Annotated in this window: 50 protein-coding genes and 1 pseudogene (1 of these 51 running past the window's edge); 29 read left to right on the top strand and 22 right to left on the bottom strand. The window is 63.2% G+C overall.

All coding sequences use genetic code 11. The features are described 5' to 3' along the window. On the bottom strand, window positions 1-171 hold the start of the coding sequence (locus tag AWB75_RS26345; protein ID WP_061126989.1) for a shikimate dehydrogenase family protein. 699 nt of this gene lie to the left of the window's left edge; the window shows 171 of its 870 coding nt (coding positions 1-171); its start codon is at window positions 169-171; its stop codon lies off the left edge, out of view. Between AWB75_RS26345 and AWB75_RS26340 the strand changes: the two genes are divergently transcribed. Continuing rightward, the gene (locus tag AWB75_RS26340; protein ID WP_235012251.1) at window positions 171-1,010 is read left to right on the top strand and encodes a TetR/AcrR family transcriptional regulator; all 840 of its coding nucleotides are present in this window, start codon (window positions 171-173) and stop codon (window positions 1,008-1,010) included. The two genes, AWB75_RS26345 and AWB75_RS26340, sit on opposite strands and share 1 nt — an antisense overlap. Before the next feature lie 200 nt (window positions 1,011-1,210). On the opposite strand, the gene AWB75_RS26335 is transcribed toward AWB75_RS26340, so the two are convergent. Next, window positions 1,211-2,356, bottom strand: a complete 1,146-nt coding sequence (locus AWB75_RS26335; RefSeq protein ID WP_061126988.1) for a glutathione-independent formaldehyde dehydrogenase — start codon at window positions 2,354-2,356, stop codon at window positions 1,211-1,213. A 689-nt stretch (window positions 2,357-3,045) separates the two neighbouring features. Here AWB75_RS26335 and AWB75_RS26330 point away from each other — a divergent pair. Continuing rightward, entirely contained in the window at window positions 3,046-3,969 is a 924-nt protein-coding gene (locus AWB75_RS26330; protein ID WP_061126969.1) for an NAD(P)/FAD-dependent oxidoreductase, read from the top strand. A gap of 380 nt (window positions 3,970-4,349) precedes the next feature. On the opposite strand, the gene AWB75_RS37270 is transcribed toward AWB75_RS26330, so the two are convergent. Next, window positions 4,350-4,838: a hypothetical protein gene (locus tag AWB75_RS37270; RefSeq protein WP_143746505.1), complete on the bottom strand. Its 489-nt coding sequence runs from the start codon at window positions 4,836-4,838 to the stop codon at window positions 4,350-4,352. Window positions 4,839-4,954: 116 nt separating this feature from the next. Between AWB75_RS37270 and AWB75_RS26325 the strand changes: the two genes are divergently transcribed. The 5 genes from AWB75_RS26325 to AWB75_RS26305 all read left to right on the top strand — a co-directional run bounded on the left by AWB75_RS26325 (window position 4,955) and on the right by AWB75_RS26305 (window position 11,426). Further along, window positions 4,955-5,419, top strand: a complete 465-nt coding sequence (locus AWB75_RS26325) for a lipocalin-like domain-containing protein (protein ID WP_143746504.1) — start codon at window positions 4,955-4,957, stop codon at window positions 5,417-5,419. 275 nt (window positions 5,420-5,694) lie between these two features. Next, window positions 5,695-6,858, top strand: coding sequence for a transglutaminase domain-containing protein (locus tag AWB75_RS26320; RefSeq protein WP_061126967.1), 1,164 nt, complete (start codon window positions 5,695-5,697; stop codon window positions 6,856-6,858). 546 nt (window positions 6,859-7,404) lie between these two features. Further along, a complete protein-coding gene (locus AWB75_RS26315; protein WP_061126966.1) occupies window positions 7,405-9,825 on the top strand; it encodes an EAL domain-containing protein in 2,421 nt (806 codons plus the stop codon). A gap of 6 nt (window positions 9,826-9,831) precedes the next feature. Next, window positions 9,832-10,569 carry a TenA family transcriptional regulator gene (locus tag AWB75_RS26310; protein WP_061126965.1) on the top strand — a complete coding sequence of 246 codons (738 nt, stop codon included), beginning with the start codon at window positions 9,832-9,834 and terminating at the stop codon, window positions 10,567-10,569. A gap of 125 nt (window positions 10,570-10,694) precedes the next feature. Then, the gene (locus AWB75_RS26305; RefSeq protein ID WP_407642164.1) at window positions 10,695-11,426 is read left to right on the top strand and encodes an OmpW/AlkL family protein; all 732 of its coding nucleotides are present in this window, start codon (window positions 10,695-10,697) and stop codon (window positions 11,424-11,426) included. Window positions 11,427-11,640: 214 nt separating this feature from the next. Here AWB75_RS26305 and AWB75_RS26300 read toward each other — a convergent pair whose 3' ends face one another. Further along, complete coding sequence (locus AWB75_RS26300) at window positions 11,641-13,530, bottom strand: TRAP transporter large permease (RefSeq protein ID WP_061126963.1); 1,890 nt, start codon at window positions 13,528-13,530, stop codon at window positions 11,641-11,643. Then, entirely contained in the window at window positions 13,527-14,555 is a 1,029-nt protein-coding gene (locus AWB75_RS26295) for a TRAP transporter substrate-binding protein (RefSeq protein WP_087086856.1), read from the bottom strand. Before AWB75_RS26295 ends, AWB75_RS26300 begins: the two co-directional genes overlap by 4 nt. Window positions 14,556-14,746: 191 nt before the next feature. Here AWB75_RS26295 and AWB75_RS26290 point away from each other — a divergent pair, with 191 nt between their 5' ends. The 6 genes from AWB75_RS26290 (at window position 14,747) to benC (ending at window position 23,980) form a co-directional block, all read left to right on the top strand. Continuing rightward, complete coding sequence (locus AWB75_RS26290; protein ID WP_061126987.1) at window positions 14,747-15,655, top strand: LysR substrate-binding domain-containing protein; 909 nt, start codon at window positions 14,747-14,749, stop codon at window positions 15,653-15,655. Window positions 15,656-15,835: 180 nt separating this feature from the next. Next, the gene (locus AWB75_RS26285) at window positions 15,836-17,194 is read left to right on the top strand and encodes an NAD(P)H-dependent oxidoreductase (protein WP_061126961.1); all 1,359 of its coding nucleotides are present in this window, start codon (window positions 15,836-15,838) and stop codon (window positions 17,192-17,194) included. Between the two features lie 60 nt (window positions 17,195-17,254). Continuing rightward, the gene (locus AWB75_RS26280) at window positions 17,255-17,542 is read left to right on the top strand and encodes a putative quinol monooxygenase (RefSeq protein WP_235012250.1); all 288 of its coding nucleotides are present in this window, start codon (window positions 17,255-17,257) and stop codon (window positions 17,540-17,542) included. Continuing rightward, entirely contained in the window at window positions 17,539-18,432 is an 894-nt protein-coding gene (locus tag AWB75_RS26275; RefSeq protein WP_200823036.1) for an NAD(P)-dependent oxidoreductase, read from the top strand. Before AWB75_RS26280 ends, AWB75_RS26275 begins: the two co-directional genes overlap by 4 nt. A 512-nt stretch (window positions 18,433-18,944) precedes the next feature. After that, entirely contained in the window at window positions 18,945-20,954 is a 2,010-nt protein-coding gene (locus tag AWB75_RS26270; protein WP_235012249.1) for an AAA family ATPase, read from the top strand. A gap of 236 nt (window positions 20,955-21,190) precedes the next feature. After that, window positions 21,191-23,980 (top strand): benzoate 1,2-dioxygenase electron transfer component BenC, encoded by a 2,790-nt coding sequence (gene benC, locus AWB75_RS26265; RefSeq protein WP_061126959.1) that lies wholly within the window; start codon window positions 21,191-21,193, stop codon window positions 23,978-23,980. Window positions 23,981-24,005: 25 nt separating this feature from the next. Here benC and AWB75_RS26260 read toward each other — a convergent pair whose 3' ends face one another. The 8 genes from AWB75_RS26260 to AWB75_RS26225 form a co-directional block, all read right to left on the bottom strand. After that, the gene (locus AWB75_RS26260) at window positions 24,006-24,938 is read right to left on the bottom strand and encodes a helix-turn-helix domain-containing protein (protein WP_061126985.1); all 933 of its coding nucleotides are present in this window, start codon (window positions 24,936-24,938) and stop codon (window positions 24,006-24,008) included. Between the two features lie 282 nt (window positions 24,939-25,220). Continuing rightward, entirely contained in the window at window positions 25,221-26,153 is a 933-nt protein-coding gene (locus AWB75_RS26255) for an MBL fold metallo-hydrolase (RefSeq protein ID WP_061126958.1), read from the bottom strand. A gap of 2 nt (window positions 26,154-26,155) precedes the next feature. After that, window positions 26,156-26,599 carry a hypothetical protein gene (locus AWB75_RS26250; protein ID WP_061126957.1) on the bottom strand — a complete coding sequence of 148 codons (444 nt, stop codon included), beginning with the start codon at window positions 26,597-26,599 and terminating at the stop codon, window positions 26,156-26,158. 75 nt (window positions 26,600-26,674) lie between these two features. After that, window positions 26,675-27,595, bottom strand: coding sequence for a dihydrodipicolinate synthase family protein (locus AWB75_RS26245; protein ID WP_061126956.1), 921 nt, complete (start codon window positions 27,593-27,595; stop codon window positions 26,675-26,677). A gap of 25 nt (window positions 27,596-27,620) precedes the next feature. Next, window positions 27,621-28,577 carry an amidohydrolase family protein gene (locus tag AWB75_RS26240; protein WP_061126955.1) on the bottom strand — a complete coding sequence of 319 codons (957 nt, stop codon included), beginning with the start codon at window positions 28,575-28,577 and terminating at the stop codon, window positions 27,621-27,623. Between the two features lie 4 nt (window positions 28,578-28,581). Then, entirely contained in the window at window positions 28,582-29,583 is a 1,002-nt protein-coding gene (locus AWB75_RS26235; protein WP_061126954.1) for a 4-hydroxythreonine-4-phosphate dehydrogenase PdxA, read from the bottom strand. Window positions 29,584-29,603: 20 nt separating this feature from the next. Continuing rightward, window positions 29,604-30,914, bottom strand: coding sequence for an MFS transporter (locus tag AWB75_RS26230; RefSeq protein WP_061126953.1), 1,311 nt, complete (start codon window positions 30,912-30,914; stop codon window positions 29,604-29,606). Between the two features lie 55 nt (window positions 30,915-30,969). Further along, window positions 30,970-32,145 (bottom strand): L-rhamnonate dehydratase, encoded by a 1,176-nt coding sequence (locus AWB75_RS26225; RefSeq protein ID WP_061126952.1) that lies wholly within the window; start codon window positions 32,143-32,145, stop codon window positions 30,970-30,972. A 160-nt stretch (window positions 32,146-32,305) separates the two neighbouring features. Here AWB75_RS26225 and AWB75_RS26220 point away from each other — a divergent pair, with 160 nt between their 5' ends. Beyond that, entirely contained in the window at window positions 32,306-33,229 is a 924-nt protein-coding gene (locus tag AWB75_RS26220; RefSeq protein ID WP_061126951.1) for a LysR family transcriptional regulator, read from the top strand. A gap of 53 nt (window positions 33,230-33,282) precedes the next feature. Here the strand turns inward: AWB75_RS26220 and AWB75_RS26215 are convergent, their stop codons facing one another. The 4 genes from AWB75_RS26215 to AWB75_RS26205 form a co-directional block, all read right to left on the bottom strand. Then, a complete protein-coding gene (locus AWB75_RS26215) occupies window positions 33,283-34,596 on the bottom strand; it encodes an MFS transporter (RefSeq protein WP_061126950.1) in 1,314 nt (437 codons plus the stop codon). A gap of 188 nt (window positions 34,597-34,784) precedes the next feature. Further along, window positions 34,785-35,975 (bottom strand): trypsin-like serine peptidase, encoded by a 1,191-nt coding sequence (locus AWB75_RS26210; RefSeq protein WP_061126984.1) that lies wholly within the window; start codon window positions 35,973-35,975, stop codon window positions 34,785-34,787. Between the two features lie 178 nt (window positions 35,976-36,153). Next, entirely contained in the window at window positions 36,154-36,327 is a 174-nt protein-coding gene (locus AWB75_RS38740) for a hypothetical protein (protein ID WP_235012248.1), read from the bottom strand. Between the two features lie 136 nt (window positions 36,328-36,463). Continuing rightward, entirely contained in the window at window positions 36,464-37,945 is a 1,482-nt protein-coding gene (locus AWB75_RS26205; RefSeq protein WP_235012247.1) for an MFS transporter, read from the bottom strand. Window positions 37,946-38,357: 412 nt separating this feature from the next. On the opposite strand from AWB75_RS26205, the gene AWB75_RS26200 reads away from it, so the two are divergent. Continuing rightward, the gene (locus AWB75_RS26200) at window positions 38,358-39,068 is read left to right on the top strand and encodes a hypothetical protein (protein ID WP_061126949.1); all 711 of its coding nucleotides are present in this window, start codon (window positions 38,358-38,360) and stop codon (window positions 39,066-39,068) included. Between the two features lie 50 nt (window positions 39,069-39,118). Here AWB75_RS26200 and AWB75_RS38735 read toward each other — a convergent pair. The 4 genes and pseudogenes from AWB75_RS38735 to AWB75_RS26185 form a co-directional block, all read right to left on the bottom strand. Next, window positions 39,119-39,235 (bottom strand): annotated as a pseudogene (locus AWB75_RS38735) (branched-chain amino acid ABC transporter substrate-binding protein); the annotation flags it as partial. A gap of 3 nt (window positions 39,236-39,238) precedes the next feature. Next, window positions 39,239-39,985, bottom strand: coding sequence for an SDR family NAD(P)-dependent oxidoreductase (locus tag AWB75_RS26195; protein WP_061126948.1), 747 nt, complete (start codon window positions 39,983-39,985; stop codon window positions 39,239-39,241). A 4-nt stretch (window positions 39,986-39,989) separates the two neighbouring features. After that, on the bottom strand, window positions 39,990-40,352 hold the full coding sequence (locus AWB75_RS26190; RefSeq protein ID WP_061126947.1) for a cupin domain-containing protein: 363 nt from the start codon (window positions 40,350-40,352) through the stop codon (window positions 39,990-39,992). A 225-nt stretch (window positions 40,353-40,577) separates the two neighbouring features. Further along, a complete protein-coding gene (locus AWB75_RS26185) occupies window positions 40,578-41,162 on the bottom strand; it encodes an isochorismatase family cysteine hydrolase (protein WP_061126946.1) in 585 nt (194 codons plus the stop codon). Between the two features lie 359 nt (window positions 41,163-41,521). Here AWB75_RS26185 and AWB75_RS26180 point away from each other — a divergent pair, with 359 nt between their 5' ends. The 12 genes from AWB75_RS26180 (at window position 41,522) to AWB75_RS26120 (ending at window position 53,730) form a co-directional block, all read left to right on the top strand. Further along, entirely contained in the window at window positions 41,522-43,219 is a 1,698-nt protein-coding gene (locus tag AWB75_RS26180; protein WP_087086846.1) for a 5-guanidino-2-oxopentanoate decarboxylase, read from the top strand. Then, window positions 43,216-44,691: an aldehyde dehydrogenase family protein gene (locus AWB75_RS26175; RefSeq protein WP_061126945.1), complete on the top strand. Its 1,476-nt coding sequence runs from the start codon at window positions 43,216-43,218 to the stop codon at window positions 44,689-44,691. The genes AWB75_RS26180 and AWB75_RS26175 overlap by 4 nt, the downstream gene beginning before the upstream one ends. A 140-nt stretch (window positions 44,692-44,831) precedes the next feature. Continuing rightward, on the top strand, window positions 44,832-45,929 hold the full coding sequence (locus AWB75_RS26170; protein WP_061126944.1) for an ABC transporter substrate-binding protein: 1,098 nt from the start codon (window positions 44,832-44,834) through the stop codon (window positions 45,927-45,929). 41 nt (window positions 45,930-45,970) lie between these two features. Beyond that, entirely contained in the window at window positions 45,971-46,855 is an 885-nt protein-coding gene (locus tag AWB75_RS26165) for an ABC transporter permease (RefSeq protein ID WP_235012246.1), read from the top strand. Further along, window positions 46,852-47,694: an ABC transporter permease gene (locus tag AWB75_RS26160; protein ID WP_061126942.1), complete on the top strand. Its 843-nt coding sequence runs from the start codon at window positions 46,852-46,854 to the stop codon at window positions 47,692-47,694. Before AWB75_RS26165 ends, AWB75_RS26160 begins: the two co-directional genes overlap by 4 nt. A gap of 32 nt (window positions 47,695-47,726) precedes the next feature. After that, window positions 47,727-48,800, top strand: coding sequence for an ABC transporter ATP-binding protein (locus AWB75_RS26155; protein ID WP_061126941.1), 1,074 nt, complete (start codon window positions 47,727-47,729; stop codon window positions 48,798-48,800). A 38-nt stretch (window positions 48,801-48,838) separates the two neighbouring features. Then, window positions 48,839-49,651: a transporter substrate-binding domain-containing protein gene (locus AWB75_RS26150; protein ID WP_061126940.1), complete on the top strand. Its 813-nt coding sequence runs from the start codon at window positions 48,839-48,841 to the stop codon at window positions 49,649-49,651. Window positions 49,652-49,694: 43 nt separating this feature from the next. Further along, complete coding sequence (locus AWB75_RS26145) at window positions 49,695-50,444, top strand: amino acid ABC transporter permease (RefSeq protein WP_061126939.1); 750 nt, start codon at window positions 49,695-49,697, stop codon at window positions 50,442-50,444. After that, window positions 50,441-51,097 carry an amino acid ABC transporter permease gene (locus AWB75_RS26140; protein ID WP_061126938.1) on the top strand — a complete coding sequence of 219 codons (657 nt, stop codon included), beginning with the start codon at window positions 50,441-50,443 and terminating at the stop codon, window positions 51,095-51,097. The genes AWB75_RS26145 and AWB75_RS26140 overlap by 4 nt, the downstream gene beginning before the upstream one ends. 43 nt (window positions 51,098-51,140) lie before the next feature. Continuing rightward, window positions 51,141-51,866 carry an amino acid ABC transporter ATP-binding protein gene (locus tag AWB75_RS26135; RefSeq protein WP_061126937.1) on the top strand — a complete coding sequence of 242 codons (726 nt, stop codon included), beginning with the start codon at window positions 51,141-51,143 and terminating at the stop codon, window positions 51,864-51,866. A 63-nt stretch (window positions 51,867-51,929) separates the two neighbouring features. Further along, window positions 51,930-52,850, top strand: a complete 921-nt coding sequence (locus tag AWB75_RS26130) for a LysR substrate-binding domain-containing protein (RefSeq protein WP_061126936.1) — start codon at window positions 51,930-51,932, stop codon at window positions 52,848-52,850. A gap of 610 nt (window positions 52,851-53,460) precedes the next feature. Continuing rightward, window positions 53,461-53,730 carry a hypothetical protein gene (locus AWB75_RS26120; RefSeq protein WP_061126934.1) on the top strand — a complete coding sequence of 90 codons (270 nt, stop codon included), beginning with the start codon at window positions 53,461-53,463 and terminating at the stop codon, window positions 53,728-53,730. A gap of 140 nt (window positions 53,731-53,870) precedes the next feature. Here the strand turns inward: AWB75_RS26120 and prpR are convergent, their stop codons facing one another. Beyond that, the gene (gene prpR, locus AWB75_RS26115) at window positions 53,871-55,814 is read right to left on the bottom strand and encodes a propionate catabolism operon regulatory protein PrpR (RefSeq protein WP_061126933.1); all 1,944 of its coding nucleotides are present in this window, start codon (window positions 55,812-55,814) and stop codon (window positions 53,871-53,873) included. Between the two features lie 198 nt (window positions 55,815-56,012). On the opposite strand from prpR, the gene prpB reads away from it, so the two are divergent. Further along, entirely contained in the window at window positions 56,013-56,909 is an 897-nt protein-coding gene (gene prpB / locus AWB75_RS26110; RefSeq protein ID WP_061126932.1) for a methylisocitrate lyase, read from the top strand. 22 nt (window positions 56,910-56,931) lie between these two features. Beyond that, on the top strand, window positions 56,932-57,671 hold a 740-nt coding region (locus tag AWB75_RS26105), incomplete at its 3' end, for a citrate/2-methylcitrate synthase (protein ID WP_327219839.1).

Here is a 57,671-nt window from a genome sequence, read left to right as displayed (position 1 = left end):
CACCGGCACGTCGAACGGCAGGCAAACCGCGTCATTGCCGCCCGCTTCGAACAGCCCGTTCATCAGTTGCGGCGTCTTCACCTGCGTCACCGGGTCGCCGACGATGCCGAACAGCCGCGTCGCGCCGCCGATGCGACACTTGTGCGCTGGCTTTTGCGTTGGAGTTTGCATTGCTTGCATCGAGCGACACACAACGGAAATTTGAGGAGGGAAAAATGCGAGTTCACACAGCGGGTGAAAAGATGCGCGAGGCGCAAGCCCAGCCGGATAAAAGGGGTCATGTAGAATCGGCCGTTGCTTCGCCCCGTATGAGGCTTAGTTCCCGTTCCGATCCTCACCGAGCAGAAACCTTGAGTCAGACCGACAAGCCCGCGAAAACCGACAAGACGAACGCAGCGACCAGACAGCGATCCCCGATGTACGACAGCATCAAGGACCTGGCCAAGCGGCTTCTGATCGCGCACGGTTATCACAAGACGACCTTCGGTGTAATCGCGAAGGAGCTCGGCATTACCACGACCAACATCCACTATCACTTCGGCAACAAGAACAATCTGGTAGAAGAAGTCGTGAAGGATTACGTGGCCGGCGCCACGGAAGGTCAGAAAAAAATCTGGCTCGACGAAACCATGTCGCTTCAGGACAAGGTTCAGGCGGAAATCGCCTTTAACCGCAACCTCTATCGCACGTACAACCCCAGCGGCAGGACGCGCAAGCCGTGGAGCCTGATCGGCCGCCTTCGTCTTGAAAGCGATGTCCTCACCGACGACGCGTGTGCGGCGCTTGCGGGCTTCACCACCGAGATTCACGGAGCGGTGGTTTTCGCCGTCGAGCACGCGAGCCGGAGCGGCGAACTCAAGCGCGACACGCCAAAGGAAGACCTGATCTTCTTGCTGACGCATCTGATCGACAGCCTTTCTGTGTTCGCGCAGGACGCGGGGGGCTTCGAGCGCGTCGAGCAGTTCATGAACTCGTTCTCGCGCGTGGTGCTTTCAAAATACACGAAGTAAATCGGGCTCCCGGTCCGCAGACTGAGGCCGCCCCCGGAAAAACGTAAATTGTCGAGGCGCGACCAACATTGAGCGCCCCCGACCGACAGGAATGCGCTCGGGGGGCTCGTATTGGTCCAGTAGAAAAAGGGGCGAGCGGGCCTGTTGGACCTTCTTCTAACCGGCTTTCATCCGCCATGACTCATACGTGAGAAATGCTCTCATGCACCAGGCTTCAGGATGACTTTCGTCCAGCCTCGGTCACGCGAGTCGAAGTGCTGGTAGGCCTCCGGTGCCTTGCTCAGTTCGATCTCGTGTGAAACGATAAAAGAGGGCTTCGCCCTGCCCGCATGAATCAGGTCGCGCAGTTGGCGGTTGTAGGCTTTGACATTGCACTGCCCGGTGGCGATATGCTGGCCCTTGAACCAGCACGTTCCCCAGTCGAACGCGATCTCCCCCTTCTTGGCCAAGTCATCGGATGCGCCGGGATCCTGTGGAGTGAATACCCCGACCACGCCGATGCCGCCGGTGAACTTCACCGATTGGACGAGATTGTTCATGGTCAGATTTGGAATCTCCTTTCCGGCGGGATCATGGCATTGATAGCCGACGCACTCGCAGCCGACATCGGCACCCAGACCATGGGTGAGTTCCATGACGCGATCGACCGGATTGCACTTCGAATCGTCGATGGCGACCGCGCCTATTGATTCCGCCAGCTGGAGCCGGTCCGGATGGCGATCGACCACCATCACATTGCAGGCACCCTTGATCATCGCTGCATGCGCGGCCATGAGCCCGACTGGACCCGAGCCGTAGATGACGATTGCGTCGCCCGGGCGTAGGCCGGCGAGCTCAGTGGCATGCCAGCCGGTCGGAAAGATATCGGCCACCATCACATAGTCGTTCTGCTTTTCCTCGGCGTCGGAAGGCAGCTTCAGGCAGTTGAAATCGGCCCATGGAACGCGCAGGTACTCCGCTTGTCCGCCCTGATAGGGTCCCATGTCGGCGAAGCCAAAAGCAGCCCCTGCCATGCCCGGTTGTGGATTGGCAGTCAGGCAGAATGCGGTCAATCCCTTTTCGCAATTCCGGCAATGGCCACAGCTGATATTAAATGGCATGCACACCCAGTCCCCGACTTTTAAACGCTCAACCGCCTGCCCCACTTCCGTGACTTGGCCGAGATTCTCATGCCCGAAAACCCTCCCCGTTTCAAAGTCGGTCCTGCCCTCGAACATATGCAGATCCGAACCGCAGATATTGGTGCTCCTAATCTGCACGATCACATCAGTCGGCCGCTCGATTTTGGGATCGGGCACGTTTTCCACGCTGACATCGCGCGGACCTCTATAGACAACAGCTTTCATCATGTTTCTCCGGTTACATGCACGCCTGCCCGACCGACCTCATCGATTGTCGGAGGTCGTGAGTCGGACCGTACAGCGTTACCACATGACCCTCCGCTGATGCCCCAGGCGTCGTTCCAGTTTCGAACACCTGCGCGTTGCCAGGCCGCTCGACCGAGTGCTAGACCTTCATTCTCAGCGTCTTTGACGTCGTCCCAATGCTACCCATCCAGCTGCGGAGGGTTCTCTCCATCGGATCAGCTGGCCAATTCGCAAGGACATCCGCTGTGGGAGCAATGCATATTCCAGACGAAAGCGGTCGGGCAGGACGCGAGGGGTAAATTTGTGCAAGCGAGGCGACGGGGTGAGCGGTACGCGACCCGCTGCGGTCCGTGGGGGTCCTTCCTCTCGAGCGCACCACGCGAGATGGTCTTCCTCCTCCTTCGCGGGCGGTTCGCTCGAAGCCTGCCTTCGCGCCCGCGAGTCAGTCGCGAGCTCTTGAGCCCGATAAAGCGGCTGCGCACACCCCAACCTGGTTCGCGCGCATCTCGCCGCGCGGGCGCGTCGACGACAATGTGGACGCGCGCATCTTTCCTCATCTTGGGAATCGATATTGCTCATGCACCCAAGATGTAAAGCAACATGTCCGGGAATCGTATGCGCACTCCAGCATGCAGACGCAGGTTTATCGACCGTAAGCGAAGACATTGATGAACGATCCGATCGTTGATTGCATTATTGTCGGTGGCGGGCCCGCTGGCCTCACCGCGGCCCTCTATCTCGCACGGTTCAGGCGCTCGACGATCGTGATCGACGACCGTCAGAGCAGAGCGTCTTTGATCCCCATCGTGCGTAACCTCGCTGGCTTCGAGAGCGGTATCAATGGAAATGAACTGCTCGCCAAGATGCGTCGTCAGATAGAGTGTTACGACGTGCCAGTCGTCGAAGGCCGAGTCACGACGATAAGAGAGATTGACGGCAGGTTTTTCGTTCAATATTGCAGCAATATCGGTTCTTCGTTCCGCAACCTGGTCGCACATCGTGCACTGCTCGCCTGTGGAATCCGCGACAAACTTCCGCCGATCAACGAGGCGGTTAGGCTGACTCAACGAGGTTTGCTCCGTTTCTGCGCGATATGCGACGGGTTCGAAGCGCAAGGCAAGCGGATCGCAATGCTAGGTCCGGCATCACGTGCGCTGTCGCATGCCTTGTTTTTCCGCACGTTCTGTCAGCAGGTGGCAGTTATCGCCTCCGATATCGATGTGCTGACGCAACAAGAGCGTGCGCTCGCGGCGCAGAACTCCATCGATTTGATCCCGACCGGTGCGCTCGAGTTACCGGATAACACCGAGGCGCCCGTGAGCGTTGCCTGCCAGAATGGGCGCCGACATGTATTCGATGCTGTCTATCCGGTGCTTGGCTGCTTCCCGCAAGCGGAACTTTTGAGTGGCTTTGATGTGCAGCGAGACAGCGACGGCATGATCGTGACTGATAAGCACCAGCGGACGAGCGTAAATGGACTGTACGCTGCGGGGGATGCAGTAAATTCGCTAAATCAGATCTGCGTCGCAGTTGGTGAAGCTGCAATGGCTTCGATGGCTATCCATCGAAGCCTGCCGGCTAATCCGCTTTAGCGAAGCGCACTATGAATCACGTGCCTTGTCGAAGACGACCGTCTCTGCATCGGTAGACAACCAGGGCCGAAACATCGCGACACGCGGGCACGCGACCGTGATCCCGGCATCGAGTCCGCGCTAACAACTAACACTGCCGTCAAGGGTTGAGGAGCAATGGAAGTCCGGCCATATTGGAGCGGGGCGAGTGTCTCTCCCGGCGGGGCGGCGCACTCCTCCCGATGCCCGACGCCCTCACGTCGCCAACCCGCCAGATTGCTGACGCCCAGCACTGGCCTCTCCAAGGTCGGCAAAGGCCGGTGATACAGCTTTTCGTCGTTTCGAACTGAATGGCCGAAAGCACCGGTCCGTGCTCGCCCATTGGGAATTGATGTGAGAGATCAGAGCTTAAGCCAGAGCCAAAACCAGACTCCTGCGAGAAACAATGGCATAACGAACCCTGAAAGACTTCCGACTATATACAACCATCCCTGTTGATTGGGAAGGGCGTCAAATTCTTCGATCAATGGAGGCATGCGTGCTCTTGCCGCATCTTCCGTGGCTTTCCGGCGTCTGTAGTTTTCATTCACGACTTTGTGCGCGACCGCAACGCCCAGTAAGACAACCAAAGATGACGCGATCCCAATCCAACACAGTGCTGCCAGAAGACTCGGAATGATGTCCGCAGCATCGGCTGGATTCAATCGCTGGCTGTTAGGTCGGTCCCGTACCCCGACGTTTAAACCAACTACGAAAGCTGTAAACAGAAACGAATGAGATGTTAGCAACCATGTAACACGTTGGCCAACGTATTCGAACTCGTCTCGTATGAAGCCATCGAGACGAGACAGGCGACGATGCAGATGTTCTTCGTTGAGGATGACAGGCACTCGACGCCTCCTTCGTTCACTTTCCTACCAGCGCAGGAGAAGGCTCTCGGCCGGTCGACACCGTTGCCCTTAGCTTAGGAGATCCCCATTCCGCTTTCCGCCCGATCGGAGTCGGAATGTACGCCGTCGAACAGAGGCGGTCCGGGTCCGAACTATACGTTGCATTCGGCCATACCCTTTCGCGCTGGTCGAAAGGCCGTATGGCGGGGCCCGACGTGTGCATTCGCAACCAAATGAAAGCTGACGGCCACCGCTTAACCGCGACGTCGGCAAGGCGGTTCACCGTGGCGCCAGCGTGGCTCACCGGCTGCTATCCAAAGTCGTTGGGTCATTCAAACGTCTCGCGGGAGACCGGGCCCACCGTCTACCTATTCCGAGCGCGATGCGACTTCTCCATCATTCATTCTCCTAATTTTCTTGGAAAGATAAGTGCTAGTTTTCAAACAGACCGGGTGCGTTTCTACACCATCGATGGCGACACGCTTACGATCAAGACCGAACCCAACAAGAGTCCTGTGGGCGGGCGCGAGGGCGTAGGTATCCTGACGTTCGAGCGGGTGAAAAGTCGATGGCCGCAATGAGGTTGCCAGCGCTTTCCTCTACCGCACCTCACCGAATACATGTCGCGTAGCGAACGACATTGCGCTGCAAGCTGTTGGACCTGAACCACCATCCCTCCCCTGCCGCTCCACACACGCAGCTCCGCACGCTCCGGCGCGCGCACCGCCCACCGCCTGTCCGTTAGTTTTCCCCACGTTCACGCTGACGATTGGCACGTCATGTGCAGTGTTCGGGGACGCCCGGCATAGGCCATTCAGAGCAGCCCGGGCGACCTTGACTGAATCGTGGGGATCGTATGTCCGGGCGATTGCATCGTCGATTACTGTGCGGCATCGTTGCGATCACGGCGATCGGCAGCGTCTGCACGTCGCGCAGCGGGCCTCCTTCGGTGACGATCCAGGGCGGCGCAATCGTTCGTCCCGTCGTAGTCGCCGTCGAGTCCACGCCACCCGCGCAAATCGAATCGGCCCGCAACGAGATCCCCGAAGAGACGCGAGACGCATCCGATCCCGGCATCGAACGGCTGCGCGGCGCGACGTGGTGGGAAGCGAACCGCAAACTGCGGCCTCAGCTTGCTCAGGTCGGCGAGCTGCTGTTTGCCAGCTTGCTCGAAGGCGATACGCAGCAGTCCGCCGAAGGCGCTTCGCGCGTGCAGCGTCTGCGCGACGCGATGCGCGCGCATCGGCAACTCAAGCCCGCAGGCTGGAATCGGCTCGTGACACAGGTACGCGCCGCGCGCGCGGAGACGGGCGATTATTCCGCGCTGATGTTGGCCAACGCCCTGATCAATGAAATCCGCTATCGCGACGGCACCGACGGCAGCTACTATGCGCCCGCGCGCTTCTTCGCCGAGAGCGGCGTATGCAAGGACTTTGCTGTCGCCAAGTACCTGCTGCTGCGCGAAGCGGGCTTCGACGCGTCGCAATTGCGCCTCGTCTTGCTCGCGCCGCGCTACAACAACACACCCGACGACTGGCACGTGATGCTCGTCGTGCAGGCCGGTGGCATGGCCGCACCGGCAGCACTCGACTCGCCGCCGCCTCCCGTGCGCAAGCGCACCGGCGATGCGTCCGGCAACGCCGTCTCCCCCGACACGGTTGATACGTCGAACAAGTCCGATCCGCAAGCCCGTCCGTCCGGCCCGTCTGCGCGGCTCGTGGCGATCCTCGCCGGCCGCAAGCCTGCCGACGCGGTGCTGCGCGCGCCCTCCGGGCCCGTGGTCGTGACGCTCGACGCGTCCGGGCAGGCAGAGCGCCCGCTTGCCGTCGTCTTTAACGAGCAAGGCAGCCTGTCATTCGAGCGCGAAGCGCCTGTCAGCAGATACCGGCCGCACGCCTCGAAACGGCGCGGCGTACGCGCGATCGTCGCGGACGACGCAGGCCAATCGTGGAGCGTGGATTCATCGGGCGTCTTTCCGAAGTGGCAGTTGACCAATGCGGGTGGCGAGGCGAAGGGATGATCGATTGAATCACGACTTGATATCTTTTGATCGATCCGCGAATCGGACCGCTATCGTCTTCAGGTCGAAAACAAATAAAAGATTTTGAGGGCCGCTTTAGCCAATCATGAATTTCTCGATAACTTTAATCAAGAGACGAACCGAGAATATATTTTCCAAGCGGTCGGTTTTAAAAAGCGCCGTGCCGCGTCTGCCGGGTTACTCGCCGCACTACTCCTATAAGCACGCACGTTCGGCCTGAGAACAAATTTCCGCCTTCTCACGAACAGCAGCAAACAGGCGAATCTCCCGGTGTGATAAAAACAACAGTGTCTTTTCTTTCTTACTATCAAAGCCAAGTCTGTCATTTCTTGCGGTTAAGATTCCCAGCCGCGCCTCTAACGTTTCGATTAGAGCCTCAAGTTCATCTCCTTTGCGCCGTTAGAAATAGAGGCGAACGAAAACTTGCTTTGAAAGACGACCGTTCGGATTGTTTTCCGAATACGTTCCTCGCAAGGCGAGATCGTTTTGTCGCTACGCCCATAAAAACTTGTTATCAGGCTCGAAATGCCAGCGGCATCGAAGACCAATCGACAACTGTTCAAGACGACGTGGCCGTTCGTGGCAGTCGTTGCGTCGCTGCTGGCGCTCGTTGCTACGAGCTTGTCGATCATGTCGTCCGTGCGGGCTTACATCGGCGGTGAAAGCACGTGGTCGAAAGGCCAGAAGGACGCGGTCTTCTATCTGATCCGCTACGCGCAGACTGGCGACGAGAAAGCCTTTCGCCAATATCAAAGTGCGATCGCATTTCCACTCAATCTCAAGCGCGCACGGCTTGCGCTCGACGGCGCCCGATCCGATCTTGGCACGGCACGACAAGCGTTGCTCGAAAGCGGCGTCGATCCCGCCGACGTGAGCTCGGTGATCTGGGTCTTCCGCACCTTCCGTCGCGACAGCTTCTTCGAACAGGCAGTCACGTACTGGACGCGCGGTGATGCGCTCGTCGAGCAGCTCGTCGCCGCGGCGAACGAACTTCGCGTCGCCAAGGCCGCGGGCCGCTCGGGTCGAAACGAGGTCGATTCGCTGACGGCAGAGATCTGGAACATCAACGCCGCAATCGCGCCGATCTCTCGCGCCTTCGCCGATGTGCTCGGCGTCGCGTTCCGTAAAACCGCGCTGCTGCTGTTGGTCGTCAACGTGGTGGTCGCGGCGCTGCTCGTGTCGCTGTCCGTCTGGTACGCGCGGCGCTTCATCACCGCGCGGCTCGCCTCGGAGCATGCGTTGAGACGAAGCGAGGCGCGCGCAAAGGCCACGCTCGGCTCGATCGGCGAGGCCGTCATTTCGGTCGGGCCGACCGGGTTGGTCGAGTTCATCAATCCGGCGGCGGAGCGCCTCTTCTGCCGCGACGCGGCCGGCTGCGTGAGCCGCCCGTTGACCGAGCTCGCCTCCATCGCGCGGGAATGGGACCGCCGGCCCGTCGACCTGATCGAACAGGCGCTGCGCGGCGAGCAGCCGTGGGATGCGAGCACCGATCTCGTCCTGACCAACGTCCACGGCACCGAAACCGTGGTGCAGGCGATCACATCCGTCGTGCACGATACGTCCGAGACGATCACGGGCGTCGTGCTGCTGTTGCGCAACATGACACGCGAGCGCGAGTACGTGTCGGAGCTTTCGTGGCAGGCATCGCACGATGGCCTGACGGGTTTGCTCAATCGCACCGAGTTCGAGCGCCGCCTGTTTGCATCGCTGCATGCGCAGCCCGGCATCGAAGGCGCGCAGCGCGCCTGCATGTTGATGATGATCGATCTCGATCAGTTCAAGGTCGTCAACGATACCTATGGTCACGCGGCGGGCGACACGATGCTGCGGGAAGTGGCCAGTCTGATCAAAAATTGCCTGCGCGAAGAGGATTCGCTGGCTCGTCTGGGCGGCGACGAGTTCGCCGCGCTCATGTTCGATTGCGACGAACAAACCGCGCTGCCGATCGCCGAGCGACTGAGGCAACAGGTCGCCGCGTTCGAATGGTCGTGCGAGACGCACAAGCTGTCGACGAGCGTGAGCATCGGTCTGGTCGATCTGCGCGGTCTCGATACCGAAACAGCGATGCGCTTCGGCGATATCGCCTGCTATCTCGCGAAGGAGCGCGGGCGCGACCGCGTGCATCTCGCCGTTCGCGGCGACAAGGAACTCACGCGGCACGCGAGCGCCATGTCATGGTGCGGCCGGATCAAGGACGCACTGGCGAACAACCGCTTCTGCCTGTATGAGCAGGAAATTCGCCCGGTCGACTCCGCCGGCAGCCACGCATCGAAGCAGCATCCTCGGCATGTCGAAGTGCTGCTGCGCATGGTCGGCGAAAACGGCAAGATCGTGTCGCCCTACCACTTCCTGCCTGCGGCGGAACGTTACGGATTGATGTCCGCAATCGATCGCTGGGTCGTGCGCGCCGTGTTCGCGACGCTCGAAAGAACGGGTAATCCAGAAGGCATTCAATACGCCATCAACCTGTCCGGCGCTTCGATCGGCGACGAACGCTTTCTGCAATTCCTGACGGATCAGTTCGAGATCAGCCGCGTGGACCCCGCGTCGATCTGCTTCGAAGTGACCGAAACCACGGCCGTAGCCAATCTTGCCGCAGCGGCGCGCTTCATCCGTGACCTGAAAGAGCGCGGCTGCAAATTCTCGCTCGACGACTTCGGTGCGGGCATGTCCTCGTTCGGGTATCTGAAGCATCTGCCCGTCGACTACATCAAGATCGACGGAGGATTCATCAAGGACATGCTCAAAGATGCCGTTAGCAGAGACATGGTGGCGGCGATCAATGATATCGGCCATTCGATGGAGCGCCTGACGATCGCGGAATACGTCGAGAGCGAAGCGATCCTGCAGGCGCTCGGCACCATGGGCGTGGATTTCGTGCAGGGGTTTCATGTCGGGCGGCCGGCCCTCTGGGCGCAGAACATTGAATTTCTTGAAGTGACGTAGGAGGAGATGTTGGATCCCACTTTTCAGCGAGTTGGCGATTTGAAGGACATTGCCAGCTACCCGGCCTGGTTGGGCGACGTGCTGGCCGAAACGAATGAAGCCAAGCGGCAGGTCATCGACCATCCCATCTTTGCCGCGATGCGCGACGCCGAGTTGTCGCCGCGCCAGGCCGAGGCGTTTCTGGTAAATGGCTGGCCGGTCGTCGAGCAGTTTCCGCAATACATGGCGATGAATCTCCAAAAGCTGCGCTACGGGCATTCGCGCGGCGAAGACCTGGCGCGGCGCTATCTGACGCGCAATATTCGCGTCGAGCAAAACCATGCCGACTATTGGGTCGACTGGGCCGCGGCGCACGATGTGAACAAGCGCGCATTGATGAAGGGCAGCGGCTCGTCCCTCGCCTATGCACTGTCGCACTGGTGCTGGAAAAGCAGCAGCGGCGACCCGCTTGCCGCGAGCATCGCCGCGACCAACTTCGCAATCGAAGGTGTCACCGGCGAGTGGTCCGCATTCGTTTGCAGCAGCGAGACGTATGCGAACAGCTTCCCGGCATCGATGCGCCGCAAGGCCTTGCGCTGGCTCAGCCTTCACGCGCACTACGACGACGCACATCCTTGGGAGGCGCTAGAGATCGTGGCGACGCTGCTTGGCAATGCGCCCGGCGTCGACGAAGTGCATGCGGTAAAACGCAGCATTCAAATGAGTTATGAATATTTCAAGGTAAGCCTCGACTGCTGTCTGTAGAGACCACCGGTTCAATTGCTTTTCCTTAGTTGCACGCCCATCGCCCCGGCTTTCATGACTCGGGCGATGCGGACGCGCTCGCCCATACCTGATTGATATCTGAAACGAGAAGAGAAAAAATGAAGCTGAAACACATTGCATGCGCAGCCCTTTCGACATTGGGCATGGCCGGCGCGAGCGGCGCATACGCACAGTCGGCAGGCGACGTCCAGGTCAGTGCCGGCTGGATGCACTTCGCACCGCAGGACTCGAGCGGCCCGTTCAACATCACCGCATTGGGCCAGACCGTCACGAAGCAAGGCGCGAGTGCATCGGTCAGCGATGCCGATACCTTCGGCCTGACGCTTCAGTACTTCGTCACGGATCACATCGCGGTCGAAGCGGTCACGGGCGTGCCGCCGAAGTTTCATCTCAACGGCGAAGGGACGCTCGGGCCGTTGGGCGAACTCGGCACCGCTCGAGAATGGAGCCCGACGCTGCTGCTCAAGTACTACTTCCTGAGTGCGCAGAGCAAGTTCCGGCCTTATGTCGGCGCGGGCGGGTCGTATGTATGGTTCTCGGACGTCAAGCTCAGCCAGCAGATGGCGAACGGCGCGTTCCTCTATACGCCGCAAACCGGCACGGCGCTGACGGGTCCGACGAGCGTGCACATCAACAGCTCCTTTGCGCCGGTCGTGAATGCGGGACTTTCGTACAACTTCAACAAGCACTGGTCGGCGGCGTTCTCGGTGTCGTACATGTGGCTGTCGGCGCGCGCGACGCTCACGACGAACTCGGCCGTCGGCCAGGTCAAGAGCGAATCGAAGCTCAAGCTGGATCCGATCGTGACGTTCCTGTCGGTGGGCTATACGTTTTGAGCATCGAGCGCGAGGACGAAAGGCAACGCGCGTGCATCCGTGCGCGCGTCTCTCTCGTATCTACCGAAAACAGCCACGCTCATGCGGCGTCGGGAGATCTCCAGGCGCGAGGAGACCATCCGTCCTGGACGGCATCGGGATAAGGAGGAAGACGGCGTAAAAGAAGGGCTGACGACCCTCGGTCAGCCCTGAACGGCACATCGACTCGACAAGTTCAAAGAAAGCCGATCGAGATCCAGGGAACGAAGGCGATCGCGATCAGACCGAGCAGCAGCATGCCCAGATAAATCCAGATGCGCTTTAGACCCGCTTCCGGCGATACCTCGCCGATGATGCACGCCGCGTAGTAACACAAGCCGAACGGCGGCGCGAACACGCCGAGTCCCATTGCGAGCACGACGACCATCGCATAGTGCACTTCGTGGATGCCTAGCTGATGCGCGACCGGAAACAGCAACGGCCCGAACAGAACGATGGCGGGAATGCCCTCGAGCACGCTGCCGAGCACGATGAACGCGACGATCGACACCAGCATGAAGCCGACGGCACCGCCCGGGACTCGCGTCATCATGTCCGCGAGATCGTGCGAGAAGCCCGACTGTGTCAGCGCCCAGCCCATCGCACTCGCCGCTCCGACGATGAACAGAATCGCACCGGACAACGCCGCCGTCTGCAGCAGCATCGGCATGATCGCTTTCCATTTGAGGCCGCCGCGATAGATCAGAAGGCCGATAACGAGCGAATAGGCGATACCGATCGTCGATACCTCCGTCGCAGTCGCAATGCCCTCGACCACCGCGCTGCGAATCAGAAACGGCAGCAACAACGCCGGCAAAGCGATCACGAACGTGCGACGCACGTGCGACCACGGCGCCCTCACCGCTCCCGCTCGGCTCTCGTCCGTTTCTTCCTCGCGTCCCGCGCGCCACCATGCGACGACGCCAAGCACCAAAGCGAGCACGATCGCCGGAAGGATACCCGCGGTAAACAGCGCAGCGATCGATATGCCGGTCACCGACGCGATCGCGATCAGCACGAGCGACGGCGGAATCGTCTCGCTCATCGCACCGGACGCGGCAAGCAACGACACGAGTTCGCCGTCCTTCATCCCGCGCTTGCGCATCTCGGGGAAGAGCACGGGCGCGACGGCCGCCATATCGGCCGTTTTCGATCCCGAGATTCCCGAGATCAGCAGCATTGCACCGAGGAGCACATACGACATGCCGCCCCGAACGTGACCGAGCAGCGACGCGAGAAACGCGACCATCACGCGCGCCACGCCGGTCACATGAACGAGTTGCCCGAGCAGCACGAACATCGGCACGGCGAGCAGGATCAGCGTGCTCATGCCCTCGTCCATCCGTCCGACCACGACGCTGAGCGGCGTCGACGTGGTCGTCAGCAGATAGGCGCTCGTCGCGAGGGAGAACGCGAAGGCGATCGGCACGCCCGCCATCACCGCCGCGCCGAGCACGCCGATGAAGAACACCAGCAGCGCGCCCTGTCCCATGTGCGTCAACGGCGCCTTGGCGAGATAACAGCCGGACGCGATCAGCAGGATGAGCGCCAGCGCACCGACGATATGCCGCCGGTCATGCCGCGCAAGGCGCAGCCCGCAACTGACCAATGCCGCCGCACAGCCGAAAGGAATCGCCCATGCTCTCACCGAGCCCGACCAGCCGAGTGCAGGCGTTTCGACGAAGGCCTGATCCTGCACGTAGTCGAATGCGGGATGCATCACCAGCGCAAAGAATGCGGCCGCGGCGGCGACCGCGAGCGTCTCGGCCCACGCTTGCGCGCGCGGCGTCATGTGCGATACGAAGAAGGTCAGCCGCATGTGACACGACCGCTGCACCGCGAGCGCGCTGCCCAGCATCGCAAGCCAGAGGAACAGGATGGACGCGAGCTCGTCCGACCAGATGAGCGGCTGATGAAACACCGCGCGCGCCACGATGCCGATGAACAGCAGCGCCACCTCGCCGACGACCGCCGCTGCCGCGAGCACTTCGATCCCGCGGCGCAACCAGCGTTCGAGGACGCTTTCGCCGTGCGCGTCGCGCACGAAAGACGTCCCCGGCACCTCCAGCTTGTGCGCCGCGCTCATGATATTTTCCCCGTCACCGCTTCGAGGGCGCTCCATGCGCTTGCGCCGAACTTGTCGCGCCATTGCGTATAGAAGCCGGACTTCGCGAGCGCTGCGCGGAACGCATCCCGGTCGGCGGGAACGAAGGTCAGACCCTTGCCGGTGAGTTGCGACTTCAGCGATGTATTCAACCGCGCGACGTCCGCGCGCTGCTCGACGCTCGCGCGGTCGAATTCGCGTCTCACGATCGTCTTGAGATCGTCGGGCAGCGCGTTGAATGCGCGCGGGTTGCCGACCAGCCAGAACGGGTCCCAGATGTGGTTGGTTTCGGCCACATACTTCTGCACCTCGTAGAGCTTGCCCGCCTCGATCGTGACGAGGCCGTTTTCCTGGCCGTCCACGAGATGCGTCTGCAACGCGGTGTAGAGCTCGTTGAAGTTGATCGACGTCGGGTTCGCACCTAACGTCTGAAAGAGCGAAGTGAACATCGGCGAAACCGGCACGCGAATGCGGTAACCGCGCAAGTCCTCGGGCGCCTTGATCGGTTTCGTGGCGGACGTGATCTGCCGGAAGCCGTTGTCCGCCGCCTTCGACACCGAAACGAACCCGCTCTTGTCGATCTGTGCGCGGATGATCTTGCCGAGATCGCCATCGACGCCGCGCCAGACCTGATCGTAGTCGGAGAACGCAAAGCCGAGATTGGTGATTGCCGCGAGCGGAATCACGGTCGACATCACCGATCCCGAGATATTGAGGAACTCGACCGCGCCCGAGCGCGTCTGCGACAGCAGGTCGGTGTCCGAGCCGAGTTGCGATGCGGGAAAGAAGCGGATCTCGAGCCTGCCGCTGCTTGCCTCGCGTATGCGGTCGATGGCTTCCTTGAGCCGCGTATTGATCGGCTGATTAAGGGATTGCCCGGTAGCGAGCTTGTAGGTGAACTCGGCGGCGCGTGCGGGCCGGGTCCATATCGTTACCAGCGGAAGGGCGGCCGCAGCCTTCAACACCGCGCGTCGCGAGATGCGGCGCGGCGAGTTCGACGTGCTCATGATGCTGTCTCCATTCATATGAACCTGCTGAGGCGCGCCACTTTGTAGGTATGGCGTCGCGGCACGTTGCGGCGCATGTTCGACTCTTGTCGAGGCGCTGCCGGTCCTGCGTGAGCAAAATATAAGAGGCTTGTTGGTGAAGGACAATTCAATTATTTTGCGCAAAGGTGTAGCCAATCTAAAGGGTGATCATGTATCTGCCATTGCGGGCCATCAGTGTTTTTCATGCTGCGGCGACTTCGGGGAGCATCTCTCGTGCAGCAGCGGAGTTGAACGTCACGCCATCGGCTGTGAGCCAGCAGATCCAGTCGCTCGAGACGCACCTGGGCACGGCGTTGATGACGAAGGTCGGACGCGGCGTAGCGTTGACCGAAGCCGGCGAGCGCTACTTCGCGATGATTTCAGAGGAGATCGACCGCATCGCGGATGCGACTCAGCGTATACGCGGGTTGCGCTCCGTCACGCTACTGACCGTGCGCGCCACGCCGACACTCTCCACCAAGTTCCTGTTGCCGCGCCTGCGCTCGTTCCTCGACGGTCATCCCGATCTGGAAGTGCGCCTGAACGGCACCAATGAAATGACCGACTTCGCGCAGGAAGCGGTCGATGTCGAGATTCGTCACGGCACCGGGCAATGGCCGGGCGTTTATGTCGAAGCGCTCGCCGAGGAATCGTTCCTGCCGGTATGCTCGCCCGCGTACTGCGTGCCGTCGAGTCTCGATGCCGCCGATCTTCAGCGGCATCGGCTCATTCATTCGATCAAGTCGCAAGTCCAGTGGCCGCATTGGTTCTCGGTGGCGCGCGCGGCGCCGCTCGATCCGGGCCAGCGCGTCCTGTTCGATCGCAGCCACATGGCGATCGATGCGGCCGTCGACGGCATGGGTATCGCGCTCGAAAGCACGCTGATGATGTGGCGCGAGCTGCGCGACGGCACGTTGATCTGCCCGGTGCGCGAGCCTCCTTCGATCCGCCTGACGACGCAGTGGATCGTCTGCCCGTTCGAGCATCTGCACAAAAAGAAAGTGATCTTGTTCCTCGACTGGCTGCGCGCGGAGCGTGCCGCCTGGCAATCCGCGTCCCAACTTCCCGCCGCCCGCTGACGTTGAAGCCTGGCTAACGAATCGCCTTGGAAATGTTAATTGTTCTGGCTGATGCCCCTGACTACACTTGCTCGCAAGTAAGGCGCACCGCTGTCATGCCTTCGATCACGCCACTCGGCCCACTCACCGCGCGCCGCGCTCGCGGCCACGATCCATAGTTTCGACCACAAAGGATTGCACATGAATCTCTCCAGTCTGCTCCAGGCACGCAACGCTTCCGGACGTCCGGTTCGCGTCGGCCTGATCGGGGCCGGCAAGTTCGGCTCGATGGTGCTCTCGCAAGCCCGCCATATCGAAGGGCTGCATGTCGTGGGCGTCGCCGATCTCGACGTCGGCAAGGCGCGTGCATCGCTTGCGCGCGTCGGCTGGCCGGCCGAGCAATATGGCGCGCGCACCCTCTCCGATGCCGTCAAGACCGGGGCCACGTGCGTGCTCGACGATGCCGCCGCGCTCGCCGCGTGCGATGAAATCGAATGCATCATCGAAGCGACGGGACACCCGATCGCCGGTGTGCGTCACGCACTGGCCGCGATCGAAGGCAACAAGCATGTAGTGATGGTCAACGTCGAGGCCGACGCGATGTGCGGCCCGTTGCTCGCTGCGCGCGCCCGCGAGCGCGGTCTCGTCTACAGCATGGCGTATGGCGACCAGCCCGCGATCATCTGCGAACTCGTGGACTGGGTGCGCTCGTGCGGTTTCGAGCTGACCTCGGCCGGCAAAGGCATGAACTTCGAACCGCGCTATCGCTATTCGACGCCGGACACGGTGTGGGGCTTCTTCGGCTGGACCGAGGAAGAAGTGGCCAAAGGCGACTTCAACCCGAAGATGTACAACTCCTTCACCGATGGCACGAAGGCCGCAATCGAGATGGCGGCGGTCGCGAACGGCACGGGTCTCGATTGCCCGGACAACGGTCTCGCCTTCCCTCCCGCCGGCCTGCATGACCTGGCGCGCGTCTTCCGGCCCGCGGAAGATGGCGGACGTCTTTCGCGCAGCGGTCTCGTGGACATCGCCGCCAGCCAGGAACCGGACGGCCGCGAAGTGCTCAACAACATCCGCTACGGTGTGTTCGTCACGTTCAAGGCGCCGAATGAATACGCGCGTGCGTGCTTCAAGCAATACGGCCTACTCGTCGATCCGACCGGCTGGTACGGCTCGATGTGGCGGCCCTTCCACATGATCGGTCTCGAAACCAGCGTGAGCGTGCTGTCGGCCGTGTTGCGCGGCGAGGCGACGGGCTCATCGAAGGAATTCCGGGGCGACGCCGTCGCGACGGCCAAGCGCGACCTCAAGCCGGGCGAGATGCTCGACGGCGAAGGCGGCTATGCGGTCTGGGCCAATGCGATCCCGGCATCGAAGAGCCTTGCCATCGGCGGCCTGCCGATCGGGCTCGCACACAACGTGAGGCTCAAGCGCCCGGTCGCCAAGGACACCATCGTGCGCTTCGAGGATGTCGAGCTCGAACGCGATCTGGATGTCGTCGCGCTGCGTCGCGAGATGGAGCACAGTGCGCTCGGCAAGCCCGCGAAGGCAGCGTGAGGCGCGCACATCGTGGCATCGAACGGAGAGCCCGGCATGGTTAGCGGAACCGAAGCATTCGTGGTCGTCGCCGAGTTCGAAGTCAAGGCCGACTGTGTTCGCGACTTCCTCGCGCTCGCCCGCGACGATGCGCGGCACTCGCTCGCCGACGAGCCCGGTTGCAGGCAGTTCGACATCGTCCAGCTCGACGAAACACCGGCGCGCGTGATGTTCTACGAAGTCTACGACGATCGCGCCGCGTTCGATGCGCACCTGCAAACGCCGCACCTCGATCGGTTTCGTGCTGGCTTCCCGGCGCTGATCGTCGCGGAGCGCCCCGTGCGCTTCGGCCGTCGCGACCCTGCATGATGCGCGCGAGCCTCGCAGTGGGCTTTATCGGCACGGGGATCATGGGCTTGCCGATGGCCCGGCGCATTGCAGGCGCCGGCTACCGGGTCGCGGCATGGAACCGCACCCGGGACAAGGCAGCGCCGCTCGTCGATGCAGGAGTCGAGGTGGTGGGACACGCGAGCGAAGCCACGCGCGATGCGGATGTCGTGATCTGCATGCTGAGCTCCGGCCCCGCGTGCGACGACATCCTGCTCGGTGACGACGGCATCATCGCGAGAATGCGCGAGGGCAGCGTGCTGATCGTGATGAGCTCGATCCCCGTCGATACCGCGCAGCGGCACGCACAGGCGGCGGCGGCGCGCGATATCGGCTATCTCGACGCGCCCGTTTCCGGCGGCGAGAAGGGCGCGCGGGACGGCACGCTCGCGATCATGGCCGGCGGCGAGGCATCGGTCTTCGAAGGTGCGCGCGCGCTGCTGCAGACGATGGGCCGTCCGACGCGCATCGGCCCGGCCGGCACGGGGCAGCTCGCGAAGCTCGTCAATCAGATGATGGTGGCAAGCACGATCGCCACCGTCGCCGAAGCCATGCTGCTCGCGGAACGCGGCGGCGCCGATCCCGCGCAGGTCCGCGCGGCGCTCCTCGGCGGATTCGCCGACTCGACGATCCTGCGCCAGCACGCGGCGCGCATGATCGCGCGGGACTTCGCGCCGGGCGGGCCGGCGAAGTATCAGATCAAGGATACGAAGACGGCGCTCGGTTTTGCGCAGAGCCTGGGGCTGGAGTTGCCGGTACTGGGGCTCGTCGATGGCCTTTTCGCTGACATGATCGAACATGGCGACGGTGAGCTGGACCACAGCGCACTGATTCTCGAACTGCGCAGGCGCAACGGCTTGCCGTTGTCATGACATTGAGACAAACGAATCTTCTCAACGCCGGCTTGCGGCTTCGAAGCCGGCATTGCTCTCCCTGTGCGGCGGCGCCTTCCGGCGTTCAGGTGGCGTCGCCCTTCATCTCGTGTCCGAAAAGAAACAGATCATCTGCGCGAGCGTGACCCTCGCAAAGTAGATGCCTTTGCGACGGATCGCGAGCAATCCTGCGGTATCCACCAGAGCGTCAACCTTTCCAACCGGTCTTCCTCGCCCGGTCACGTCCGCTGCTTCCCCCCGATCGGTGTGCATCTGACCAAGACGCGGTGCTCGACCGCGAGTCGTCCACGGCCCGGCAACGGGTGAACGCTCGCGACCGCCAAGGCGGTCGTGCGCACGGACGCGAATTTTCATCGCGTGCAAGATTCATCGCCTGCGCTCCTGCGTCGCCGCCAATACATACAAGGCATACAACGCGCAAGGGCCGGCGCATGAGCGACAAGTCCCCGCACGAGAGGGACGCACACCTACGCGATACGGGGAAGAACCGCATGAAACCGGGAAAGAACGGACGATGGACGCGGCGTGGCCGCCGGCGGCTCTTCATCGCCTTCGCTGCGCTCGCCGCCGTGCTGATCGCGATCGGCTCAGGCGTGCTGCGACATGGCGGGGCGGACCGGCACGACAGTGCGTTGCAGGCGACGAGCATCGTCTATCACATGCGGCAGGACCCGTCGCCATGGACGCATACCGAGCAGGACGCCTCACGCATGCTCGCGGATATCCGGGAAAAGCGCGTGGCCGCGATCGGCGTGACGGTCGATGCCATCCTCGTTTCGACGAAAAGCGGCTCGCGTTATTTCGTCACCGATCGCTTCGCGGTGTTCTCCCAATCGCTGCTGCTCAATCCGACCAAGGGCGACAGCGCGCCGGACTACCAGATCGCGTGGTTGCCGAATGTTTCCGTCGGTGCGCAAGCGGGCGTCGGGCCGCTGCTCGGCATGTTTCGCGACTGGGCCAGCATGCTGGTGTACGTGCTGTTGCTGGCTCTGATGCTCTGGTACATGCGCCGCGAGATGAAGGGCGACGCCACGCTGATCGACGCGCCGCCCGACATGTGCTTCGACGACGTGATCGGTGCAGTCGAAGCGAAGGCCGCGCTCGACGACATCAAGGCTTATCTGCGCGATCCGAAGTCGTTCACGAAAATGGGCATCCGGCCGCCCTGCGGCGTGCTGATGACGGGCGGACCCGGCGTCGGTAAAACCCGGCTCGCGCAGGCGCTGGCGGGTGAATGCGGCGCGCATTTCATCGCCATCACGGGAAGTTATTTCAGCGCGAAGTATTACGGCGCCGGCATTCAGAAGGTCAAACATCTGTTCAGGACGGCGCGCAAGCACGGCCCCGTGGTGATCTTCATCGACGAAGCCGACGGGCTCGCCGCGCGCACCAGCGGCGCATCCGGTTCCGCTGATGCCGAAAGCAACCGCGTCATCAATCAGCTGCTCGCGGAAATGGACGGCTTCGAGAAGAACGAAGGCGTGATTCTCGTCGCCGCGACCAACTTTCCCGACAATCTCGACGAAGCGCTGCGCCGTCCGGGCCGCTTCGATCGCATCGTGCCGGTGCGTCTGCCGGATGTAGCGGATCGCGTGAAGATTTTCGAGTATTACCTGGGCAAGCTGCCGTCGCGTTCAGCGGACATCGACTGCGATCAGCTCGCGCGGCTGACGGTCGGTTTGTCGCCCGCGTCGCTGTCGATGATCGTCAATCAGGCTGGGCTGATCGCGCGCAGGCAAGGCGCGGGCATGGTGTGCGCCGGGCATCTGCACGAGGCGGTCAAGGTGGTGCGCATCGGCGATGTGAGCGGCGCGCAGAAGGCGCTCGATGCGGACGAAGTCCGTCGCGTCGGCGTGCATGAAGCGGGACATGGCATCGTAGCGGCGCTGCTGGGCGCTGGCGTGCTGGAGGAGCTGACGGTATTGCCGCGCGGCGGCGCATTAGGCATGGCACTCATCACGAAGCCACAGGACAAGCATCTGTATCGCCGCAGCGAGCTGGAAAAGGAACTGATCGTGCTGCTCGGCGGACGCAATGCGGAGCTGCTGGTGTTTGGCGAGGCGTCGAGCGGCGCGGCGCAGGACTTGCAGGAAGCATCGCGCATCAGTCTGGAGATGGTGTCGCGGCTCGGATTCGGCAGCGATGGCAATCTGTTCAGTCTCGCCGCGCTGCCACGTGAGATTGCAGGTCGGCAACTCGATGGCGCGATCGAACAGGCCAACGCGCTATTGAAGGAGATGAACGAGCGCTGCTTCGAACTCCTCAGGAGGAATCAGTCGATTCTGGAAGATGTCACGCGCGCGCTGACCGAGACCGAGACGGTGCCCGGCGCATATGTCTACGAACTCATCCGCAAGAGCAGAGTCACGCCCTTGCGCGAACGGAAAGCGGTCTGTTTCAGTGTTGCGGCGTCTGGTACGGAAGCGGGCATCTACGGGCTCGCAGGGACCGAGGATGACCTATGTCCTTCGATCGCCACCTCGAGGTCGTCGACCTTGTAGGCGATGTGAGGCTGTCTGAGCATCGGCTCAGCCGGCTTGAGAGCGACAACGTCGGTGCACGTTTTGTCCGGCTTGACGACGTCTCTGTCCATTGAAAGGAATGCGGCTGAGGCTCTAAATTGGCGTCACTGAACCCGCCGGGCGCTTGCGAGCATCAAGCTTGCCTCGCGCGCCGACTCGACCGACGATTCCGCCAGCGGAGCGGTTGTTCGGGCGCCTCTAGAGGAGACACCGTCATGACCCACCAGATAACCCTCCGTTTTGAAGACGGAGTGACACGCTTCATCGAATGCGACGAGGGCGAGCGAATCACCGATGCCGCCATTCGCGCCAAGATCAATATTCCGCTCGATTGTCGTGATGGCGTGTGTGGCACCTGCAAGGCGGTCTGCGAGTCCGGCGAGTACGTTCTGGGCGACTGCGTGGAAGATGCGCTCAGCTCCGAGGAGGCGAGCGCCCGCAAGGTTCTTACCTGCCAGATGAGCCCGCGTTCCGACTGTGTGATCCGCATCGCCACGAGCTCCGATGTCTCGGGTACCGGACCGTCCTCCCACAGCGGACGAATCGTCGCCTGCCAACGAGCGTCAGATACCACGATCGCTTTCTCTGTCGAGCTCGAGAACCGCGCAGATCTCAGCTTCCTTGCCGGGCAGTATGTCAACATCCGGGTCCCCGGCACCGATCAGACACGCTCCTACTCGTTCAGCTCGGGGCCGTCCCAGGCGCGCCTGTCCTTCCTTGTTCGCAACGTACGCCAAGGGATGATGTCGAGATGGCTCCGCGAAATCGCCAAAGTCGGAGACCCGATCGAGTTTCGCGGGCCGCTGGGAAGCTTCTATCTGCGCCCGATCGAGCGGCCGGTACTGTTTCTGGCGGGTGGCACGGGCCTCGCGCCATTTCTCTCGATGCTGGACGAGATCGTCGAGGACGGTGGCAGTCCGCATCCGATCCACATGATCCTGGGCGTGAACAGCGACGAGGATCTGGCTGGCATCGACCGGCTCGAAGCCTATGCACGGCGCCTGCCGAACTTCACCTATACCTGCACCGTCGCCAGCCCCAACAGTGCTTATCGCAACAAGGGCTATGTGACCCATCACATCAGCGCCTCTCAGCTCAACGATGGGGACGCGGATGTCTATCTCTGCGGCCCGCCGCCGATGGTCGATGCGGTGCGCGATTTTCTGTCGTCCGAAGGGCTGACGCCGCGCAATTTCTATTACGAGAAGTTCGCCGGAACCGGCCTCGTGGTTCAGACCGGCGAGGAGCGCATCGCTCCTGTCGATGTCGACGAAGCCTTCGACCTGCGCATGGCGCTCGAACTGGGAGCGGCTCAGCTGACCATGGGGCGGCTGTCGAGCGAGCAATTGATCAGGTTCCGTCAGCTCGCCGAGGCGACGGCGCCGTTCGTGTCCGGGCGGCGCTTTACCGATGTCCGACGCTATATCGACGCAAATCACGCCTTCCACCTGTTCACCATCGAAGCTTCCGGGAACGCCCAGCTGATCGCGCTCTACCGGCAACTGGCCGTGCAGGACTACATCGCTCGTGCACTGACCGGTCAGATCGAGATCGTCGGGGATATCGTCCAGCAGCACCGGGACATTGTCGCCGCCTTCGAACTGGGCGACCTGAACGCGGCGCGAGACGTGATCGCGCTGCATGCACTCCATTCCAAGGCGACCATGAGCCGGGCACTGGAGCCTATGACGCCGGGTAAGCCGGCAGCGATGCTCGCGGCGCCCCCTTCCGTCCCGGCCGCCGTGCCGCAGAGCGCGCCGCAGATCTGCCCTTTCACGGCCAAGACCCTTCCGCCCTATTCACACGAACTGGACTGGCCCGAGGGGCTGGAACCATTCAAGGTGGTCGATGACGGCTCGCAAGGCGACCCTTATGACCACTACCGCTGGATGCGGGAGCACGCGCCGGTGCTGCGTTGCCAGTCGGCGACTTCGGACGTGTGGTTCCTCTCGCGCTATGACGATGTCTACCAGGCGATTCGCAATCCGAAGCTGTTTTCCTCCGAGGTCGTCAGCCCGCCGCCGCTGACGTTCCTCACGCTCTTCGATGCGCCCGATCATTCGCGGTTGCGCAAGGTCGTCCAGCCGTCCTTCCTGCCGCTGGCGCTCGATCCCTTTATCGAGCAGATCGGGCGCAGGGCGGAGGAGCTGATCGACGCGATGATCGCCAAAGGCGGCGGTGATGTCGTCGACGATTTCGCCATCCCGCTCAGCATCTCGACCATCTCGACGATGATCGACGTGCCGAACGAGGATGAGGAGAAGATGAAGTTCTGGTCGGACGAGACCTTCAGCTACTTCGGGCGCCTCGCTCGCAATGCGCCGGGGACCGGCACCGACGAGCAGAGCGCGCAGGCTTTCTTCGCCTACCTGAAAGAAGCGCTGGAGCGGCTCGCGCTCACCGGCAGCCAGTCGATCGGCGGGCATATCGCGCGTATGTGGAAGGACGGGGCGCTTTCGGAAACGGAAGCGAAGGAGCTGTGCGCCTTCGTTTTCATCGCCGGGCACGACACGACGACCATCCTTGTCGCCAACGCGTTTCGCATGCTCACCGAGCAGCCGCATCTGCTGGGACGGATCCGCGAAAACCCTGCCGACGCCGACCGTTTCGTCGAGGAGGTGGCGCGCTATCGTGGGACTGTCCAGCGCGTGAGCCGCATCACCACCGAGGCGACCACGGTCGCGGGCATTGATCTGCCCAAGGGCGCGGTGGTGCGATTGCTGCTGTCGGCGGCGAACCGCGACAGCCGAAAGTTTGCGCAGGGCGAAACGTTCGACATCGACCGCGATTCCAACGGCCATCTGGGTTTTGGCAACGGCATGCACAAGTGCCTCGGCGCGCCGCTCGCCAAGCTGGAGACGCTCATCGCAACGAAGGCCCTGGCCCGCAAGGTGGCTGACATCGCGCTCGATCCGGCAAGGCCGATTCAGTATGTGCGGGGCAACAACCTGACCAACTCCGGGCCGGAACACCTGTTCGTGAAGTTCGGCGGGTTATCGGCCTGAAGCGGATGACGGGGGCGCGGCCGAGTCAGCCCGCGCTCGCCGGTTCGGGCGGCAAGGATCGATCGTGGGCCGCCAAGCGGTAGTCGGTTGGTCGAAGCCCCGTCTGCTTACGGAAGAAACGACCGAAATAGGCCTCGTCCTGAAAGCCCAGTTCACTGGCGATCTGCTTCACGCTGAGCGTCGAATAGCCGAGCAGCCGCTTTGCCTCATGGATCGAGCGTGCATCTATTGCCTCGATTGCCGAAACCCCGAAGGTGGTGCGGCAGATGCGCGAGAGCTGGCCGGTGCTCACGCCCATTTCTTCGGCATAGCTGGCGACCGGCCGCCGCTCACGGCAATGGCGGTCGAGCAAGGCGCGGAACCGCTCGATCCGCACGGCCATGGTCCGCTGCTCGGATCTGGCTGAAAGCCGGGCGCTTTCGCTGATGCGCCCGATCTTGACGAACAGGGCGATCGTCAGTGCTGCCCCTGCGATGAACTGCCAGCGCTCGTGGCTCTCCGCCTCGCGCCCGATCGACTCAAACAAAGTGTCCAGCGATGCGCCGCGCTCGACGTCGGGATCGATCGACAGCACCGTCGGCGTGCGGATGAATTCCAGCAGTTCCGGCGCGGCCGTCATTGCCAGCGATTCCAACGCGGACTGCGCGGCGGTGATGACGTGTCCGTCGATGTCGCTGGCGAAGTGAAAGCCGTGGACCGAACGCGCTGGCACGACGATCAGGCATGGTGCTTCGACTGTCCAGGTCTTACCGTCGATGAAGGTCTCGCCGCCCCCGGCCGTGACATAGAGCACCTGGATCAGCGCGTCGTGGACGTGCGGCTCGATGTCGAAGTCGAAACGGCCGGCGCGCAGAGGAATACGTTCGTAATGGACCATGTCGACCCAGGATTGGTCGGTCTCCGCGCCATAGAGCGCGAAATGCAGAACGGTCCGGCGGCGCTTCTGGTCGTTGGCCATGATGCACGTCATGTCCTGCTAGATGTGATCGCTGTCCATTGTTTCATAGGCGCTCGAGGCGTTCAACCGCGCGATACGCTATACAAGGCGTTGAACGCTGCGTCGCGGAAAAGCGGCGCAGGTCATGGTCGTCCATTCGCAACGCACCACGGGTGCGCCTGTAGTCGGTCCGTTATCTGAACGCGACTCGAAGGCGACCTTTGAGCCGGCGTGATCGCCCGACTGGTATCGCGGGCGAAGAACGGTCAGTGGACAAAGCGCAGGTTCGTTGTCGAACCTGGCTCAGTAGTCCCACATCACCGGCACGAAGCGAAAATGGTCACCGTTCTTTGCAACGTGACCGATCGACGGGAACGCGACATGTGCTGCAGCCAGCAGAGCGCCAGTTTCAGCTGCTTCGTTGAACAGCGCGATGCGCACGTCCACAGCCGCTTCAGGATCGTGCTCGAATCCATTCTGCCATTCGGGGTGGTCGAAACCGACCTCGAAAATCGCGTCGCCGACGAACGTGAGCTTCTCGCCGTTCGATGCGACATCCACGACGCAGTGGCCCGGTGTGTGCCCGCCCGTCACGCGCGCCGATACGCCCGCGGCGACTTCCACGGTCCGAGCGAACTGCACGATGTTTTCGCTGTAGAGTTTCACGAACTTCGCCGCTGCCTTGCGGAGCGCGGGAGGGACCGTTTCCGGCATCACCGTCTTGCTGAAGTCCGGGTTTTTCCAGAACTCCATTTCCGCGGCCGACACGTGGATGCGCACATCGGGGCGCAGTTTGGCCTTGACGCCGTCAACGTTCAGCCCGCCGACATGATCCATGTGCATATGCGTGATCACGATATCGGTGATTGCCGCCAGGTCGATGCCAGCCGACTCCAGGCGCATCACCGACCGGCCGGCGCGCGTGAAGTATTCGAAGCCGTCGCCCACGCCCGAGTCGATCAGGATGACGCGTTCCCCGCTGCGCACGAGCGCGATGTTCAGCGCCCAGTCGAACATGTCACGTTGCAGGAAACGACCATCGAACCATTCGTTGCGGTCCGCTTCGCTCACGTTAGTGGACATGGTGGAGGTCGGCAGCGGCAGAATGCCGTCGCTGATCAGCACGACGTCGACGTCACCCACGCGCACGGCATAGCGAGAAGGCACGAGCTCGCCTGAACCGTGCTTGCCAAGGTTGGCGGTGACTGGCTGCACATTGCGGGTTGCTTCTCTCATCTTCAATACTCCTGGTCATTGAGCGGGGTAAGGCGCGCTGGGCGGGGCGAGACACGAGCACGACCACGAATTTCGCGTGCTTGTTCCTGCTCGCGCTTCGACCGACCGTGTGGCAGATTGTAGTCAGGGGTAGCGAACGCCAGTAGGCTCTCCAAGGCGAACAGGATGTTGTCCGAAAGGCAACAACGCTTCGGGTCCGGGAAAGCGGGCGGGATGGTGATGAAGGGAGTGCGCCGCTCTTTGGCAGGCGGAGGCTTCAGGTCGGTGAATGGATCGCGATTCTGTATTGCGCAGATCGCTTTTCCCGGCTTTTGCGTGAACGCAGGAACGAAAGGCAACGCCGCCTCGCGCACCTGCGCATCATGGTGCAGGCCGAGAGTCGAGGTGTGACGCCGGTGCAGTATTGCGGCGCATAGCGCCTGAACACCCGTTGGCCGCCGCACCACGCGCGATCGATCACGGCAACGATATGGCCTTCACCGGACCGGCTCGGCGAACAGCCGCGCGCGTTCAAGCAAAGCTCACTTGCCCCAGCGCAAGACCAGCGGATCGAGCCTGCGCGCCACCTTGAGCAGCCCTTCGCGCACCTTGGGATGCATCGGCGCGAGCGGATGGCGCACCGCGTCCGAGCGGATCACGCCGCCTTCCTTCATCAGCGCCTTGCATGCCGCGAGCCCGCACTGGCGGTTCTCGTAATTGATGAGCGGAAGCCATTGCTGATAGAGCGCCGCCGCCCGCTCGGTGTCGCCGGATGCGTACGCATCGACGATCCTGCGAATGCCGTCCGGATAGCCGCCGCCGGTCATCGCGCCGGTCGCGCCCGCATCGAAATCCGGGATCAGCGTGATCGCTTCCTCGCCGTCCCAAGGCCCGATGATCGCGTCGCCGCCCAGCTCGATCAGCTCGCGCAGCTTCGAGGCCGCCTGCGCCGTCTCGATCTTGAAGTAGGAGACGTGCTCGACTTCCTTCGCCAGCCGGGCCAGAAACGGCGCGGACAGCGGCGTGCCCGCGACCGGCGCGTCCTGGATCATGATAGGAATGTCGATCGCATCCGAGACGCGCTGATAGAACTCCTGGATGCCGCGCTCGCTCACGCGGATCGTCGCGCCGTGATACGGCGGCATGACCATGACCATCGCGGCGCCCGCGTCCTGCGCGGCGCGGCTGCGCTCGGCGCAGATCTGCGAGCCGAAGTGCGTGGTCGTGACGATCACCGGCACGCGGCCCGCGACGTGTTCGAGCACGGTGCGCTGCACCGCCTCGCGCTCGGCGTCGGAGAGCGCGAACTGCTCGGAAAAGTTCGCGAGAATGCAAACGCCATGCGAACCGGCGTCGATCATGAAGTCGATGGCGCGCTTCTGGCCTTCGAGATCGAGCCGCCCGTCTTCGTCGAAAATGGTGGGCGCGACGGGGAACACGCCGCGATAGATCGGTGCAGTCATGTGAGCCATGTCTCCTGAATAATGTCTAGATGCGATAGAGCGCGCACGCGTTGTCATGAAAGAGCGCGAGCCGCTCTTCACGCGTGCGTTCGGCGACCATCGCCTTGAAGCCGCTGAACAGGTCGTCGAGCGTGACCACGAGACTGTCGACGGGAAAGTTGCTCGCGAAGAGGCAGCGCGCCGCACCGAAGGCGGCGATCGCATCGCGCACGACCGGGCCGTTGCGCGCGACGCTCCATGTGACGCCCTGCTCGCCGATGCCTGAAATCTTCAGCCACACGTTCGGATGACGCGCGAGCGCAGCGAGCGCACGGCGCCAGGCGGCGAGCGCTTCGTCGCTGCGGTCGGCGGGCAGGCCCGTGTGATTCACGATGATCGTCGTGCGCGGAAAGTCGCGCGCCAGTTCGGCCGCTTCCTCGAAATGCCACCACGGCGCCTGCAGCTCGAACATCAGGTTGCTAGCTTCGAGCAACGCGTAACCGCGCCGCCAGCGCTCGCAGCGCATCGAACCGGGCGCGCTGTAGTCGGCGCGATGCACGTCGCGCGGAACGGCCGCGGGCTTGTGCCGCACGCTGCGCACGAGCGGCAGGTCGCGATAGGCGGCGAGCACCTCGGCGACATCGTCGCGGTCGAGCCAGATCTGCGCGGCCATCGCGCTGGGCAGGCCCGTGCGCTGATGCAGCCCCGTGGCCCAGCGCGCTTCGCCCGTGGGATCGCGCGGGTCCCACTCGCCTTCCATCATCACCGTCTTGACGATGCGATGACCGCCCGCCCGCGCGAAATAATCGTCGGGCAGAAAGTCGCGGCAGATCGTCTCGTAATCGCCGTAACGAAACGCGATGCGCGGCAGATCGCGCAGCCACGGGTGATAGTTGCGCGCCAGATCCCAGAAGTGATGGTGGGCGTCGACGATGGGCAAGTCTGAATCGTCGCCGCTATCCAGGAAGCGCCGGCGCAGGGCCTCGATGTGCTCGCGCATCATGGCATCAGCCCAGACGGTCCTGCGCCATGCGCACGGCGATGTCGAACGCCTTTTGCGTCGCGCCCGCGTCGGCCTTGCCCTGGCCGTGGATGTCGAAAGCCGTGCCGTGCGCAGGTGTCGCGATCGGCACCGGCAGGCCGCCGTGAACGGTCACGCCGCGCCAGAAGCCCATCAGCTTCATCGCGATCTGGCCTTGATCGTGGTACATCGTCACCACGCCGTCGAACGCCTTCTGGTCGCGCGCGCGCACGAAAATCGTATCGGCGGGGAACGGGCCTTGTGCATCGAAACCGAGCGAACGCGCCTTTTCGACAGCGGGCGCGATCACGTCCAGCTCCTCGCGGCCGAATGCGCCGTTGTCGCCGTTATGCGGATTGAAGCCGCACACCGCGATGCGCGGCGCGGCGATGCCCGCGCGCTCCAGGCCGTCGTCGATCAGACTGATCGCGCCGACGATGCGTTCCTCCGAAAGCCGCGCGCTCACGTCCTTGAGCGCCATGTGCGAGGTGACGCGCGAAGTCCACAGTTCGTCGAGCACGTTGAATTCGCAGAACGCGCCGCTGTAGTCGAGCTGCCGCGCGAACCATTCCATCTCGTCGCTCGTCTCCATGCCCGCCATGTGCAGCGAGGTCTTGTTGACGGGCGCGAACAACATCGCGTGAGCGCGCTTGTCCCGCGTCAGCGCGAGGGCCTTCTTGAAGGCTTCGAGGCTGTAGCGGCCGCCACGCTCCGTCGACACCGCACGCTCATAGGGCGCGTCGTCGGCGAGGCGGAAATCGATGAGAGCGGGCACATCGGTATCGCGCTTCGCATCGGCTTCGCTTTCGACCACGTCGTAGTCGAAGCGCTGTTGCGCGATCTCCATGCCTTTGTCCAGTTCGCGCCGGTCGCCGATGATGAGCAGATCGGCGCGCGCGCGGTTTTCGGGCCGCGCGAGAAGGCGCGCGATGAGTTCGGGACCGATGCCGGCAGGGTCGCCGAGCAGGACTGCAATACGAGGTTTCATCGTCGTTTTCCTTTTTGATGTCAGCGCGTGCGGCGCAGGTCGATTGCCAGCGAACCGAAGATATAGACCAGCGCGCAGGCGCTATAAAAATGCAGCACGGCGTCGAAGGAGCCGGTGCGTTGAAGGATGAATCCGGTGATGAGCGGAATCGAAATGCCGCCGACGCTGCCCGCACAATTCATGCACGCACCGAGCAGGCCCACGCGCCCCGGGCTCGCGAGCAGCGACGGCAGACTCCAGTACAGGCTGCCCCACATCAGGACGAACGCCGCCGCGCACAGCACCGCGATGGCCGTCACGGGCGATGAAATGCCCGGCAGCGCCGCGAACACGGCGAGCGTCGCGAGACCCGAGACCGCGATCATGCTCTTCACGACCTTGCCGCGCGCGAAGCCCCACGAGCACAACGCATCGCACAGAAAGCCGCCCGTCAGCGAGCCGCATGCGCCCGCCAGAAAGATGAAAAACGTGGCTGCGCCGATCTGCGACAGGCTCAGGCCCCGCGCCTGGGTCAGATAGCTCGGGCCCCAGGTCAGCAGGCCGAAGAAGATCATCGCCCAGGCCATGCGGCCCACGCACATCGCCACGGTCGAGCGCAGTGGCAAGGGTGCGTCCTGCGTATGCGCGCTTGCCTGAACCGCGGCGCTGGCCTGCGCGGGCGCGCCGTCGCGGATATGAGCCAGCTCCGCCGCGTTCACGCCCGGATGCTTCGCGGGATCGTCGCGCAAGTAGCGCCACGCAAGCCACCCGCACGCGATCGTCGCGAGGCCCGCCACGACGAACGCCATGCGCCAGGAGCCGAACATGAGGATCAGGTTGGAGATGGCGAGGCCGCCGATCGCCGCGCCGAGCGGCGAGCCCGCATCCATCAGGACCGCGCCGCGCGCGCGTTCCTTCTTCGAGAGCCACAGCGCGTTGAGCTTGCTTCCGGCGGGAAACAGCGGCGCTTCGGCGGCGCCCAGTCCCACCCGCATGACGAGCATCGACAGACCGCCCGTCGCCGCGCCCATCAGCGTCTGAAACAGGCCCCACAGCACCGTCGCGCCCGCGACGACCTTGCGCGCGCCGAAGCGGTCGATCAGCCAGCCGCCCGGAATCTGCAGCAGCGCATACGACCAGAAGAAGCTGGACAGGATGAGGCCCTGCATCGCTGGCGAGAGCGAGAACTCCTTCGCGATGGTCGGCATCGCGATCGACAGCGAGATGCGATCCACCAGATTGATCAGCGTGATCAGAAACACCACGCCGAAGATGCGCCAGCGAACGCTCGTCGCGCGCTGCGCCGTTGCCGCGTCGCGCGTCGCCGCGCGGGCCTCCATCCTGCTTTCCATGTCCTGTCTCCTGTTGACTGCTTCACGGGCTACGTGGGCCCTGCCGTCATGCGGCTCATTCGATGATGTCGAAATCCTTCAGATGCTTGTCGGAAAGCGTGATGCCCAGACCCGGCGTCTCGTCGGACAGTTGCAGATAGCCGTTCTCCGGCTGCGGCTCGCCGTCGAAGATGTAGTAGAACAGTTCGTTGCCCACTTCGACGTCGAACACCGGGAAGAACTCCGACATCGGGCTGGCGGTCGATGCCATGGTGAGGTGATAGTTGTGCATCTGTCCGGCGTGCGGAATCACAGGCACCGACCAGGCCTCGGCCATCGCATTGATCTTGCGCGCGGCCGTGATGCCGCCCACGCGATTGGTGTCGTACTGGATAACGTCCACCGCGCGCCGTTCGAGCAGATCCTTGAAGCCGTACACCGTGAACTCGTGCTCGCCGCCCGAGATGGGCAGGATGTTCATCTTCTTGAGCTCCTGATAGCCTTCCACGTCGTCGCCCGTCACCGGCTCTTCCAGCCAGCGGGGATTGAATTCGGCGAGGCGCGGCAACATGCGGCGCGCGTATTCGAGCGTCCAGCCCATGTAGCACTCGAGCATGATGTCCACCTCGTCGCCCACCAGCTCGCGCAGCAGGCGCACTTGTTCGATGTTCTTCGCCATGCCCTTCGGGCCGTCCTTCGGGCCATAACCGAAGCGCATTTTCATCGCGGTGAAGCCCTGGTCGAGATAGCCCTGCGCTTCCCCGAGAAAGGCGTCGCGGTCGTCGTTGTTATAGAGCTTCGACGCGTAGCACCAGATCTTCTCTTTCGTGCGGCCGCCGAGCAGCTTGAACACGGGCTTCTTCACCGCCTTGCCCATGATGTCCCAGATGGCGATGTCCATCGCCGAGATCGCCGCCATGCCGATGCCCTTGCGGCCCCATGCCAGCGTCCGGCGATACATCTTCTGCCACAGGTATTCGTAGTCGAACGGATCTTCTCCGATGGCGATGGGCGCAAGGTATTCGTCGACGATCTGCTTGGCCACGCGCGGCGCCAGCGCGCAGTTGCCGATGCCCACGGTGCCGTCGTCGCATTCGATCTCGACGACCAGCCAGCCGTGAAAGCGGAACGAGCCCATCGCGTCGCCGCGTTCGTAGAGGATGTCCACGGCATTCGTGCAGAAGTGCGATTGCGGCGGAACGACCTTGCCCTTCCATTCGAAAACGCGTGCGCGGACGTGCTTGATCTTCATCGTGATTGTCTCCGTTTGACCGAGGTGCGCCGCAACATTCGAGGGTTTGCGCGGCTGTATCGAGTAGCGCTAGTGTGCGAAACTCCGCGATAACTGACTATTGAATTATTTGAATCAGCCTATTTCCCACGGTTATCGCTCAAAGAGATCACGCTACCCGATGATTGCGCCCTCCTCGACTATCCGGAAACGACTTCGCCTGCGCCACCTGCAACTCATGCACGCGCTCTCCGAAACCGAATCGTTGCGCGGCGCCGCCGACGATCTCGCGATGACCCAGCCCGCCGCCACCAAGGCGCTGAAGGAGCTGGAGGACACCATCGGCGTGTCGCTGTTCGTGCGCCATGCGCGCGGCATGGAGCCGACCGTCTACGGAGAGGCGGTGATGCGCTATGCGCGCGTGATGTTCGAGGATCTCGACGAGTTGCGGGAGGAGCTGGCCGCCATCGAGGCAGGCGATATCGGCAAGGTGAGGATCGGCGCGGTGATGGCGCCCGCGCCGGATTTGCTGACACGCGTGATCGTGCAGTTGAAGGAGGCCCACCCTCGTCTGCAGATCAGCGTGCAGATCGATACCAGCGACGTGCTCGTGCAGGCCTTGCAGCAGGATCAGCTCGATATCGTGGTCGGGCGCATACCGTATGGTTTCCCGGCGCTGGACCTGAGCTTCGAGACCTTGTCGGAAGAGGCGCTTTCCATCGTCGCGCGGCCGGGGCATCCGGCCCTGGCGATCGCGGGGCGGCCGAAACTCGCGCAAATCACGCAGTTCGCGTGGATCATGCAGCCGCATCCCAGCCCGATGCGCGAAGTCATCGATCAGACTTTCAGGGAATCGCGCGTGGCGCCGCCGGCGAGCACGGTGGAAACCTCGTCGATTCTCACGACGCTCTCCCTGCTGCGGGATTCGGACATGCTGGCCGTGCTGCCCTCGTCCGTGGCCGACTACTACAGCGCGCTCGGCACGATCGCGTCGCTGGGCACGGCCTTGCGTGGCCGCCTTGCTCCTTACGGGCTGATTCTGCGCAAGAACCGGCGCATCAGTCCGGCGACGCAACTGGTGATCGAGGCGATCCGCGCCGCCTGAGAAATGGAAAAGCCGCCTTGTTTCACGAAGGCGGCCGGTTTGGTCCAGATGCTTCAGTGGCGCTCGTCGGCCAGTTCGAATCCGGGTTCGACCGAGGTTTCGCCGGGCTGCGCCTCCGCGTCCAGCCTGATATCCGGGCGCATGAAAAACGTCATGACGATGCCCACCGCCAGCAGGCCGAGCGATCCGACGAACGGCAGCGTCCAGTTGCCCGTGCGATCGACGATGAAGCCGAAGACGATCGGCGAGAAGATACCCGCGACGGCGGAGCCTGCGTTCACGAGTCCGCTCGCGATGCCGACGTGCTTCGGCGTGATGTCCATCGGCACGGCCCAGATGGGTCCGATCGTCATTTCGAGGAAGAAGAACGACAGGCTCATCGATGCAGCCATGACGGGCAGCGAGTCCACGATCATCACCGGCGCGAGAAACACCAGCGCGCCCAGAAACGCGACGATGATCATGTTGCGGCGCGCGGCGACCACGTCGCCGGTACGCTTGAGAATGCGGTCCGACAGCACGCCGCCCGCCGTATTGCCGACCACGCCCGAAAGAAACACGCCCGCCGAGAACAGCGCCGAACTCTTGAGGTCGAGGCCGCGTCCGTGCATGAAGAAAGTCGGCAGCCATGTGAAGAAAAGCCAGCCGGTCCAGCCATAGCAGAAGTAAACCATCATGGTCGGGCCGATGCGTTTGATGAGCCTGCCCCACGGAGTCGGCTCGCGCGTCTTCTTCGCCGACGCTGCCGTTTCCGGCGGCAATTCGGCCACTTCTTCAGGCGTGATATGGCGATGCTTGCGCGGGTCGTCCTTGAAATACCACGCGTAGAACACGACCCAGACGGCGGTGAGCGCACCGACCAGCAGGAACGATGCGCGCCACGACGCGAACGCCACGAGCACCGCGATCAGCGGCGGGGTGAGTGCGTTGCCCAGACGCGAAAACGAATGCGTCAATCCTTGAACGAAACCGCGCTTGCTCGCCGGATACCAGTTGACGAGCGCGCGCGCCTGCGCGGGCAATGCCGCCCCTTCGCCGATGCCGAGCAACATGCGCGCGCAGAACAGCGACACCACGCCCCCCGCGAAACCGGTTGCGACCGTCGCGATGATCCAGATCGTCGCGCAAAGCACCAGCGTGGTCTTCGCACCGACGCGGTCGCTGAACCATCCGCCGATGACCTGGCAGATCGCGTATGTGTAGGCGAACGCGCCGAACACGAAACCGACATCGGTGTTGGAAAGATGAAGATCGTCGCGAATCAGCCCCGCGGCAGCGGAGAGATTCACGCGATCCAGATACATGATGAAGGACATCGCGCACATGAGCGCGAGGACCGATCGTGTGACGCGTGGGCGATGCAGCATACCGGGTGTCTCCTCCGGGGCTATTTTGCGCTGTGGCGCACTCTTGTCGGGGGCGGACCGTGATTCGAGGTCCGACGCCCCGGAGTCTGGAGAAAACCGTGATAGCCGTCTATTGAAATTCGCTTATGGAGTGATTTCCAGTGGTTATCGCTGGGCGATGCGAGAGGTGCATCGCGGACCAGGCGCCGCTAATCGCAATACCCCTGAGATGCGTACGTGGGGCCGCCAGCCGTCGCCGCGTCCGTACACAGCGAGTTCAGCAAGGACGCGATATTGCCCGATCCATAGTTACCGTAAGTGGCGTTCGGATACTGCGTGTTCTGACCAAACTGCGACGCGTAGTTGTCTTTGGGCGCGTTCGGGTCCGACGACCCCCACGAGGTCACGCCGATAATCGCAAGGTTCGATGAATTTCCGGCGACCGCGCCGCCCGCCAGCGCCGCATCGCGCGCTCTGAAGTTCACGATCCACGGGCCGCCGCTCGCGCCGCTCGTGAGATTGCTGCCCTGCCACAGTTGCGCTGCGCCGCTGACGGTCGTCGTGTACGTCGGTCCGTCCGTTCGCTGCATGATCGCGCCGCCGTCGAGCAGCTGCGGATAGCCCAGCGTCGTCACCGCCGCCGTCTGCAGATTGCCGGTCTTCGCGGACGATATGAAGGAATAGTTGTTCCAGCCGTAGTTGAGATATCCGGTGATATCGCCGATAAATTGATTCGATGCGTTCTTCGCGATGAGGATCACCGCGATGTCGTTATTGCGCGCGGAGCCCGATCCGGTATCCGTGCCGTTCGCCCACGCCGATGGCCGCACGAGCGCGCCCCATGCCCACGTCCCATACGGCGCGCTTTGCGCCGAGGTCGCGCCGGACGCGCCGTAATGACCGGGAATGAACTGCCATCCCGAGAAGATCGAACTGCCGCTTCCGAACGTCTGAATGCAATGCGCCGCCGTGACGATCACGCTTCGGCGAATCAGGCTCGCGGTGCAGTATCCGGCGGAGAACGTGAGTTTGCCGATTGCCCGATAGGGATAAGTCGTGCTCAGGTAATTCGCGGTGGTGGTGCCCCCCGCACTCTGATTGCCGTCCTGCACGCGGCCTGTCGTATAGGGAACGCCGAAGTCGCCGTACGCTCTCGTCCGCGCATTCGAGACGATGCCGCTCTGTGTTTTAACGCCCGGCACGTAAGGCCCCGCGTCAGTGTTCGGCACGACGCTGGACGTGTCCGGCGCAAGCAGCACGTTCACGACCGGATCGAGCGCCAGCACATTCGACATCGACATGCGCGGTGCAGCCGGATTCGTATTGTGGATGACCTGATCGTCCGCATGCACCGCGCCTGCGCCCGATATCGACAGCGCGACGACTGCGATCGACCTCACGCCGGACCCGCGTTTACATTTCCGCATGGCACCCTCCGCTTCCGAGATTTTAATATCCGACAAATGGCTAAATCTTTATTTCGAATTCCTAAGTCTTATGAGCATTACTGCAAGGACTCGACCGAGTCCTAAGGAACTCTAGTCGAAATTTTAAAGAGAAGCGGACCTTGTTTTTTTATCAGCAGATAGGCGCTGGCCTGCATGCGCCGCGCTGCGCATCGAGCGAATGCGCGGGCCTAAGCGCAAGCAGGCACAACGACATGACGATGCCGGCAAGCACGATTGCGCTCAATGCATCGAAATGGCGGAAGCGCACGAGGTCGATGCAGAGCCAGAGAAGCAGCGGCGCCATCGGTGCGAGCAGCGCGCCCGCGACGCCATAGTGTCCGAGCGCAAGCCGGTAGCACGTTGATCACGACGGCGAACGCGTAACGGCAGAAGGCATCATGGCGGTCCCGATGTTTCCCGCATCAGCAAGTGGAAACACTTCAGGACTTCACTCGCGAGGAAGCCGGCCGTTTCGAGCGACGACGAGCTTGCGCCGGTTCGGTAGACGTCGAATCCAGCTCGCGCGGACCGCGCGCGCCGGGCACCACGAGCGTCAGGACCACACCCACGATGCCGATAACCGCAAGAACATAGAAGATCGAATCGAGCGCGAGCCCCGCGCTGATCAGCAATCCCCCCAGCAGCGGGCCAATGACGCCCCCGAGGCGTCCGAACCCGGCGCACCAGGCGACGCCCGCGCCCCGCACGTTGGTTCGATAGTAGTTCGCGACGAAGCCGTAGATCAATGTTTGCGTCCCGCTCGTGCCCAACCCGACGATCGCAATCAGGGCCAGCAGTATTCCGACCGGCACATTCGAAGTCAGCAGCGCGATCGAGATTGATCCGATGAGAAAACACGCCGCGACGACCGGCTTGGGACCGAATGCGTCCGCAACGCGCGAGCCTGCCAGGGCGCCTATCACCGCACCGCCGTTCAGCACCAGCAGAAACGACAGCGATCCTTTGGCGTCGAAGCCGGCGCGCAGCATCAACTCAGGCAACCAGGTGTTCAGAGAGTAGACGAGCACCAGCCCGGTCGCACTCATCAGACCGAGCATGATCGTAGGAAACAGATAAGAGCCGAACAGTCCGGCGAACCCTGCTTTCTCGGTAGTGACTGGCGCGACGCTGCCGGCCGGGACTTCGGCGTGCCTGGGAAGCTCCACACCGGTCTGCTCCGATATGGCGCGAGCCTCGTCGAGACGGCCGCGGCTGACGAGCCACGCCACCGATTCCGGCATTTTGAAATACGCGATCGGCAGCAGCGTGACGAACGGAAGTGCGCCGATCCAGAACATGCCGCGCCAACCGATATGCTGTAGCAGCAGGATCGCCAGCATCGCCGCCAGCAGGCTTCCTAACGGCACCCCGGAATACGTTATCGCGTTGCAGAGGTTCTTGCGGCCTTTCGGGGCATATTCCGCCACGAGCGCACCGGTCGTCGCCACCAATGCGCCGACGCCAAGACCGGTGACGAAACGCATCAGCCCGAACATCGCCGTGGTGGTGGTCATCGCGGTGATCGCCATCCCGACCGAGAACCACGCGTACGAGAACAGCATCACTTTGCGACGCCCCAGGATGTCGCCGACGCTTCCCGCGAGCAACGCCCCGACGAGCACGCCGACGAGCGCATAGCTTCCGAGTGCACCTGCGGTCGCCGGCGTCACATTCCCGATTTGCGACGGGTCACGCAGGAACCTCGACACGACCGTTCCGTACACCACGAGATCGTAGCCGTCGAAGATCAGACCCACAGTGGCAAGGGCCACCACCCATACGACCGTGCGACGGCGTAGAGAATTTGCAGCGAAATCTGTTGTCATCGTGATTCTTTCGGTATCCCAATTAATAAAAATACGACGAATCGAACCACGATCATCGGCATCCGTTCTGCCGAACATGATCTCGTTGATCCACATATGCTGCGCCAGTGCGATGAAATTGCATGTTGTCGTCCTCCATGGGTCTCGATTGCCCTGTCGGAAATATACTCCGTACACCAACTATATCCAAGAATTAATCACGATTCTGCGGTTTACCCTGAGATTGGGCGGCGCGTTGCGAATCGCAGCCGATGTAAATCAAACTCGCAATCCCCGGCTCTTGAGCCGATAAACCAGTTGCGTCCGCGCGTTGCCATCTGGACTGGATTCACGATTTCGACGCTCTGGAACAAGAACCAGGCGAACGCCAGGGCGGCACCTGGCTTTGATCTGCGCTCACCGGCCCGCTATCTCGCGGGCGTCGGCGCATGTCTTTGCTTGCGAAAGCGACATGCCCATCTATGATTGAGACGGCAGACGGACACGCGATCTTTCGATGGAGACTGCGATGGATGCATTCCTGTCACGCCGGAGAGGAGTCATCAAGGCGGCCGCCGCCGCATCGAGCGTCGTGGGCGTCGCGCTGATGAGTCTGGCAGCGCCGCGCGATTTGCTCGCGCAAACCGGCGGCGCCTGCATCCCCGTTAGCGAACGAACGACCGAATTCGGATGCTTCGTCCACGCGGAACAGCATCTTCAGGCACTGCCAACCGGCCCGGTCTATTGGCATATCGATCGCTTTCCGAACCGCTCATCCGCGCAAGCGGCCAGACAAACCAACGGCACGGTCGTCGAGATCCTTGGACAGGTCTGGCTCTTTACCATCGCGGGCAAGTCCGGGGCTTCGTCGGGGGGCGAGCATATCGCCGATGTCGGTCCTTTGGCGCTTCCTCAGGCCAGGTCCCTGATGGCCACCTACATGGAAGGAGACTTCAACCCCGGCATGCAGTCGACGATCCATCGGCATCCTGGCACCGAAGCCTGGTTCGTCCTCAGTGGCGCACAGTGTCTCGAAACGCCGCACGGCGAACAGATCGGCCGGCCGGGCGCGCCGCCGGTAGTCGTTCCGCCCGGCGAACCGATGCTGCTTACCGGAATCGGCAAGGAGCGCGGACACTGGCTGGTGCTCATCCTGATGGATGCGACGATGCCTCGTGGATCCCCCGCCGACGACTGGACGCCGAAGCATACGTGCGAGCGCATCGGTTCCAGTGACTGATTGGCCGTGGGCGACACAGGTCGAGATCATGTCGTTCGTTACATCGTCGCTTACCTGGCATAAGGAACGGGCAAGCCGTTTCGAATGACATACACGGTTGTGGGCGCGCCCTTCAGGTTCCCCCCGGCATCGAAGGAATACGTGCCGGCTATCCCCTTGTATTGTGACGCTCAAAACGGACTGATCCCCGACATTCCCCCATCGACCGCGAGATCGGCACCCGTCATATACCGCGACGCATCGGACGCGAGAAACAGAATCGCCGCGGCAATTTCGGCTGGGTCGGCGGGCCGCTTCATCGGAATCACGTTGGACCATTGCATCAGTTGCGCTTCGGACATGCCCAGCGATTCGAAGATCGGCGTGTTAGCCACGCCCGGCGAAATGCTGTTGACGCGTATGTCGAAGCCGATGAACTCCGCCGCGAAGCACTTTGCCAGCGACACCACCGCCGCCTTCGACGCGCAATAAGCAGAGAAATTTTTCGTGCCCTGATTCGCCGCAAGCGATGCAACGAGAATGATCGATGCAGGCCGCGCGAGAAACGGAAGCGCTTCGCGCACCGTCGCATACACGCCGCCGACGTTGACGTTGAGGACGTCGGAAAACTGCGCGAGCGACGTCTCGGGCACCGGCGTCTGCCGGGACACGCCCGCGTTGGCGACCACGATGCCGACATCGCACTGAAAGTGATCGACGGCGGTCTGATACAGCCGCTGCATGTCGTCCTGGCTCGCGGCGTCCGCGACGACCGGCAGCGCACGATCGCCCAGCGTCTGCGCGGCCCGTTGCAGTTTTTCCTCGTTGCGCCCACTGATCACCACGCGCGCGCCTTCGGCTACGAACCGCTCGGCTGCGGCCAGGCCGATGCCGCTGCTTCCGCCCGTCACGACTGCCAAGGCATTTTTCGACAGCATCGTCTCATCCCCGCAAGTTGATGACCAATGCGCGGCCCGATCGCAGCGCGCGCGTCGTATGGCCCGTGCCGTGCAGATCGCCCGCCAGGAAAATCGCGCCCACGGGAAAACGCTGCGCCGCGTCACCGCCTTGCACGGCGATTTCGAGCTCCCCCTCCAGCATCACGACGTATTGCCGCGACGGCGGATTATGCCAACCGAGAAAGTAGTCGCCGTCGAACTCGTGCACGAGCACGCTTTCGCACGGCTGCGGCGAAGACAACGTGACAGCGACGCCATTGAACAGCACGGGATTGGCCTCGAACGCGGAGAGCGGCCTGAACTTCGAATGTCCGTCGAGGCTCGTGTAGATCTCGATGCAGTCCATCGCTTCTCCTTTGGTCGGATGAAAGGACACAGCGAGCAGATCGGTGAATGCGGGAGTAATTGAGTCTAGGACACGAATTCGCGCAATGCATCACGGACTGATGGTGCGACCCGCGACAGGCAACAGGATGCACCGCACTCCAGCAATGGAACCCCGATGCGTCGCGCTCTCGAAGAGCGAACTCGGAGGGGGAAGAGAGTTGACCCGGCGCTGATCGTCGAACGTCTAGGCGAGCAACAACAAAGCATCCGCGAGCGACAGCACCGTCGTGCGCGAATCGAATGCGGTGGAGAAAAGATGTTCATGGACCACCTGATCCGGGTCGTAACAACAGTCCTTGACCGTGTACAGGCGGAAGTCTGCGTCGCTTGCATATGCGACCGACGACAGCACGACACCCGTCGATGCAATGCCGACCATGATCAGCGAATCGACACCTCGTTCGGAAAGCCGTGCTTCCAGGCCGGTGCCGAAGAATACGCTGGCCCGATGCGCGATGATGAGCGGCTCATCGGCCTGCTGGCCTAGCTCGGGCGCGGTCCTGTCGTCGATGAAGAGACCGAGCCGCTTGATCCCCTGGCCATTCTTGTTCGATGGGCTGACTTCCGGATAGCCCGCACTGAACCGGAGATTGGCGAAAACCACGCCGACGCCTTTGGCGCGCGCTGCGTCGCATAACTTGCGCGTATTGGCGAGCAGGGACGGCGCGACCGATGGAAAGAGCCCGAGAATATCGGTCTGGTAATGCATGACGATGAGCGCGGTTCGCGCCGGTGTTATCGCTGGAATCTGCAAGGACGGTGTTCCCATATGCACATCTCCTTTTGCGGCCGCCAAAAATAATCTCTTCGTCAGATCGACACGCTTCCGGCACCGGCGTGCTCAACACGACACCGCCCGCGGCCACGGGCGCGCTGCGGGTCAGCCAGGATCGGGCAAGGTCGGTAGCCATGTCGGTGTCCTCCGCCGTGCGATTCCCAAGTATGCAGCACGACGCGATCTGCTTCGGACATCGCACGCTCATCCCTCTGAACGTGCCTGCCCTGCCTCATGCAGGGAAGTCATGCGCCGCATGAGATCTTTTCGATTGTCGTCGCGACGCAGCCACGTCGAGAATGATTCCACTCCAGCCGCGTCCGCGGTGAAACCAATCAGGAATGCGACGACCGATGAACCTTCGCGAATCCAGCAAGCACTTCGACGAATGTAATGTGAGAGCGGCCAACAGTCAGACCACTGCATGTCCTCGCACCTGCGGCGAAGCGCTCGTCACATTGCTCGAAACCTATGGCGTTCAGTACGTCTTCGGCATCCCGGGCGTGCACACCGTCGAGCTTTATCGTGGCCTCGCGCATTCGTCGATCCGGCACGTCACGCCACGCCACGAACAGGGCGCGGGCTTCATGGCCGACGGATACGCGCGCGTCACGGGCAAACCCGGCGTGTGCTTCATCATCACCGGGCCGGGCATGACCAACATCGCGACCGCGATGGCGCAAGCCTATGCCGATTCCATTCCGATGCTCGTGATATCGAGCGTCAATGCACGAGGTCAACTGGGCAACGGAGACGGACGCCTGCATGAACTGCCTTCGCAGCGCGAAGTATTCAGCGGACTCGCCGCGTTCTCGCACACCTTGCTGGATGCCGCCGAGTTGCCGCAGGTGCTGGCACGCGCGTTCGCCGTGTTCGAGAGCGCGCGGCCACGGCCCGTGCATATCGAGATTCCGCTCGACGTCATCGTGTCTCCGGCAAGCGCGATGAAGCCGGCGCCCGCCGTGCGCGCGTCGAAGCCCACCGCGCATCCCGCCGCGCTCGCCTGTGCCGTGGACCTGCTCGCCGATGCCCGGCGCCCGCTGATTCTCGCCGGCGGCGGCGCGGCGCACGCGGCGGTCGAAGTGCGCGAGCTCGCCGAGCGGCTGCAGGCGCCCGTCGCGCTCACCACCAACGCGAAAGGTCTTCTGCCGTGCGCAGCGCCGCTTCTCATCGGCTCGACGCAATCGCTGCCGCCCACCCGCGCGATGATCCGCGAAGCCGACGTCGTGCTCGCGGTCGGAACCGAGCTCGGCGAGACCGACTATGACGTCCTCTTCGATGGCGGATTCGCGATCGCTGGACAGCTCATCCGCATCGATATCGACGCGCAGCAGGTGATGCGCAACGTTCATCCGGATGTCGCCATCGTCGGCGACGCGCGCGAGGCGCTGAGCGCCCTCTCGACGCGACTGCACGAGCGGCCGGTACGTCCCGCTTCATCGGATTGGGGCGCCGCGCGCGTGAAGGCAGTGCGCGACGCCGTCATGGCCGGCTGCGACGCCGCGATGCGATCGCAGAAGCGCCTCATCGACACGATCGTCGGCGCGTTGCCCGAGGTCATCATCGCGGGCGATTCGGCGAGCCCGGTCTACGCGGGCAATTTCCTCCACGACGCGCCCGCGCCGCGCTCGTGGTTCAATTCGTCGACCGGCTACGGCACGCTCGGATATGGGCTGCCCGCCGCGATCGGCGCGAAGCTCGCCGCGCGCGAGCGGCCCGTCGTGTGCCTGATCGGCGACGGCGGCCTCCAGTTCACCCTGCCGGAACTGGCGAGCGCCGTGGAAGCGCGCGTGCCCGTGATCGTGCTGCTGTGGAACAACTTCGGCTACGGCGAGATCCGGAAATATATGGAACAACGCGATATCTCGCCCGTCGGTGTCGATATCTACACGCCTGACTTCATGGCGCTGGCAAGGGCCTTCGGATGCGAGGCCGCGAGCGTCGACGATCCAACCGCGCTCGACGCGGCATTACGGCAAGCGATATCGCGCGAGGTTCCGACCGTGATCGAAATCCGCGAAGCAGACTGGTTTGCGCGGGTGCCGTCATGAGCGCGCAAGCACGCCCCCTCTTCGATTTCCCGCTGCGCACCCGGCTCTTCATCGATGGCGCCTGGTGCGTGTCCGAGACGCGGCAGCGGCTGCCCGTCGTCGATCCATCGACTGAAGAAACGATCGTCGAAGTGGAAGCCGGCGGCCCCGCCGATGTCGATCGCGCGGTGCGGGCGGCGTCGCATGCATTGCGCGCCTGGAAGCAGACCTCGGGCGCGGATCGCGCGGCCTTTCTGCGTGCGATTGCGCGCGGCGTGGAGGCGCATTGCGAACATCTCGCCGCGCTTCAGTCGCTCAACAACGGCAAGCCGCTCGCCGAGTCGCGGATCGACGTCGGCGACGTGGTCGCGACTTTCGACTATTACGCGCAACTCGCCGAAACGCTGGATGCGCCCGAAGAAGCGATCGCGATTCCGAGCAGCGAGCATCGCGCCGTGATCCGTCGTGAACCGGCGGGCGTGGTCGGCTTGATCGTGCCGTGGAACTTCCCGATGGTGACGACGGCGTGGAAGCTCGCTCCCGCGCTCGCCGCGGGATGCACCGTCGTGCTGAAGCCTTCCGAGTTCACCCCGTTGCCGGAGCTGGAACTGGCCGCGATCGTCGAGCGCGCGGGTCTGCCGCCGGGCGTATTCAACGTCGTGACAGGCACCGGGACGGAAGTCGGCGCAGCGCTCACGACGCATCCGCTCGTGTCGAAGGTCTCGTTCACCGGCAGCACGGCTGTCGGCGAGCAGGTCATGAAAGCGGCCGCGCAATCCATCAAGGGCGTGAGCCTCGAACTGGGCGGCAAGTCGTCGATCGTCGTTTTCGCGGACGCCGACCTCGATCTCGCTGTCGATCTCGTCATGGGCGGCGCGTTCTTCAATGCCGGACAGATGTGCTCGGCCACGTCGCGCGTGCTCGTCGAGCGCCCGCTCGCGGAGGCGCTGATCGCGCGGCTCGCCGACCGCGTGGCGCGGACCGTCGTCGGCGATCCGTTCGAATCGGGCGTGCAGATGGGGCCGCTCACGAACCGCGCGCAGTACGAACGCGCGCAACGATTCATCGCTCGCGGCAAGGCGGACGGCGCGAGTCTCGTGGTCCAGGGCGAAGCGCCGGAAGGACGCGGCTATTTCGTTCAGCCAACTATGTTCGTCGATGTGCCCACTGGCAGCGCCGTGTGGCGCGAAGAAATCTTCGGGCCCGTGCTGTGCGTGCGCAGCTTCGATACGGAAGACGATGCGATCGCCACGGCCAACGATACCGAGTTCGGGCTGGTCGCAACCGTCGTCACGCGCGACGCGGCACGCGGCCAGCGCATGGCGGGCGCGTTGCAGGCCGGCGTCGTCTGGATCAACACACCGCAACTGATCTTTCCTCAGACCTCCTGGGGCGGCTACAAGAAAAGCAGCATCGGCCGCGAACTGGGCCCGTTCGGGCTCGCGGCCTTCCAGGAAATCAAGCAGGTACTGACCACGAGCGACCCCGTCTGAAAGGCTTTTCGAAGCCCGAGCCATGCGTCCGGCTCATGGCAACCATGCCGAGAATTCGATTGTTGCCAAAATTTTGCGTCCCTAGAGTGTTCTCACCGACCGCCGTTGTAGACCGCTGCACGTTCATCGAGGAGCAAGCCATGCAAGACATCAAACGAGGCAGAAGGCAGGCCATCAAGTCCATCGGCTTGGCGCTCGCCGCGTCGAGCCTGCCGATGCCGTTCATCAGCACGGCAAGGGCGCAGGAAAAGAGCTTCGCCGGCAAGACGCTGCGCCTGCTCACGTGGTCCGACGACACCGGCGCCGCGGCACTGCGCAACATCGCCGCGACCTTCAGTCAGAAGACCGGCGCGCAGGTCGTCGCCGACCGCGCCGACGGCACATCGGGCATGGTGGCGAAAGTGAAAGCGGCCGGCGACCGGCCGACCTACGACGTCATCACGCTCGCCGGCGTGGGCGCCTCGGGCCTCGCGGATGCCGGCCTCCTGATGAAGCCCGATCTCAACCGGCTGCCCAATCTGAAGGATGTCCCCGCCCAGTACCGCACCGGCGCCAATGGCTTCGGCATCGGCTATCTGCTGTGGTCGGACGGGCTGGTCTACAGCACGTCGTCGGTCAAGACGGCGCCCTCGACCTACGAGGCGCTCTGGGATCCCAAGTATGCGGGCCGCATCTTCCTGCCGCCGCCGGAATGGGCCGAAGCGGTCGATCTCGCGATCATCGCCGCGAAGATGGCCGGTGGCTCGCAGCAGAACATCGAGCCGGGCTTCAAGAAACTCGCGCAACTGAAGGACCGGGTGCTCACGCTCGGCGAGAATCCGAATCAGGTCGCGGATCTCTTTCGCACCGGTTCGCTGGATATCGGCGGCATCTACTCGCCGGCGTTCTTCCCCAATCAGTTGCGCAAGCCCGAGTACAAGATGGCCGTCACCTACGGCATGAAAGAAGGTTTCGCGACACAACTGATGTTCACGGTGATTCCGAAGGCGCATCCGGGCGACATCGAACTGATTCACGCGTTCATCAACCATTCGCTCGATGCCGGCGTGCAAGGCCGCATGGCCGCCGACGTTCTGAACGGCCCGGTGAACTCGAAGGCGGTGATCCCCGCCGAAAGCCGCGCGTTCGTGCCGTCTCCCCAGCAGATCGCGGAGAACGCCGTGCTGCACGACGACAAGGCGCTCGCGGCAGTGCAGCCGGCCTGGATCAAGCGCTATACGGAAATCTTCTCGGCCTGACATCCATGTCCGCACTCTCTTTCCGCCGCAGGACGTCAGCGATGGCGGGCGCCGCCTCCGGGCAATCGGCGGCTCCCGCGTTGCCCAGGGTGCCGCCCTGGATTCTGCTCGCGCCCATCCTCGCGTTTCTCGCGGTGCTCGTCGCGGCCACGCTCGCGGTGCTGCGCATGAGCTTCGGCGTGTCGGGGAACGAGTGGCATGCGCTCACGCTCCGCAATTACGCGGACCTCGCCGATTCGTACTTTCTGCGTTCGCTCTGGCTCACGCTCAAGCTCGCGTTTCAAAGCATGGTCTGCGCGGTGCTGCTCGCGATTCCCGTCGCGCTCGCGATGGCGCGCACCGAGTCGCGGCTCGCCCGCCGTCTTCTGCTTGCGGGCGTGCTGCTGCCGCTGCTCGTCAACCTGCTGCTGCAAGGCTATGGCTGGCTCGTGATGCTGGGACCGGCCGGCATGCTGAATCATGCGCTGCTCGCCGCCGGCGTGATTCGCCGCCCGCTGCAATGGCTCTACCGCGAGAACGGCGTGCTGCTCGGCCTGATCCAGACCGCGTTTCCGCTTGCCGTGCTGCCGCTCGCGAGCGCGATGCGCGCCATCTCGCGTTCTTACGAGGAAGCCGCCGCGACGCTCGGCGCGACCCGCTGGCAGACGCTGCGCCACGTCGTCCTGCCGCTCGCGATGCCCGGCCTCGTGTCCGGCGCGCTGCTCGTCTTCGCCTACAACGCGAGCGCGTTCGCCGTGCCGCTGCTGCTCGGCGGGCGCCGCGTGCCCATGCTCGCCGTGCTCGTGCATGACCAGGTGGCGCCGCTCCTGAACTGGCCGGCGGCGTCGGCATCGGGCGTGGTGCTGATGGTGGCGACGCTCGTCGTCATGTCGGTTTCGCAACGGCTCGTGCGCGGCATGCAGCGCACGGAGGAATCCTGCTCATGAATACCCTGCGTCTCTCCGCGGTCATGCCGGGACGGCTGAGCCGCGCGACCAGCTCGCTCGCAACCATCGTGCTGTTTCTCGCCGCCTTGCCGATCCTGACGATGATCACGATGTCGTTCGGCAATTCCGATACGCTCGAATTCCCGCCGCAGAGCTTCGGACTGCGCTGGTATCACGCCGCGTGGCACACCTTCCTGTCGCCCGACGCCAGCGACGTGCTCTCGATGGGCGCCGCGCTGACGACGAGCCTCATCGTCGCGGTCTCGACGATGCTCATCGCCACCGCGGTCTCGGTGCCCGCGGCCTACGCGCTGTCGCGCTACCGCTTTCGCGGCAAGTCCGTGATCGAACAGCTCGTCGCGCTGCCGCTCGTCTATCCGCTCGTGATGCTCGGGCTCTCGCTGCTGCTCGTGTTCAACGTGCTGCCCGTCGAGCTCGGCATGTTGCGGCTGATCATCGCGCACGTGATTCTTGCCTTGCCGTTCACGGTGAAGAACTGCGCCGCATCGGTCGCGTCGATCGGGCCGGAGTTCGAGGAAGCCGCGTGCCTGATGGGCGCGAGCCCGCGCCGCGCGATCGTCGACGTGGTCTTGCCGCTCATGCGGCCGGGCATTCTCGCCGGCATGCTGTTCGCCTTCATCATCTCGTTCAACGAGTTCACGGTGACGTTCTTTCTGTACGGCATCGACACGATGACGCTGCCGATCTGGCTGTACAGCCGCACCGTGTCCTCGCTCGATCCGACCGTGTTCTCGTTCGCGGTCGTCATCGTGCTCATCGATTTCGCCTTGATCTGGCTGCTCGAAAAGCTGGTCGGCGACGCAGGCGTCGCGCTGTGAAGCAGGCGTCGCGCTCTGAACAGGGAACCCTCATGACTCATCTGACACTTCAGGCGGTGACGAAGCGCTTTCACACGGCATATGCGGTCGATCACGTCGATCTCGCCGTGCCCGACGGCAAGCTCGTGTGCTTTCTCGGACCGTCCGGCTGCGGGAAGACGACGCTGCTGCGGATCATCGCGGGTCTCGAAACACCATCGTCGGGAACGGTCGCATTCGCCGGGCGCGATCTCACGCACGTCCCCGCGAACCAGCGCGATTTCGGCATGGTGTTCCAGTCGCTCGCGCTCTTTCCTCACATGACGGTGGCGCAGAACATCGCGTATCCGCTGCGGCTGCGCCGGGTCGCGAGGGACACGCAAGCCGCGCGCGTCGCCGAACTGCTCGACCTGATCCAGTTGCCGCACATGGCGGACCGGCCGGTCTCGCGGCTGTCGGGCGGACAGCGCCAGCGCGTGGCGATTGCCCGCGCCATCGCGTCGTCGCCGAAGCTGCTGCTGCTCGACGAACCGCTCTCGGCCCTCGACGCGAAGCTGCGCGAGGCGATGCAGGTCGAAATCCGTCTGCTGCAGCAACGTCTCGGCATCACGACGATCATGGTGACGCACGACCAGCGCGAAGCCATGACGATGGCCGACGAAATCGTCGTGATGGAAAAAGGCCGCATTGCGCAGGTCGGCAAGCCGCTCGACATCTACCGCAATCCCGTCAGCGAGTTCGTCGCCGATTTCATCGGGCTCGGCAACATCCTGCCCGTCACGCTCGACGGCCCGGACCGCATCGGGCTGCCCGGCGGGCAGCAGATCATCGTCGATGCCGCGCTGCGCACGAGCGGCGCGGCAGGCGATGTCCGCTTGCTGATCCGCCCTGAAGACGTTTCGATGCGGGCGGCCGTCGCCGATCCGGGACCGAACGTGCTGGCCGGCAAGGTCGCGTTCATCCGCGATGTCGGCTCGTCGCTCGAAGCCACCATCGATTGCGCCGGCTTCACGCTGACCGCCGCCACGACCCCGCGCGAGACGCCGGATCTTCAGGTGGGCATGCCCATCTTCGCGGAATTGCCGCCGCATGCCTGCAAGCTCATCGCGGCACGCACCGCGCACTGATTCACGCCGACCAACACATAGTCACAGGAGACACCCTCATGAACACGACGACTTCCGTACAGCGCTTCTTCAAGCGCACCTCTGCCGCGCTCGCCTTCTCCGGCGTCGCGAGCCTTTGCGCATTTGCGCCGCTGGCCCAGGCCGATGCGCTCGACTCGATCGGCAAATCCGGCGTCGTGCGGATCGGCGTCTTCGAGGACTATCCGCCGTTCGGCTCGATCGGGCCGGACATGAAGCCGCAAGGCTATGACATCGATGTATCGAACCTGATCGGCAAGACGCTCAACGCGAAGGTCGAACTGGTCCAGGTCACGGGCGACAACCGCATGGCCTATCTCGCCGACCATAAGGCCGACATGCTGCTCTCGGTCGGCAAGACGCCGGAGCGCGAAAAGGTGATCGACTTCTCGCAGGCGTATGCGCCGTACAACCTGGCCGTATTCGGTCCGAAGTCGCTGGCCGTGAAGAACGCGGGCGACCTGGCCGGCAAGAGCGTGGCCGTCGCGCGCGGCACGCTCGAAGACCTGAGCGTGAGCAAGGTCGCGCCGCCGTCCGCGTCCATCAAGCGATTCGATGATCCGAACGGCGCCATCTCCGCATTTCTGGCCGGGCAGACGCAATTGCTCGTGGTGGGCAACGACGTCGGCGCAACGATCATCGCGCGTCGCCCCTCGAACGATCCCGAGCAGAAGTTTTCGCTCTTCAGCTCGCCCGATCATGTCGGCCTGAACAAGAACGAACCGCGCCTCAAGCAGAAGGTGGACGAGGCCATCGCAGCCGCGAAGAAGGACGGCACGATGAACGCCATCTCGCAGAAGTGGCTGCGCGCGCCGCTGCCGGCCGATCTCTGATGCGCTGCGCTGTTCCGCTCATTCGCACGCCGAGGACGCCTCGATGACCTACACGTTCGATTTCAGCGACTTCGGCCTCTACATGGACGTGCTCGCGCATGGCGTCGCGGTCACGCTCGGCCTCACGGCCGTATCGACGCTGCTGGGCGGTCTGGTCGGCATCGGCGGAGCGTGCCTCGCCGTGACGGGGTCGAAGCCGGTTCGCGCCGCGGTGGCCACGTATGTCGAGATCATTCGCAACACGCCGTTTCTCGTGCAGCTCTTCTTCGTGTTCTTCGGGCTGCCCAGCCTTGGCGTGCACATCGGCGAGATCGAAGCCGCCGTGCTCGCGATGACGGTGAACCTCGGTGCGTATGCGACAGAAATCGTCCGGGCGGGCATCGACTCGATTCCGCGCGGACAAGTCCAGGCCGCGATGGCGCTCGGCCTGCGGGGTCCGCACGTATTCCGCCACATCGTGTTGCCACAGGCGCTCGCCAACGTGTTTCCGGCGTTGCTCGGGCAAGTGCTGATCGTGATGCTCGGCTCGGCGGTCGTATCGCAGATCTCGGTGCCGGACCTCACCCACGCCGCCAGTTTCATTCAGTCGCGCAACTTCCGTTCGTTCGAATGCTACGTGATCGTGACCGCGATCTATCTGCTGCTGTCGATCGTGCTGCGCATGCTGATCAACCGGCTCGGCAAGCGGCTGTTCGCGGGACGGACCGCGCGTAGTGTCGCGAGCGCGCCTCGACGTGGATGGCGCAATCTGTTTTCGATGCGCTTGGGCCTTCCGAAGGAGCGTTCACGATGATCGAGTTCACGCTATGGGATATCGCGCGCAACCTGTTGCTCGCCGCGCGCTGGACGGTTTTGCTGTCGTTGATCGCGTTCGCCGGCGGTGGCCTGACGGGGCTGGTGCTGCTCGCGATGCGGGTGTCGCCGCTGCCGTGGCTGCGCAGGTTCGTGGTGCTGTATGTCGAAGTGTTCCAGGGCACGCCGCTCCTGATGCAGCTCTTTCTCGGCTTCTTCGGCTTGCCGTTGCTGGGTGTCGACGTGTCGCCGTGGGCTGCCGCGACGGTCACGCTCACGCTCTACACCGGCGCCTGTCTCGCCGACATCTGGCGCGGCTGCGTGGAGGCGGTGCCGCGCGGTCAATGGAGCGCGGCGGCGAGCCTCGGCATGACATGGACGCAGCAGTTGCGTTATGTGGTCTGGCCGCAGGCGTGGAAGATCGCCGTGCCGCCCACCGTGGGCTTTCTCGTGCAGGTCGTGAAGAGCACTGCGCTCACGTCGATCATCGGGCTCACGGAGCTGACCAAGACCGGGACCATGATCACCAACGCAGCGTTTCGCCCCTTCCCGATCTACGCCCTCGTCGCGCTGCTGTACTTCGCGATGTGCTTTCCGCTGACCTGGTATGCGCGCGCGCTCGAACGCCGGTACCGGGTCGGCCGGCATCGCTGAGGTTCGACGCAGTGACCAACGTCCTTTTCAAGCGGGTTTGCACATGATTTCCATCGGTAACGTGTCGAAGTGGTACGGCCAGTTTCAGGTTCTGACCGATTGCACCACCACGGTCAGCAAAGGCGAAGTCGTCGTGGTCTGCGGGCCTTCCGGGTCCGGCAAGTCGACGCTCATCAAGACGGTCAATGGCCTGGAGCCGTTCCAGAGCGGCAGCATCACGATTGATGGCGAGTCCGTCCACGACAAGCGGACCAATCTGTCGAAGCTGCGCTCGAAGGTCGGGATGGTGTTTCAGCATTTCGAGCTCTTTCCGCACATGTCGATCACGCAGAACCTCACGCTCGCACAGACGAAAGTGCTGGGGCGCTCGAAAGACGAGGCGTCCGACAAGGCGCTGCGCCTGCTCCAGCGAGTCGGCCTGCGCGCTCACGCGGACAAGTTTCCGGGGCAGCTTTCGGGCGGCCAGCAACAGCGCGTGGCGATTGCGCGAGCGTTGTCGATGGACCCCGTCGCCATGCTGTTCGACGAACCCACTTCCGCGCTCGATCCGGAGATGATCAACGAAGTGCTGGATGTGATGGTCGAGCTGGCGCAGGAAGGCATGACGATGATGTGCGTCACGCACGAAATGGGGTTTGCCAGAAAGGTCGCGCACCGGGTGATCTTCATGGATCACGGACGCATCGTCGAAGACGACGACAAGGATGCATTCTTTGCCCATCCACGGTCCGACCGTGCCAGGGATTTTCTGGGCAAGATACTTCATTAACATCACGTCCGGCTTGCTACACTATTTTTCGCATGACACGATCCATGATCGGAGACACGCCCCATGCGACGACTTCCTCCGCTCAATGCGCTGCAGATCTTCGAGACGGTCGCGCGTCATCGCAGTTTCACGCGCGCGGCTGAACATCTGTGCCTCACGCAAGGGGCGATCAGCCGGCAGATTCTCGCCCTCGAGGAGTACTTCGGATTTCCCCTTTTCATTCGGGGCGCGAGGGGCTTGACGTTGACGGCTGAAGGCGACGTGCTGCTGCCGGTCGTCAGAGAGGGCTTCGCGCGTATCGAGGAGGTGTCGTTGCGCCTCACGCGCCAGCGCACCGATCTCGCGCTGAAAGTACCGACCTGCGTGATGCGCTGGATGCTGCCGAGGATCATGCGTTTTCAGAGCGAGCATCCCGAGCTGCAACTGCAGATCACGACGACCTGGCAGCACGACGTCGATTTTCAGGTGGAATCGTTCGATGCGGCGATCATCTATGGCTCGTCGCCCGGCGCGGACGTGCACGCCGTGCCGCTCTTCGACGAGCAGCTCACGCCCGTGTGCGCGCCGGACCTGCTAAATGACAGGCCGCTCGCCGCCGCAGCGGATCTTGCGCACCATGCCCTGCTGCATCCGACGCGGGATCATCGCGACTGGAAGCTATGGCTCGACCGTGCGGGTGCGAGCGAGATCGATGCGACGCTCGGCCCCACGTTCGAAACGCTCGATCTGGCGACGAATGCCGCCATGCAGGGCTTCGGCGTCGCGATCAGCGACCGGACGCTGGTCAGCGAAGACGTCGCGGCCCGTCGGCTCGTCATGCCGTTCGAGACCGTGCTCGAAACCGGTTCGCGCTACTACTTCGTCTACCCGGACTGTGTCGCGAATCAGCCGAAGGTCAAGCTCTTCAGCGACTGGATCATGCGCAACCGCGATGCGGGCGCGACTATGGCTGATCAGGTGGCCACTAGTGGCAGACGCACCTGAAACGTGGTCTTTCCCGGACGCGATTGCAAGCGGGCCGAGCTCCTCCTGCCGGATGCCCGCGCCCGCGAGACTCGGCGCCTGAAGCCAGGGCTTGGTCACGCCCTGTGCGACGAGCCAGTCGCCGAGCGCATCCATCGCCTGATTCTGCTTGAGGGCGTCGATACCCGGCGCCACGTTCGTCACCTCCCCGCGATCGCCCAGGCGCTCCAGGATTTTCATCGCATCGACAGGAATCGGAATGCAATTCGATCGAAGCGCGCCAAACCGCGGCTTCAGTAAGAATTGTAGTGCTCGGGCGTCGATTGTCGTCTGACGCGCGCATTGGAATAACTTTCTCCCGGCTTGGGTATAAGGTTGATAGGTGCACTTCTTTCGCGTGCACCGGCTCATCCGGCGACTCTTCTGGTGCTGCTGCCACCTCGGGCGCCACACGCGGTGTCATCCCGCGTGTTTCAGGTCCTTCCCAGAAACGCAACTCGAACGCGATCTGTTCCCTCTGCAAACGGGTTCAGGCCGAAGCGAATGCAATTCAACGCTCGGCATGCGTTCGCTCGCATGTCCTGAATAAGGGACCGTCGGGCTACAGAAAGCCTTCGTTGAGGAGTTCGTCATGAAGACCGTACTCATATCCGCGTTGTTGGTCGCCGGGTTTTCGCTCGGGAGTCTGACTCAGGCGCAGGAACCGACCGACACGCTTCAGTCCATGCCGCCATCGGCGCAGCAGAACGCGCAGTCCATCGCGCCTTCCGGCGATTCGGCATATGGCGGCGCCCCGGCCGGCCAGAGCGCCAGCGGCACGACTTCGAAATGGACGACCGCGGGCGGAACTTCCAGGTGCACGCCGCTGCCGTTCTGCAACGTCTATTCGGGCGGGCAGTAAAAGACGGTGCGCGTGCCGGGTCTCGGCGGCGCAGTTCGCCTCGCCGTCGACGACCCGAAATCGATTTCGAAAGCAAGACAGCTCCACCGGTCGTCACACACGTTTGTCAGGCCACGGACGCGTCCGAACGACCACTCTGCTCACTTCGCATTGAGCCTTCGCCACAACGTCGTCTTGCTGATGCCGAGCGCTTTGCAAACCGCATCGCGATTCCCTCCGAATGCGGCCAGCGAGGCGCGGACCTGATCGGCTTCCACCGAGCGGCTCAGATCGCGAAGCGACAGATCCGCTTTCTCGTCGGACCTGTTTTCGAACACCTCGGGCGCGATCGCTTCCAGCTCGTTCAATGTCAATGCGATGACTGCATCCCTGTCGACGTCCATGTCCGAGATCTCCACCGCGATACGCTCGACGATGTTCTGCAACTCGCGAACATTCCCAGGCCACGGGTAACGCCGAAGCACCGGCTCCAGGGGCGCGAGCAGGCGCGCCGCTGCTTCGCGGCCGGGCACGCGCAACGCGAGCGCCTTGTCGCGCCGGGCGGCCTGCACCAGCAGCGCCGTCGCGAGGGGCAGGATGTCGCTGGATCGCGCGCGCAACGGCGGCAACGCCACGCTCAAGATGTTGATGCGATAGAAAAGATCGGCCCGGAACGAACCATCGGCGACACCCTCCGCGAGCGAGCGGTGCGTCGCGGCAATCACGCGGATATCGACGCGCGTCGGCTCCGTCGATCCCAGGCGTATGACTTCTCGTTCCTGCAGCACGCGCAATAAGCGGCTTTGCAGCGGAGGCGGCATCTCGCCGATTTCATCGAGAAACAAGGTGCCGCGATGCGCCGCCTCGATCAACCCGGCCTTGCCGCCCTTGCGCGCGCCGGTGAACGCGCCCTCCTCGTAGCCGAAGAGTTCGCTTTCGAGCAGCGCTTCGGGAAAGGCGCCGCAGTTCATCGCGACGAACGGAAAGTCCTTGCGACGGCTCAGGCGATGCATGCTTTGCGCGACCATTTCCTTGCCCGTGCCGCTTTCGCCGAGAATCAGCACGGTGGCATCCGATTTCGCGTAACGGCGCACGAGCGCTCTGACCCGTTCGATCGACTCCGACTCGCCGACGACATCCTCCAGCCGATAACGCGCGACGAATTCCTGCGCGCCCTGCCGCGATCGCAGCGTCCGGTCCAGCCGCTCGACGGCGCGCGATTCCTGGAACGTGAAGATCGTGCCGCCCGCTGCGCCTTCGCTCGCGAGCGGCCCGCGATGGATCGCATAGCTCACGCCGCGCACGGAGCCGAATACATCGCCATCGGTGGAAGGCAACACGCCATCGAGTTCGGGCGCGACACTGAGCAGCGCCTGGCCGACCGCGCGCGATGTGTCCGCGATGCCGAGCGCGTTAGCCAGCCGGCGATTGATGGCTTCGATGCGACCGCCCGCATCGACCGCGACGACGCCATCGCGCAAATGCTGCAACAGGTTGTCCAGGCGATTGCGGCGCGCGACCTCGTGGCGCATCGCCTGCGCGACTTCCAGCGCGGTCTCGAACGCCCCGACGACGGACGTGCGCGAATACAGAAACACCGAACTCATGCCCGCATCAGCCGCGAGATCCGCGACGAGGCCGGGACCGACCACGACGTCGACGCCTCGATCGCGCAGATCCAGCACGAGATTTTCCGCGTCCTGCGCCGAGCGATACGACTCGCAGATCATGTCGATGCCGTAGGCCGCGAGGAACCGGCGAATCTCCGCGGGCGTCTCGCCGTGCGTGACGAGCGCGACGCTCGCGCCCTCGCGCCGCGCCTTCGTGAGCGCGTGCATCACGTCGAAACCGGTCGGGCTGATGACGACGACCGGCACCGACACGCGGCCCTTCAGGTAAGCACCATTGGAGCCGCCTGCCACGACGACATCCGGCCGCCCGTCGCGCGCGGCTTCGATGCGGTTCGCCGCGTCCTCGTAGCCGAGCGGCACGACGTCGAGCTCGGCGCGGTCGGCATAGGCGCCGGCGATATCGATGAACAATTCCCTGAGCCGGCTGATGCCGACAGCCCAGATGCGCGGGCGCGACGCGGTTTCCGTTTGCATGATCGTCTGCGTTGAATGACACGGTGAGGTATGTCCAGTATGCGCCATTTCATTTCAGGTTCGAAATATGAAGTTTCAGTCGTGAAAAGCACGATGGTCCGCAGAATTTCGCTTATTCATAAAAATCAGGCACTTACCCAAAACTCGAAAGCTGGCAAGCTATTTGCATAAAGATGCGGACTTTTCCAGGAGACGAATGTGAGTGTCGAAAAACAGTCCGCGCAGACCGCGGGCGCGCGCTTGCGCAAAGCGGTCGCCGAAGAATCCCCGTTGCAGGTCGTCGGCGCGATCACTGCTTACGCGGCGAAGATGGCCGAAGCCGTCGGTTTCAAGGCGCTGTACCTGTCGGGCGGCGGCGTGGCCGCCAATTCGCTCGGTATGCCCGATCTCGGCATCAGCACGATGGAAGACGTGCTGATCGACGCGCGCCGCATCACCGACGCATCCTCACTGCCCTTGATGGTCGATATCGACACGGGCTGGGGCGGCGCCTTCAACATCGCGCGCACGATCCGCTCGTTCATCAAGGCGGGCGTCGCGGCCGTGCATATCGAGGATCAGGTCGGGCAGAAGCGCTGCGGGCATCGGCCGGGCAAGGAAGTCGTGTCGACCGGCGAGATGGTCGATCGCGTGAAGGCCGCCGTCGATGCGCGCACGGACGAATCGTTCGTCATCATGGCGCGCACGGATGCGGCGGGCGCCGAAGGCATCGACGCCGCGATCGAGCGTGCGGTCGCGTATGTCGAAGCGGGCGCGGACATGATCTTCCCCGAAGCGATGAAAACGCTGGACGACTATCGCCGCTTCAAGGCCGCCGTGCGCGTGCCGATTCTCGCGAATCTCACTGAGTTCGGCTCGACGCCCTTCTTCACTGTCGATGAACTGAAGAGCGCGAACGTGGATATCGCGTTGTATTGTTGCGGTGCGTATCGCGCGATGAATGCGGCGGCTTTGAATTTCTATGAAACGGTGAAGCGCGACGGCACGCAAAAAGCCGCCGTCGAAACGATGCAGACGCGCGCCGACCTGTACAAGTATCTCGGCTATCACGCCTACGAAGACAAGCTGGATCAGCTTTTTGCAGCGCAGAAATAACCTTTGTGACGGAGACGAATCAATGAGCGAAGCAGACAACAGCACCGCATCCGCAGGCGCTTTCAAGCCGAAGAAGTCCGTCGCGCTGTCGGGCGTGACGGCGGGCAATACCGCGCTGTGCACGGTCGGCAAGACCGGCAACGATTTGCACTATCGCGGCTACGACATTCTCGATGTCGCGACGACTTCCGAGTTCGAAGAAATCGCGCATCTGCTCGTGCATGGCAAGCTGCCGAATGCCGCCGAATTGAAGGCTTATAAAACGAAGCTGAAGGCTTTGCGCGGCCTGCCCGCGAACCTGAAGGCCGCGCTCGAATGGATTCCTGCTTCCGCGAATGCGATGGACGTCATGCGCACCGGCGTCTCCGTGCTCGGCACGCTGCTGCCCGAGAAGGACGATCACAACGCGCCGGGCGCGAAGGATATCGCCGACCGTCTGATGGCCTCGCTCGGCTCGATGCTGCTGTACTGGTATCACTATTCGCATAACGGCAAGCGCATCGAAGTCGAAACCGACGACGACTCCATCGGCGGACACTTCCTGCATCTGCTGCATGGCGTGGCGCCGTCGAAGTCGTGGGTCGATGCGATGCACGTGTCGCTCAATCTTTACGCCGAACATGAATTCAACGCATCGACGTTCACGGCGCGCGTAATCGCGGGCACCGGGTCCGACATGTACTCGGCGATCACCGGCGCGATCGGCGCGCTGCGCGGGCCGAAGCATGGCGGCGCAAACGAAGTCGCATACGAAATCCAGTC

This window comes from Caballeronia catudaia (assembly GCF_001544755.2).
Classification (GTDB): domain Bacteria; phylum Pseudomonadota; class Gammaproteobacteria; order Burkholderiales; family Burkholderiaceae; genus Caballeronia; species Caballeronia catudaia.
The sequence above is the reverse complement of the archived record's forward strand: the minus strand, read 5'-3'. Positions and strand labels throughout refer to the sequence as shown.

Bases quoted from the DNA above. Each gene is read 5' to 3' on its own strand.
- AWB75_RS26145 (WP_061126939.1), top strand. From the start codon at position 49,695: ATGACCTACACGTTCGATTTCAGCGACTTCGGCCTCTACATGGACGTG.
- AWB75_RS26185 (WP_061126946.1), bottom strand. From the start codon at position 41,162: ATGGGAACACCGTCCTTGCAGATTCCAGCGATAACACCGGCGCGAACC.
- AWB75_RS26170 (WP_061126944.1), top strand. From the start codon at position 44,832: ATGCAAGACATCAAACGAGGCAGAAGGCAGGCCATCAAGTCCATCGGC.
- AWB75_RS26130 (WP_061126936.1), top strand. From the start codon at position 51,930: ATGCGACGACTTCCTCCGCTCAATGCGCTGCAGATCTTCGAGACGGTC.
- AWB75_RS26190 (WP_061126947.1), bottom strand. From the start codon at position 40,352: ATGGACTGCATCGAGATCTACACGAGCCTCGACGGACATTCGAAGTTC.
- AWB75_RS26270 (WP_235012249.1), top strand. From the start codon at position 18,945: ATGAAACCGGGAAAGAACGGACGATGGACGCGGCGTGGCCGCCGGCGG.
- AWB75_RS26180 (WP_087086846.1), top strand. From the start codon at position 41,522: ATGAACCTTCGCGAATCCAGCAAGCACTTCGACGAATGTAATGTGAGA.
- AWB75_RS26215 (WP_061126950.1), bottom strand. From the start codon at position 34,596: ATGCTGCATCGCCCACGCGTCACACGATCGGTCCTCGCGCTCATGTGC.
- AWB75_RS26260 (WP_061126985.1), bottom strand. From the start codon at position 24,938: ATGGCCAACGACCAGAAGCGCCGCCGGACCGTTCTGCATTTCGCGCTC.
- AWB75_RS26150 (WP_061126940.1), top strand. From the start codon at position 48,839: ATGAACACGACGACTTCCGTACAGCGCTTCTTCAAGCGCACCTCTGCC.
- AWB75_RS26320 (WP_061126967.1), top strand. From the start codon at position 5,695: ATGTCCGGGCGATTGCATCGTCGATTACTGTGCGGCATCGTTGCGATC.
- AWB75_RS26205 (WP_235012247.1), bottom strand. From the start codon at position 37,945: ATGTGGATCAACGAGATCATGTTCGGCAGAACGGATGCCGATGATCGT.
- AWB75_RS26135 (WP_061126937.1), top strand. From the start codon at position 51,141: ATGATTTCCATCGGTAACGTGTCGAAGTGGTACGGCCAGTTTCAGGTT.
- AWB75_RS26155 (WP_061126941.1), top strand. From the start codon at position 47,727: ATGACTCATCTGACACTTCAGGCGGTGACGAAGCGCTTTCACACGGCA.
- prpR (WP_061126933.1), bottom strand. From the start codon at position 55,814: ATGCAAACGGAAACCGCGTCGCGCCCGCGCATCTGGGCTGTCGGCATC.
- AWB75_RS26230 (WP_061126953.1), bottom strand. From the start codon at position 30,914: ATGGAAAGCAGGATGGAGGCCCGCGCGGCGACGCGCGACGCGGCAACG.
- AWB75_RS26140 (WP_061126938.1), top strand. From the start codon at position 50,441: ATGATCGAGTTCACGCTATGGGATATCGCGCGCAACCTGTTGCTCGCC.
- AWB75_RS26325 (WP_143746504.1), top strand. From the start codon at position 4,955: ATGTACGCCGTCGAACAGAGGCGGTCCGGGTCCGAACTATACGTTGCA.
- AWB75_RS38740 (WP_235012248.1), bottom strand. From the start codon at position 36,327: ATGGCGCCGCTGCTTCTCTGGCTCTGCATCGACCTCGTGCGCTTCCGC.
- AWB75_RS26290 (WP_061126987.1), top strand. From the start codon at position 14,747: ATGTATCTGCCATTGCGGGCCATCAGTGTTTTTCATGCTGCGGCGACT.
- benC (WP_061126959.1), top strand. From the start codon at position 21,191: ATGACCCACCAGATAACCCTCCGTTTTGAAGACGGAGTGACACGCTTC.
- AWB75_RS26160 (WP_061126942.1), top strand. From the start codon at position 46,852: ATGAATACCCTGCGTCTCTCCGCGGTCATGCCGGGACGGCTGAGCCGC.
- AWB75_RS26310 (WP_061126965.1), top strand. From the start codon at position 9,832: ATGTTGGATCCCACTTTTCAGCGAGTTGGCGATTTGAAGGACATTGCC.
- AWB75_RS26200 (WP_061126949.1), top strand. From the start codon at position 38,358: ATGGATGCATTCCTGTCACGCCGGAGAGGAGTCATCAAGGCGGCCGCC.
- AWB75_RS26330 (WP_061126969.1), top strand. From the start codon at position 3,046: ATGAACGATCCGATCGTTGATTGCATTATTGTCGGTGGCGGGCCCGCT.
- AWB75_RS26220 (WP_061126951.1), top strand. From the start codon at position 32,306: ATGATTGCGCCCTCCTCGACTATCCGGAAACGACTTCGCCTGCGCCAC.
- AWB75_RS26335 (WP_061126988.1), bottom strand. From the start codon at position 2,356: ATGAAAGCTGTTGTCTATAGAGGTCCGCGCGATGTCAGCGTGGAAAAC.
- AWB75_RS26275 (WP_200823036.1), top strand. From the start codon at position 17,539: ATGATGCGCGCGAGCCTCGCAGTGGGCTTTATCGGCACGGGGATCATG.
- AWB75_RS26225 (WP_061126952.1), bottom strand. From the start codon at position 32,145: ATGAAGATCAAGCACGTCCGCGCACGCGTTTTCGAATGGAAGGGCAAG.
- AWB75_RS26195 (WP_061126948.1), bottom strand. From the start codon at position 39,985: ATGCTGTCGAAAAATGCCTTGGCAGTCGTGACGGGCGGAAGCAGCGGC.
- AWB75_RS26255 (WP_061126958.1), bottom strand. From the start codon at position 26,153: ATGAGAGAAGCAACCCGCAATGTGCAGCCAGTCACCGCCAACCTTGGC.
- AWB75_RS26245 (WP_061126956.1), bottom strand. From the start codon at position 27,595: ATGACTGCACCGATCTATCGCGGCGTGTTCCCCGTCGCGCCCACCATT.
- AWB75_RS26300 (WP_061126963.1), bottom strand. From the start codon at position 13,530: ATGAGCGCGGCGCACAAGCTGGAGGTGCCGGGGACGTCTTTCGTGCGC.
- AWB75_RS26120 (WP_061126934.1), top strand. From the start codon at position 53,461: ATGAAGACCGTACTCATATCCGCGTTGTTGGTCGCCGGGTTTTCGCTC.
- AWB75_RS26240 (WP_061126955.1), bottom strand. From the start codon at position 28,577: ATGATGCGCGAGCACATCGAGGCCCTGCGCCGGCGCTTCCTGGATAGC.
- AWB75_RS26295 (WP_087086856.1), bottom strand. From the start codon at position 14,555: ATGAGCACGTCGAACTCGCCGCGCCGCATCTCGCGACGCGCGGTGTTG.
- AWB75_RS26315 (WP_061126966.1), top strand. From the start codon at position 7,405: ATGCCAGCGGCATCGAAGACCAATCGACAACTGTTCAAGACGACGTGG.
- AWB75_RS26285 (WP_061126961.1), top strand. From the start codon at position 15,836: ATGAATCTCTCCAGTCTGCTCCAGGCACGCAACGCTTCCGGACGTCCG.
- AWB75_RS26235 (WP_061126954.1), bottom strand. From the start codon at position 29,583: ATGAAACCTCGTATTGCAGTCCTGCTCGGCGACCCTGCCGGCATCGGT.
- AWB75_RS26175 (WP_061126945.1), top strand. From the start codon at position 43,216: ATGAGCGCGCAAGCACGCCCCCTCTTCGATTTCCCGCTGCGCACCCGG.
- AWB75_RS26165 (WP_235012246.1), top strand. From the start codon at position 45,971: ATGGCGGGCGCCGCCTCCGGGCAATCGGCGGCTCCCGCGTTGCCCAGG.